Source organism: Paenibacillus sp. J22P169 (assembly GCF_059691995.1).
Window position 1 is genome coordinate 461,372 of sequence record NZ_JCAUAO010000004.1, and the last position, 57,671, is coordinate 519,042.

General features: G+C 45.0%; 52 protein-coding genes, 1 tRNA gene and 1 riboswitch (2 of these 54 running past the window's edge). Of the genes, 46 read left to right on the top strand and 7 right to left on the bottom strand.

The features are described from left to right. The 6 genes from AC58QG_RS22285 to AC58QG_RS22310 all read left to right on the top strand — a co-directional run. Window positions 1–724, top strand: the final stretch of a protein-coding gene (locus tag AC58QG_RS22285; RefSeq protein WP_497364304.1) for a sensor histidine kinase. 1,001 nt of this gene lie to the left of the window's left edge; the window shows 724 of its 1,725 coding nt (coding positions 1,002–1,725); its start codon lies beyond the left edge, outside the window; its stop codon occupies window positions 722–724. A 16-nt stretch (window positions 725–740) separates the two neighbouring features. Further along, window positions 741–2,360, top strand: coding sequence for a response regulator transcription factor (locus AC58QG_RS22290; protein ID WP_497364305.1), 1,620 nt, complete (start codon window positions 741–743; stop codon window positions 2,358–2,360). Between the two features lie 100 nt (window positions 2,361–2,460). After that, window positions 2,461–4,677, top strand: a complete 2,217-nt coding sequence (locus AC58QG_RS22295; RefSeq protein ID WP_497364306.1) for an FAD-dependent oxidoreductase — start codon at window positions 2,461–2,463, stop codon at window positions 4,675–4,677. Window positions 4,678–4,694: 17 nt separating this feature from the next. Further along, window positions 4,695–5,912, top strand: a complete 1,218-nt coding sequence (locus tag AC58QG_RS22300; protein ID WP_497364307.1) for an SGNH/GDSL hydrolase family protein — start codon at window positions 4,695–4,697, stop codon at window positions 5,910–5,912. A gap of 300 nt (window positions 5,913–6,212) precedes the next feature. Then, window positions 6,213–6,593: a MerR family transcriptional regulator gene (locus AC58QG_RS22305; RefSeq protein ID WP_497364308.1), complete on the top strand. Its 381-nt coding sequence runs from the start codon at window positions 6,213–6,215 to the stop codon at window positions 6,591–6,593. Window positions 6,594–6,595: 2 nt separating this feature from the next. Beyond that, window positions 6,596–7,567 carry an oxidoreductase gene (locus AC58QG_RS22310; protein WP_497364309.1) on the top strand — a complete coding sequence of 324 codons (972 nt, stop codon included), beginning with the start codon at window positions 6,596–6,598 and terminating at the stop codon, window positions 7,565–7,567. Between the two features lie 339 nt (window positions 7,568–7,906). Here the strand turns inward: AC58QG_RS22310 and AC58QG_RS22315 are convergent, their stop codons facing one another. Next, window positions 7,907–8,737, bottom strand: a complete 831-nt coding sequence (locus AC58QG_RS22315; protein WP_497364310.1) for a WYL domain-containing protein — start codon at window positions 8,735–8,737, stop codon at window positions 7,907–7,909. Beyond that, on the bottom strand, window positions 8,724–10,034 hold the full coding sequence (locus tag AC58QG_RS22320; protein WP_497364311.1) for a helix-turn-helix transcriptional regulator: 1,311 nt from the start codon (window positions 10,032–10,034) through the stop codon (window positions 8,724–8,726). The genes AC58QG_RS22315 and AC58QG_RS22320 overlap by 14 nt, the downstream gene beginning before the upstream one ends. A 182-nt stretch (window positions 10,035–10,216) precedes the next feature. On the opposite strand from AC58QG_RS22320, the gene AC58QG_RS22325 reads away from it, so the two are divergent. The 4 genes from AC58QG_RS22325 to AC58QG_RS22340 all read left to right on the top strand — a co-directional run bounded on the left by AC58QG_RS22325 (window position 10,217) and on the right by AC58QG_RS22340 (window position 14,064). After that, window positions 10,217–10,274 (top strand) — tRNA-OTHER (locus AC58QG_RS22325). 215 nt (window positions 10,275–10,489) lie between these two features. Further along, on the top strand, window positions 10,490–11,989 hold the full coding sequence (locus AC58QG_RS22330) for a TROVE domain-containing protein (RefSeq protein ID WP_497364312.1): 1,500 nt from the start codon (window positions 10,490–10,492) through the stop codon (window positions 11,987–11,989). Window positions 11,990–12,020: 31 nt separating this feature from the next. Beyond that, window positions 12,021–12,803 (top strand): nucleotidyltransferase domain-containing protein, encoded by a 783-nt coding sequence (locus AC58QG_RS22335; RefSeq protein ID WP_497364313.1) that lies wholly within the window; start codon window positions 12,021–12,023, stop codon window positions 12,801–12,803. Window positions 12,804–12,837: 34 nt separating this feature from the next. Beyond that, window positions 12,838–14,064 carry an RtcB family protein gene (locus tag AC58QG_RS22340; protein ID WP_497364314.1) on the top strand — a complete coding sequence of 409 codons (1,227 nt, stop codon included), beginning with the start codon at window positions 12,838–12,840 and terminating at the stop codon, window positions 14,062–14,064. 301 nt (window positions 14,065–14,365) lie between these two features. Here AC58QG_RS22340 and AC58QG_RS22345 read toward each other — a convergent pair whose 3' ends face one another. Further along, entirely contained in the window at window positions 14,366–14,788 is a 423-nt protein-coding gene (locus tag AC58QG_RS22345; RefSeq protein ID WP_497364315.1) for a hypothetical protein, read from the bottom strand. A 12-nt stretch (window positions 14,789–14,800) separates the two neighbouring features. After that, window positions 14,801–15,844, bottom strand: a complete 1,044-nt coding sequence (locus AC58QG_RS22350; protein WP_497364316.1) for an eCIS core domain-containing protein — start codon at window positions 15,842–15,844, stop codon at window positions 14,801–14,803. A gap of 534 nt (window positions 15,845–16,378) precedes the next feature. Between AC58QG_RS22350 and AC58QG_RS22355 the strand changes: the two genes are divergently transcribed. The 4 genes from AC58QG_RS22355 (at window position 16,379) to AC58QG_RS22370 (ending at window position 22,383) form a co-directional block, all read left to right on the top strand. Beyond that, complete coding sequence (locus AC58QG_RS22355) at window positions 16,379–17,683, top strand: plastocyanin/azurin family copper-binding protein (RefSeq protein WP_497364317.1); 1,305 nt, start codon at window positions 16,379–16,381, stop codon at window positions 17,681–17,683. 73 nt (window positions 17,684–17,756) lie between these two features. Next, window positions 17,757–19,499, top strand: coding sequence for a stalk domain-containing protein (locus AC58QG_RS22360; RefSeq protein ID WP_497364318.1), 1,743 nt, complete (start codon window positions 17,757–17,759; stop codon window positions 19,497–19,499). A gap of 32 nt (window positions 19,500–19,531) precedes the next feature. Beyond that, window positions 19,532–20,590, top strand: coding sequence for a DUF4198 domain-containing protein (locus AC58QG_RS22365; protein WP_497364319.1), 1,059 nt, complete (start codon window positions 19,532–19,534; stop codon window positions 20,588–20,590). Between the two features lie 83 nt (window positions 20,591–20,673). Then, the gene (locus AC58QG_RS22370; protein ID WP_497364320.1) at window positions 20,674–22,383 is read left to right on the top strand and encodes a copper resistance CopC/CopD family protein; all 1,710 of its coding nucleotides are present in this window, start codon (window positions 20,674–20,676) and stop codon (window positions 22,381–22,383) included. 61 nt (window positions 22,384–22,444) lie between these two features. On the opposite strand, the gene AC58QG_RS22375 is transcribed toward AC58QG_RS22370, so the two are convergent. Then, a complete protein-coding gene (locus tag AC58QG_RS22375) occupies window positions 22,445–22,594 on the bottom strand; it encodes a hypothetical protein (protein ID WP_497364321.1) in 150 nt (49 codons plus the stop codon). A gap of 417 nt (window positions 22,595–23,011) precedes the next feature. Between AC58QG_RS22375 and AC58QG_RS22380 the strand changes: the two genes are divergently transcribed. From AC58QG_RS22380 to AC58QG_RS22425, 10 genes are all read left to right on the top strand, one after another. Beyond that, the gene (locus AC58QG_RS22380) at window positions 23,012–24,217 is read left to right on the top strand and encodes a glycosyltransferase family 39 protein (RefSeq protein ID WP_497364322.1); all 1,206 of its coding nucleotides are present in this window, start codon (window positions 23,012–23,014) and stop codon (window positions 24,215–24,217) included. After that, window positions 24,190–24,906 carry a glycosyltransferase family 2 protein gene (locus AC58QG_RS22385; protein ID WP_497364323.1) on the top strand — a complete coding sequence of 239 codons (717 nt, stop codon included), beginning with the start codon at window positions 24,190–24,192 and terminating at the stop codon, window positions 24,904–24,906. Before AC58QG_RS22380 ends, AC58QG_RS22385 begins: the two co-directional genes overlap by 28 nt. 2 nt (window positions 24,907–24,908) lie before the next feature. After that, window positions 24,909–25,313 (top strand): DUF2304 domain-containing protein, encoded by a 405-nt coding sequence (locus AC58QG_RS22390; protein WP_497364324.1) that lies wholly within the window; start codon window positions 24,909–24,911, stop codon window positions 25,311–25,313. Beyond that, on the top strand, window positions 25,307–25,645 hold the full coding sequence (locus AC58QG_RS22395; protein ID WP_497364325.1) for a DMT family transporter: 339 nt from the start codon (window positions 25,307–25,309) through the stop codon (window positions 25,643–25,645). The genes AC58QG_RS22390 and AC58QG_RS22395 overlap by 7 nt, the downstream gene beginning before the upstream one ends. After that, window positions 25,630–26,733, top strand: a complete 1,104-nt coding sequence (locus AC58QG_RS22400; protein WP_497364326.1) for a GNAT family N-acetyltransferase — start codon at window positions 25,630–25,632, stop codon at window positions 26,731–26,733. Before AC58QG_RS22395 ends, AC58QG_RS22400 begins: the two co-directional genes overlap by 16 nt. Before the next feature lie 42 nt (window positions 26,734–26,775). Beyond that, window positions 26,776–27,441, top strand: coding sequence for a class I SAM-dependent methyltransferase (locus AC58QG_RS22405; RefSeq protein ID WP_497364327.1), 666 nt, complete (start codon window positions 26,776–26,778; stop codon window positions 27,439–27,441). Continuing rightward, entirely contained in the window at window positions 27,434–28,282 is an 849-nt protein-coding gene (locus AC58QG_RS22410) for a DUF3473 domain-containing protein (RefSeq protein WP_497364328.1), read from the top strand. Before AC58QG_RS22405 ends, AC58QG_RS22410 begins: the two co-directional genes overlap by 8 nt. A 205-nt stretch (window positions 28,283–28,487) precedes the next feature. Continuing rightward, window positions 28,488–30,284 (top strand): adenine deaminase, encoded by a 1,797-nt coding sequence (gene ade / locus AC58QG_RS22415; protein ID WP_497364329.1) that lies wholly within the window; start codon window positions 28,488–28,490, stop codon window positions 30,282–30,284. Between the two features lie 165 nt (window positions 30,285–30,449). Further along, on the top strand, window positions 30,450–32,276 hold the full coding sequence (locus AC58QG_RS22420; protein ID WP_497364330.1) for an APC family permease: 1,827 nt from the start codon (window positions 30,450–30,452) through the stop codon (window positions 32,274–32,276). Between the two features lie 532 nt (window positions 32,277–32,808). After that, window positions 32,809–33,057, top strand: coding sequence for a YolD-like family protein (locus AC58QG_RS22425; RefSeq protein ID WP_497364331.1), 249 nt, complete (start codon window positions 32,809–32,811; stop codon window positions 33,055–33,057). 31 nt (window positions 33,058–33,088) lie between these two features. Here AC58QG_RS22425 and AC58QG_RS22430 read toward each other — a convergent pair whose 3' ends face one another. Next, window positions 33,089–33,601 (bottom strand): hypothetical protein, encoded by a 513-nt coding sequence (locus AC58QG_RS22430; RefSeq protein ID WP_497364332.1) that lies wholly within the window; start codon window positions 33,599–33,601, stop codon window positions 33,089–33,091. Window positions 33,602–33,949: 348 nt separating this feature from the next. Next, window positions 33,950–34,120: riboswitch (cyclic di-AMP (ydaO/yuaA leader) on the top strand. Between the two features lie 6 nt (window positions 34,121–34,126). Between AC58QG_RS22430 and AC58QG_RS22435 the strand changes: the two genes are divergently transcribed. The 9 genes from AC58QG_RS22435 to AC58QG_RS22475 all read left to right on the top strand — a co-directional run bounded on the left by AC58QG_RS22435 (window position 34,127) and on the right by AC58QG_RS22475 (window position 44,520). Then, window positions 34,127–34,699, top strand: a complete 573-nt coding sequence (locus AC58QG_RS22435) for a hypothetical protein (protein WP_497364333.1) — start codon at window positions 34,127–34,129, stop codon at window positions 34,697–34,699. Window positions 34,700–34,895: 196 nt separating this feature from the next. Continuing rightward, window positions 34,896–35,321 (top strand): hypothetical protein, encoded by a 426-nt coding sequence (locus tag AC58QG_RS22440; protein WP_497364334.1) that lies wholly within the window; start codon window positions 34,896–34,898, stop codon window positions 35,319–35,321. 118 nt (window positions 35,322–35,439) lie between these two features. After that, window positions 35,440–35,517, top strand: coding sequence for a potassium-transporting ATPase subunit F (locus AC58QG_RS22445; RefSeq protein ID WP_420851896.1), 78 nt, complete (start codon window positions 35,440–35,442; stop codon window positions 35,515–35,517). A gap of 47 nt (window positions 35,518–35,564) precedes the next feature. Then, a complete protein-coding gene (kdpA, locus tag AC58QG_RS22450) occupies window positions 35,565–37,235 on the top strand; it encodes a potassium-transporting ATPase subunit KdpA (RefSeq protein ID WP_497364375.1) in 1,671 nt (556 codons plus the stop codon). Window positions 37,236–37,273: 38 nt separating this feature from the next. Next, window positions 37,274–39,310, top strand: a complete 2,037-nt coding sequence (kdpB, locus tag AC58QG_RS22455) for a potassium-transporting ATPase subunit KdpB (protein ID WP_497364335.1) — start codon at window positions 37,274–37,276, stop codon at window positions 39,308–39,310. Between the two features lie 28 nt (window positions 39,311–39,338). Continuing rightward, the gene (gene kdpC / locus AC58QG_RS22460; protein ID WP_497364336.1) at window positions 39,339–39,902 is read left to right on the top strand and encodes a potassium-transporting ATPase subunit KdpC; all 564 of its coding nucleotides are present in this window, start codon (window positions 39,339–39,341) and stop codon (window positions 39,900–39,902) included. A 71-nt stretch (window positions 39,903–39,973) separates the two neighbouring features. Continuing rightward, window positions 39,974–42,277, top strand: coding sequence for a histidine kinase (locus tag AC58QG_RS22465; RefSeq protein WP_497364376.1), 2,304 nt, complete (start codon window positions 39,974–39,976; stop codon window positions 42,275–42,277). Between the two features lie 5 nt (window positions 42,278–42,282). Further along, window positions 42,283–43,797, top strand: a complete 1,515-nt coding sequence (locus tag AC58QG_RS22470; protein ID WP_497364337.1) for a DUF4118 domain-containing protein — start codon at window positions 42,283–42,285, stop codon at window positions 43,795–43,797. Window positions 43,798–43,821: 24 nt separating this feature from the next. Continuing rightward, complete coding sequence (locus AC58QG_RS22475) at window positions 43,822–44,520, top strand: response regulator (RefSeq protein ID WP_497364377.1); 699 nt, start codon at window positions 43,822–43,824, stop codon at window positions 44,518–44,520. Window positions 44,521–45,067: 547 nt separating this feature from the next. Here AC58QG_RS22475 and AC58QG_RS22480 read toward each other — a convergent pair. Beyond that, a complete protein-coding gene (locus AC58QG_RS22480) occupies window positions 45,068–45,547 on the bottom strand; it encodes a hypothetical protein (RefSeq protein WP_497364378.1) in 480 nt (159 codons plus the stop codon). A gap of 484 nt (window positions 45,548–46,031) precedes the next feature. Between AC58QG_RS22480 and AC58QG_RS22485 the strand changes: the two genes are divergently transcribed. The 13 genes from AC58QG_RS22485 to AC58QG_RS22545 form a co-directional block, all read left to right on the top strand. After that, entirely contained in the window at window positions 46,032–47,054 is a 1,023-nt protein-coding gene (locus AC58QG_RS22485) for an HD-GYP domain-containing protein (RefSeq protein ID WP_497364338.1), read from the top strand. Beyond that, window positions 47,051–47,353, top strand: coding sequence for a response regulator transcription factor (locus tag AC58QG_RS22490; protein WP_497364339.1), 303 nt, complete (start codon window positions 47,051–47,053; stop codon window positions 47,351–47,353). The genes AC58QG_RS22485 and AC58QG_RS22490 overlap by 4 nt, the downstream gene beginning before the upstream one ends. A 216-nt stretch (window positions 47,354–47,569) precedes the next feature. Next, entirely contained in the window at window positions 47,570–48,331 is a 762-nt protein-coding gene (locus AC58QG_RS22495) for a YveK family protein (RefSeq protein WP_497364340.1), read from the top strand. Window positions 48,332–48,347: 16 nt separating this feature from the next. Beyond that, a complete protein-coding gene (locus AC58QG_RS22500) occupies window positions 48,348–48,983 on the top strand; it encodes a CpsD/CapB family tyrosine-protein kinase (RefSeq protein WP_497364341.1) in 636 nt (211 codons plus the stop codon). 46 nt (window positions 48,984–49,029) lie between these two features. Continuing rightward, on the top strand, window positions 49,030–50,313 hold the full coding sequence (locus tag AC58QG_RS22505) for an efflux RND transporter periplasmic adaptor subunit (protein ID WP_497364342.1): 1,284 nt from the start codon (window positions 49,030–49,032) through the stop codon (window positions 50,311–50,313). A 21-nt stretch (window positions 50,314–50,334) separates the two neighbouring features. Next, a complete protein-coding gene (locus tag AC58QG_RS22510; RefSeq protein ID WP_497364343.1) occupies window positions 50,335–52,047 on the top strand; it encodes a hypothetical protein in 1,713 nt (570 codons plus the stop codon). Window positions 52,048–52,059: 12 nt separating this feature from the next. Beyond that, window positions 52,060–52,257 carry a hypothetical protein gene (locus AC58QG_RS22515; protein ID WP_497364344.1) on the top strand — a complete coding sequence of 66 codons (198 nt, stop codon included), beginning with the start codon at window positions 52,060–52,062 and terminating at the stop codon, window positions 52,255–52,257. A gap of 77 nt (window positions 52,258–52,334) precedes the next feature. Then, a complete protein-coding gene (locus AC58QG_RS22520; protein WP_497364345.1) occupies window positions 52,335–53,117 on the top strand; it encodes a hypothetical protein in 783 nt (260 codons plus the stop codon). Then, the gene (locus AC58QG_RS22525; protein WP_497364346.1) at window positions 53,117–53,386 is read left to right on the top strand and encodes a PqqD family protein; all 270 of its coding nucleotides are present in this window, start codon (window positions 53,117–53,119) and stop codon (window positions 53,384–53,386) included. The genes AC58QG_RS22520 and AC58QG_RS22525 overlap by 1 nt, the downstream gene beginning before the upstream one ends. A 28-nt stretch (window positions 53,387–53,414) precedes the next feature. After that, window positions 53,415–53,828: a S24/S26 family peptidase gene (locus tag AC58QG_RS22530; protein ID WP_497364347.1), complete on the top strand. Its 414-nt coding sequence runs from the start codon at window positions 53,415–53,417 to the stop codon at window positions 53,826–53,828. A 24-nt stretch (window positions 53,829–53,852) separates the two neighbouring features. Continuing rightward, window positions 53,853–55,676, top strand: coding sequence for an ABC transporter ATP-binding protein (locus AC58QG_RS22535; protein WP_497364348.1), 1,824 nt, complete (start codon window positions 53,853–53,855; stop codon window positions 55,674–55,676). Further along, the gene (locus AC58QG_RS22540; protein ID WP_497364349.1) at window positions 55,645–56,631 is read left to right on the top strand and encodes a nucleotidyltransferase family protein; all 987 of its coding nucleotides are present in this window, start codon (window positions 55,645–55,647) and stop codon (window positions 56,629–56,631) included. The genes AC58QG_RS22535 and AC58QG_RS22540 overlap by 32 nt, the downstream gene beginning before the upstream one ends. Before the next feature lie 159 nt (window positions 56,632–56,790). Further along, a protein-coding gene (locus AC58QG_RS22545) for an asparagine synthase-related protein (RefSeq protein ID WP_497364350.1) crosses the window boundary here: on the top strand, window positions 56,791–57,671 show its 5' end (the start). It continues 1,060 nt past the right edge of the window; only the first 881 of its 1,941 coding nucleotides appear in the window; it begins with the start codon at window positions 56,791–56,793; the stop codon falls past the right edge of the window.

The window sequence follows — 57,671 nt, forward strand, 5'->3', positions numbered from 1 at the left end:
GCGAAACGATGAATTCGGTGACCTTTCCCTAGCATTCGACCGTATGCTGCAGCAAATTGTGGAGCTGATTCGGCGAGCAGAGCTGCATAATGAACTTGAGCGGAAGCTGGAAATCCAAGTGCTGCAATCTCAAATAAATCCTCATTTTCTATATAATACGCTTGGATCAATTAGCAATGTCATACGTCTTGGACAAATAGAGAAAGTAGATGTGGTAATCGGGTCTCTTATTTCAATATTGGAATACGGGATTGCCGACGCTTCGGAGAAGGTTTCACTACGTCAGGAGTTGCGCAATGTATCGGACTATATCGCGATCCAGAACATCCGTTATAACAGGCACTTCCACTTGATTGAGCATATCGAAGACGGGTTAATGGATTTCCCAGTTTTTCGAATGCTGCTGCAGCCCATTGTGGAGAATAGTATCTTCCATGGCTATAACGGAGGGGGAATCGAAGGTTCGATTACGATTCATGCCTACAGGCAGGGTGGCATCGTCATGATTGAAGTCATTGATCAAGGCGAAGGAATTCCAGCAGATCGAATCCAGCATATTTTAATGGAAGACCCAGGTAGTCCGGAAGTAAAAAGGAAAAGAATCGGGTTAAATAATATTCATGGTCGAATAAGACTTCACTACGGGGAGCAGTTCGGGCTCCAAATCATAAGCACACCGCAAGAAATGACCTGTGTTCGCGCCGTATTCCCGGTAGGTTTGTAAAGGAGATGGATGAAAAGTGAAAGACTACACCTGCTTCATCGTTGATGATGAAGATTTAATCATTCAACGATTGGAATTATTTTTTAGCGAGCTTTCCCATAAGGAAAGGCGATTCCATTTAGTGGGAAAAGCGAATAATGGGCTGAAAGGGATAGAGGAGATCTTACAGCTAAAGCCGGATATCGTCATCTCCGATATCGTTATGCCGCGAATGGATGGTATAGCGATGATTGAGCAGTTGAAGCCCGAGCTGCCTCATACCCAATTTATTCTTTTGACTGCCTATTCGACATTTGAATATGCACAGCGAGCTATTCATGCCAACGTATTGGAGTACATTGTTAAGGTTCCATTGAATGAAGCGGATTTGGATCGAGCTTTAGGTAAGGCAGCCGGAATTTGGGATGAGGTTAAGAAGAAAGAAGAGGAATTTCAATCATTAAACGTATCCATTCTTGAAAATAAATATAGAGTTCGCAAGCAATTTTTTAACGAGCTGATCAGAGGCGAAATACCTGCTCATCGGGCATCGAATTTCGTGAGTAGCATGGAGTCCCAATTCTTTCAAGCCAACTACTGCTGCTTTATTGTAGAAATGAATCTGTATGAAAATTTTCGCAACGAATATTCAGCGGTTGACCAAAACATCTTGAAATATGCGATTACGAATGTAATCGAAGAAACGGTGATGAATTGTGGCAGGGGTGTAGCTACGGATCTATCCGATAATCGTTTTATTGGCTTTCTTTCCTGGGAAAATAATCGCAGTGATATGGATACGGAATATGCTTGTCAGGCATTGGGGAGTCAGATCGTCTCCCATTTGCAGCAGTATTTGAATCAAAGGGTATCCGTAGCTTTTGGCGGTACGCATCGAGGCTGGGAATCCATCAAACAAGCCTACACGGAAGCTCAAAATGTAAGTGACGATTTCTATTATCATGCAGAGAAAGTAGTCAAAACACCCGCGCATCGGTTCCATTATCGGAATGACAGAAGAGAGGACTTTCAGAAGAAATTGGCTGATTTTCTAGTATGGGTGCAGAGACAAGTTGCCAAGGAAGAGCTGGAGAAACAATTTGCTGATTTAAGCCAATTTGCTACTGATCATAAAATCCATAAGTCTATCATGGCACCTATGCTTCGAGACTTGTACAGAGATATTGTTATGAAATTTAAATCGGGGAACACGTCGACCACGGATGTAGCAGAGTTTCCCATAGAATTTATGGCATTTCGGGAGCAGTTAGCCTATATTTCCGACTTCACATTCGAATATGTACACGCCGGCCAACTTTTATATCGGGCAGAAATCATGAGAGCCATGCGGTTTATAGAGAAAAATCTGAAACAGCGTTTAACATTGGAGGCTATTGCTGAGGATGTGAACTTAGCGCCATCGTATTTTAGCAGCCTATTTAAAAAAACAATGAACGAAGGTGTTATCAGCTACATCAACCGTAAAAAAATACAATTGGCTCTCGAGCTGTTAAATGTTCAAGATTATTCTTTATTGGAATTGTGCGAGGAAGTAGGCATAGTAAATGAAGGGTATTTTTGCAAATTATTCAAAGAGTATACGGGCGATACCCCTAAGCAATATCGGATAAAAATGACAAGGTATGAAACCAAGTAGGGTTGCAAAAAAATGTATGAGTTTTTCTCGAAATCATGTAAAAAAACAGGGATTAAAAGGCTTACCATGATAGATGTATCTAATCATGGAGGTTATCAAAATGGAGCTTATTAAAGCGGATGTAACCGTCGTAGGCGGAGGTATTGCTGGGCTATGCGCTGCCATTGCTGCCGCTCGTCAAGGGCTGCAGGTGTCACTTATTAATGATCGACCGGTTCTTGGGGGGAATGCCAGCAGCGAGGTTAGGGTTCATATTAACGGGTCGGCCTATCTCGGCAAAAGTCCATCCTATTATGCGCGTGAGGGCGGGTTGGTAGAAGAGCTCAAGTTGAAGATTTTCCACTATAATCCGTTATATAACAAAAAGCTTATGCTTTCGCTTTCGGATACGGTCTTGTTGGATATGGTCTATGATGAGCCTAACATTTCTCTATTTCTAAATACATGCGTGCATGAAACGGGAATGGAGAATGGCAGAATCAAATGGGTGGAGGGCCTTCAATTGGCTTCCGAAAGGAAATTCCGTTTTGAAAGCCGAACCTACATCGATTGCTCGGGAGACGGGGTTGTCGGATATCAGGCAGGTGCTCTCTTCCGATGGGGGAGAGAAGCGAAGCATGAATACAAGGAAGACTTGGCTCCTGAAGTGGCAGACCATTACACCATGGGAGATACAATCCTTTTCCAAGCCCGCGACGTAGAATATTCCGTTCCGTACAAGAGACCTGGCTTTGCGTATGATATTACGAAGTTGGCCTTTTTCGATAGTATCAGAAAAGGCTTGAACCATCGGGCCTTTCCTAGAAAAATCAACGGGCTTGGCGGATTGTGGTGGCTGGAATACGGCGGGCATATGGACGTTATTACAAACAATGAAGACATCGCATTGGAGCTGCGGAAATTGGTTTACGGGATTTGGGATTATATCAAAAATAGTGGCGAATTTGATGATGTCGACAATCTCATCTTGGATTATGTCTGCCCAATTCCGGGCAAGCGGGAGTCGAGGCGGTTTATTGGGAATCACATGTTGTCTCAAAATGATCTGACCACAAAGCCGCATTTCGAAGATGCTGTATCCGTCGGGGGATGGTATATGGATTTACATGCTGCTAAGGGCATCTACGATGAAGGACCCGCTACAGCATGGAATTTCGTTCCTGGATTGTACAATATTCCTTTTAGCAGTTTATTTTCCCAAAATATTCCCAATCTCATGTTCGCTGGTCGCAATATAAGTGCTACCCATGTTGCTTTCGGATCGACAAGGGTAATGGCAACCTGCGGTTGTATGGGGCAGGCAGTTGGAACAGCCGCTTCGTTATGCTTGAAATATGACGTTGACCCTGCAGACATCGTCGAAGCTCATATGGGGGAGCTGCAGGCGCTGCTGCTTCGTGATGGTCAAACGATTGTAGGGCTTAAAGAGGAATTGGATCCATACTTTGCTGACGGATTACATATTCGTGCCTCGTCTCAGCGCAGCTATGACAATTCTCATCCAACCGAAGCGATTCCCTTGGAGAAAGGGGTATGTTTGGTCTTGCCGATTCAGACATCCAAGGCGGAAAGCGTACGGATCAAAATTAAAAATATTTCTGAGCATTCGGAAACTCTGCATGTGAAGCTGTTTGGCGGGGAACGGAAGGAAAACTACATTCCCACCAGCCAGTTGAAAGACTACAGCTTGGCTATTGCAGCCGGTCATGACGACTGGATTACGCTGGACTTAGGCTGCAAGAAGCCGGCGGACGACAAAATATACATCGTACTGGAAGGTACGGCGAGCCTTGCTGTATACGGCAATGAAGAGAAGATTACAGGAGCGGTCAGCTTCCATTATAGGCCGGAAGAGCCTTCCAGGCTGAAGAAATTCAATAAGAGCATCTGCTTTAAGGACCTGCTGCCATCCCAGAATATGTATAATCCCGAGAATGTCGTCAACGGCTTCTCCAGACCTTATGGTCTGCCGAACGGCTGGATTTCCGAACGTACGGAAGGACGGGAGTGGTTGGAACTCTGTTTTGCAAGCCCTAAAAATCTGGATGAAATCCATCTTGTTTTCAATTCACAGTTGGATTTGGAGCATTTCGACGATCCGATCGAACCTCTTATCCAAGATTATGATGTGACCTTGACCTTAGAAGACGGGACCGAAAGGGAAATCATAATCCGTGGAAATTATCTCACGTTGAATAAACATAAGGTGGATACGATAGGTGTTACCCGAATCCGGATTAGTTTCTGCGCAACTTACGGTTCGCCTTATCATGAAGTGTTTGCTGTAAAATTGTTTGCTCCTAAAAACGATAAGTGAGGTCAGGTGAAGTCGCGATGCAGGAATTATTCCCTCGAAGAGGGTTACCCAATGTCATTCAGAAATTGGAGAATGGGGAAACGGTAACAATCGTCTATTTTGGCGGCAGTAATACGCGTTCTAAAGGATACAGGGTTATGACGGCGGATTGGCTTCGTGGGCAATATCCCAAGGCGGATATCCGCTCTGTGAATGCAGGCATTGACGGTACTGGATCGGATTTGGGCTGTGCTCGTTTGGAGATGGATGTACTGCGCCATCAGCCTGATCTCGTGTTTGTTGAGTTTGTCGGTAACGATGGCGGAGTTCCCGAGTCCAAGGCGCGGATCGAAGGAATCGTCCGTCAGCTCCGCAAGCGGAGCCGGTTTATAGATATCCTGTTCGTTTACACGCTGAAGGAGCGAGATGTAGTAGGATTTCAGTCTGGGGAATACCAGAAGGGAGCGCTTATGCAAGAGGAAGTGGCCGATTATTACGGTATTCCTTCGATTCATCTGGGTGTAGCGGTCAGTCAATTAGTGACGGGAGGAAAGCTTATTTTTACCTCAGGGGGCTCAGGGGCAGACAAGTCCATTCCCGGGGTCGTTGTTTTTACGCATGATTCGATCCATCCTATAATTCCCGAAGGACACCAGATTTACACGGATACGATCACACGGTCATTTGAGAAAATGAGTGAACTTCGAGATCGCTTGGGAAGGGTGGAACATAACTTGCCTCATACCCCTTTGGTCGCGGCCAACCCTTGGGAGTACGCCGCTATGCTGCCGCTGGATGGCCATGCTAAATTATCGGCAGGATGGTCCTATATGAGCGCCGATGATTTAGATCTGGTCCGCGAGTATAATTGGTTGTTCCCCGGCCTATGGCGGGCAGTCGATTCTGGGGAGGCTATCACGGTGCAGTTCGAAGGCACTCACATCGGGCTGTTCGATATCGGGGGACCTGATTCCGGCAGATTGAAAGTGACGGTGGATGACGGGGAGCCCTTCCTTGTCGACCGATTCACGCCATACAACGATCATAATCGAAATCAGTATGTTTTCTTGCCAGAGCTTCCGAATGGGCGACATACGGTTCGCTTCGAAGTCGATACCGAGAAGACAGACAAAGCGGCTGTGTTTGAGGCATCCGGCAATGAGCGAGGTAGGGAGCATGTTCGGGAGCATCCGGATTGGTACGATCAAACGGTGATCCAGCTTGGGAAGTTGTTGTTGGTGCAGCCGCCAGTATAAGGGATGAGAACGGCGTTGTCCCCTTGGAAGAAATTTTGCTGTTAGGTGACATGCTAGGATAAAAATGACGAATAAGATTATAAAATAAGCCTAAGAGCTGAGTGGATGAGAACGATCCATTCGGCTTTTTTTCATACACATTTTTACTTTATCCATAATTTGGGTGGAGTTGGGTAGTATGTAAGGCGGATGTTCGAGAAAAATAGAGGGAATCGCTTGACATGGAGTAAACTCCATACGTTAAGATGCGGATGCGGTTAAAACGAAACTGCTTAGCTGGAATCAGAGAGGAGGCGAGGGATGGAGACCACATTTTCAATCGCAGAGATTTCCCAAAAGTCAGGACTCAGTTACGATACGATACGGTATTATGTAAAGATCGGACTCCTGCAGCCAGCGAAGCGTAAGGAAAACGGGCAGAGGGAATATGGCACAATCCATCTCGAACGTTTAATATTCATCACACATCTCAAACGAACCGGCATGCCGCTAAAGGAAATTGAACATTATATGTCCTTGGCATCCGCTCGAAAATACGAAAACTGTTACAACGTACTTTCTGAGCATAAACTCAAAATCGAGTCACAACTGGTGGAAATGAAGGCAACTTTGGAAGTGGTGAAGTATAAGCTGGACCATTTTGATGACCTAATGAAGCGAACAAGTTTAGGAGGAGATTGAACATGAATACAGAAAACACCTATCAAGTTACACCTCAAAAACCGATTCATTCGGGCTTTGGTCCGCAAACAACAGCAAGGGAAGTACTCGAAGGCTGTGACTTGAGTGGGAAAATCGCGATCGTGACTGGTGGGTATTCAGGCGTCGGACTTGAAACAACCCGCGCTTTGGCAGAAGCAGGTGCGACAGTAATCGTACCCGCACGTACACCAGATAAAGCTCGCACATCGGTTGCAGGCATCCCTCGAGTTGAGCTGGATGAGCTGGACCTGGTCGATCCTGCTTCAATAGACGCATTCGCGAAGCGGTTTCTGGACTCAGGTCGACCGCTGGATATCCTGATCAATAACGCCGGTATCATGGCTCCTCCGCTAGTACGTGATGCACGCGGCTACGAATCCCAATTTGCAACCAATCATTTGGGTCACTTTCAATTGACGTTGCTGCTCTGGCGGGCCTTGAAACAGGCGGGAAAGGCGCGGGTGGTTTCTGTTTCTTCAACTGGCGTCCGCTTCGGTGGTGTTGACTTTGAGGATCCAAACTTCGAACGGCGGGAATATGATAAATGGAAAGCTTACGGCCAGTCCAAGTCAGCTAACGCGCTTTTTGCCGTCGCGTTGGACAAGCGTGGTCAAGCGCACGGTGTCCGCGCCTTTTCTCTCCATCCGGGCAGAATCATGACCGATTTAGTGCGTTTTATGACAGAAGAGGAAAAGCTTGCAGCAATTGGGGAATTGAAGACCACTGAGCAGGGTGCTGCAACTAGCGTGTGGTGCGCGACCAGTCCGCAACTTGAGGGCAAAGGAGGCGTTTACTGCTTAGATGTCGATATTGCCGAAGTCGTTACAGCAGAAGCCCCGCAAGGGCTGAGCCAAAAGCTGTCGGGTGTATTTCCTTGGGCGATCGACCCAGATTTTGCGGAACGTCTTTGGCAGGTCAGCGAGAAGTTGACCGGCATGAAATTAATGGCTTGATCATGACGCTAGATTTGCAAGAAACATAGAATGAATTCTGGGTAGGAAATTAGTATATAAGGTGTAGTATTCTTCTGGAAATAAGGGAGAAGCTGCACCTTTTTCTTGTATGCTGTGGGTCCTCTTCAGTAGCCTCACGGAGTGGCGATAATTGGAAATAACTGGCAATTTAACAATGCGTAATCTCACAAATCTGTGTAAAAAAATGTTCAATAGAGAGCCACATCAGGTACAGTCCTCCTGCAATAATAAACACTGTACCAGCAATAGCAATCCAAATATGCGACTTCGTTCTTCCGTTTTTACTTTTATTACCTGTATCCCATTCATCTAAAGGTTCTATATAGCTCCCTCCTTTTCCTCATCAACCGAACTCACCCCATACCGCGCCAAAGCCTTAGATGCCGACTCCAACATGCGTCTTTTCAAAAAATCCCCCTCAATGACACGAACTCGCTTGCCGAGAAAACGGATCTTGGAAAGCAGATACTCCGTTTCGTCGCCAAGTATAACTACCCTGACTCTATAGATATCATGCTCTGTATCATACGCAACGTCTTTTTCAAAACTGGAGAGGGCGTATAGGATACGTGACAACTCCCTGTTGTAATCACGAACGACTTCAAGAACAGCTTCGCCTTTCCGAACGTCGAGGGCCATTTTGATCTTCACCAGGATGCTCTCTGCATCTATCGTTTGTAATGCCTCTGCAGTGACAGAAGCTATCTTATCCAGTTTGGTGCGCATGAACGTGTGGTGCCGAAGGTGGAACCAAAGCAGGTACCATTCCCTTTTGACCATGGAGTATTCTAATTTATAAGGCATCCCTGATTGGTCCGAATGAACGCGTCCACCTTTGATCTCGTAAGATAATTGGATTCCGCTTTTTTCAGTGATAAGCCTTCGTAAAGATCGCAGGAGCGGGTGGTAGACCTGTTTCTCCAAGCTTCGTGCTTTCTCAATGAGATGATCAGTGGTATCCATGACCCTATCTTGTGCTAGGATAGTACGCAGTTTATCCAATGTATCAGGAGTGAAAGCCTTATCCGCCGCAGGATGCCCGAGCATCGTTTTCAGCCAGGCTCTTTCGTGTGAAGTGACCATGAACGTACCTGAATCCTCTAGCCGGGAAATGATCTGGTAGTTAAAAATCTTCTCAAACAGATTCATAGTAAGCCTGAATCTCCTTCCATTCGGCGATCATTTCCCTGCGGAATTGAACAGGCTCGAGTATTTCACAGCTAGACCCGAAGCTGCGCAGCCATGGCTTAATTTCTGTCGTCCCATTAACCAGGATCTCATAGATAAAAGAATGCTCGTCCTCCTGTACGATTTGCCCCCATTGTCCTTGCAGCATAACACGCTCTTTAACAAAGTTAGGCGCAGAACCTTCTGGATTGTAAAATCGGGCACGAACCGTCACGGCTCGCCCCGTGTCAATCAGCCAGCTAAACCGGATTTTCGCTTGAAGCTCGTTCATTCTATTCTCAAAGACATCCTCGTCAACAGATTCATCTTCTTCGATCTGCGTAATCCCTTCTAAACGATACTTCCGAACACTTTCTCTGCCATTGGAGAGTAGATACCACCGCCCGTACTGGTGATCATAGACCACTTTCAGCGGGAGTGTTTTCTCCACTTTTCCGTTCGTATCCCGCTCGAATAGCGGGTTGGTGTTCTTGGAGGCATAGCTCTTTTCGGACTTTGGTGAAAAATATAAGAATCGAACTTTACGGCGGTTGCGAATGGCACTAAGGATGGTGAACAAATGCGCCTCATCTAAGATACGTGAGTAATAGTGATACTTATATAAAAAAGGCTCAATGGCGTGCCTCTCTGTTTGTTGGCGAAGAAAGTGCTTTTTCAAGCCGTCGCGCAGCAAATAACCTTGAACAGAAGGTACCTGCGTGTTTGCCATGATATCTACGAAATCATAAAGATCATACAGTTCATCGTCTGTCAGTCCGTGGATCAAATCGTTTTGGATGCGGTAGCGATAGGGACGAGCACCTGCTTGTCTTGCAATGACACCAACTTCTTCCAAATACTTAAGATCAGAACGAATCGTCTTCTCATCTGGCAAGGGTAGAACGGAAGACTGACTGGTGCAACAGATGTCTAACAGTTCCATGGCTGTCAAAGCCTTTTCATTCATAGCAGCTAATAGCAATGAGATTCTCTGAGATTCAGATTCCTTCAGTGACTTGGCTCGAAATAAGAATAGCAGCATCGGATCGGTGGACTCGTAATAGCTGAAGCGAATCGTTTCGGCGAACTCCTTGCGCTGCTCCTGCGGTAAGTGCTGATACGTGGAGCTTACGATTTCTTTTAACCGTCGAATCGTCTTGTCAAAGGTATGGATAGAAATGCCCAGTCTCTCTGAGAACTGCTGTCTGTTGTAGGCACCACTCGTCAGCACAAGCATGCGTAGAAACTGGATTTCTTTATCAAAGCTTTCCTTAGCCACGCTACTCCTCCGTTCAATCTACAACATATCTCCATTGTAACAGGGGACGGAATTGGGCGAAATGGTAAACTTTCTCTGTTGTCGTAATACTTTTACCATGTTCGATGGGTTAGAAATAAGCGAAAATAAGGTCATAAGGCCGACACGATAATGTGTTGGAGATAACAATCATCGAGGCGTCTGGAAGGGTTACTTCGACTTTTAATCGGCATGTCGTTGGTTCGAATCCAACTTCCTCCAAGTGGAGGAATAGCTCAGTGGTAGAGCAGCACGTTCCTTTCCGCCATTTTCCTCGATGATTTTCAAACAAAAGAACAACTGGTGAGGCGCTGAGATGGGTTACTTCGAGCTAATCGACCAATAGTAAAACCCGGGCATTATGGCAGGTTCGACTCCTGCAGCAAACCTATCTCGCCTTTTCCTCACCAGTGTTTCATTTAAGGAGGTTCAAGAAAATGAGCATAGCCAAGAAATTGTTCGGTTCACTTAGACCGAATACGGTTAACAAAGACAACTATCCAGCATTCACGCGATCTGTGGAAGAGCAGTATCTGCAGACACTTCTAACCAATACAATGAGCAATACCTTTTATGCGGATCAAAATGAGTTAGTAACCGAGGCTGCGCAACTACATCACGAAATGGCAGATGCCAATCCGACGTTTATGGCCAAAGCCATTGTTTTCGCTCGAAATGAAGGCTTCATGCGCTTACAGCCGTTGTTCGGGCTTGCGATTTTGTCCCAGTACCGCCCAGACTTGTTCGCCTTAATCTTTCTGCAGGTCATCCGTATTCCTTCTGATTTGTCGGATTTTCTAACGATTCTGAATGGGCTTGGACGAGGAGAAGGAGGCCGTGCCGTGAAACGGCAGGTGAATCGCTTTTTAGCGGGCGTATCTGAATATTGGGCTATCAAGTATAACGGGCATGGTAGAGGGTATAGTCTAGGAGATGCAATAGCTACGGCACATCCGAAGCCACAAGACTTGAAGCAGCAGGCGTTGTTCCGTTATTTACGGGGACAAGAGGCGAATCAAGGATTGCTGCCGCAGGTGGAAGCACTGGAGAAGTTAAAGCTCTCCACAACGGAGAAGGAACAGATCGAATGGATTGAACGTGGTAAGCTGCCGTATGAAACCGTGACAGGTGCCATCAAGCCATCGAAGGCAGTGTGGGAAGCGCTGCTCTATCAGATGCCGACATTTGCACTGCTTCGTCATATGAATGCTTTGTTGCGGGCTGGGGTTTTGGAAGAGAAGAAGAACTTGGAACATGTCATCAATCGGATAACTGACAAGCAGGCGTTGCACAAAGCCAAGATTATGCCTTTCCGATTAGCGACGGCGTTCCGCCAGGTGGAGCACGCGGACCTGCGAGACGCTTTGCGCGAAGCGACGGATCTTACTTTTGACAATTTGCCGGAGCTTGGGGAACGTACTGCTATTTTCCTAGATATCTCGGGTTCGATGAACGGTCAGTATCTGGAAATTGGTTCGGTTTTTGCCTTGGCCCTGTACAAAAAGACGCAAGGAAACTCCCTATTCTGGCTATTCGATACAGAGGTTGTGGATGCCAAACCCTCCCGTAAGGATAGTATCCTCACACAGGCAGAGCAGATTCATGCTCGCGGCGGAACGGATACAGGGGCACCGGTCAGGAAGCTTATTCAGGAGCACAAGAAAGTAGATCAAATCATCATCATCACGGATGAGCAGCAAAACAGCGGCAGTTCCTTCTACGAAGAGCTGAGGCGGTATCGCTCGAAGGTAAATCGTGATGTGAAGGCATTTATCGTGGATATAGCGCCTTACCGGCATGCGATGGTTCCAGTTCAGGATACGCAAACCTTTTACATTTACGGGTGGAGCGACACGGTTCTTGCCTACATTGCGCAGTCTGTGCAAGGATATTCAACACTTGTGGAGCGGGTAGCAGCGATAGAGTTAGAGGATTGAGTGTAACATTTACCGAAGGAGGAAGAACCACATGTCTGATGTTCATCAACAAATCCTAGAAGAATTGAGACGGATCGAGAAGGAAGAAGACGTCCGTATCTTGTATGCCTGTGAATCAGGCAGTCGAGCATGGGGCTTCCCGTCCAAGGATAGCGATTACGACGTAAGATTTATATATATTAGGCCTGTGGAGTGGTACCTATCGATTTTTGAGAATCGCGATGTCATCGAGCGACCGATCAGCGATATGTTGGATATCAATGGCTGGGACTTGAGGAAGGCTTTGAATTTGTTTCGTAAATCGAATCCACCATTATTAGAGTGGTTACAGTCTCCTATACGTTATATGGAGAACTTGACGATAGCTGATCAAATCCGTCGTATTTCGCCATTAACCTTTTCACCAAAATCTTGTATGCATCACTACCTGCACATGGCGAAGGGGAATTATCGGGAATACTTGCAGGGTGATCATGTCAAAATCAAAAAGTATTTCTATGTCCTGCGCCCGATTTTGGCCTGTGAATGGATTGAGCGAAATAACACAATGCCGCCCATCGAGTTTCAAGTACTTGTCGACCGTTTAGTACCAGAGGGCAGTCCGCTGAAGGCAGCTATTCAAGAGCTGCTTGCTCGTAAAATAGCAGGTGATGAGATGGATTATGAGCCAAGAATCAATCCGATTAATGAGTTTTTAGAGGCGAGAATAGCCTACTATGATCGAGCCGCATCCACTGTGCAGGCTGGTGAGGGTGATCAGGATCGGCAGCTCGACGAGTTGTTTCGCTCAGCGTTGAAGGAAGTATGGGGATAGGGTTTACAATTTTCAAGTACAGGAGCTGAACGACATGGCCTATCAAAATATAAACGGCGTACGCGTCTGGGGGCAGCCCGATGAAGGCGCTTTGTCACAAGCAAAAACATGTTCAGAAACAGGAAGAGTCGTTCAAACGCTCCTCATGGCTGATCATCATAAAGGATACAGCCAGCCGATAGGCGGGGTTGTCGTATACGATGGTCAATTGTCGCCATCAGGTGTAGGCTATGATATCGCTTGTGGGAATAAAGCCGTAAGAACCAACTTAATGGCATCGGATATTAAACCTCGCATGGCAGGACTGATGGATCAAATTGCACGCAAAATTTCCTTCGGTATCGGACGTGTAAATAATGAAAAGGTTGATCATGATTTGTTCGATGACCCAGATTGGGATGTATACAAAGCAATCGGTAAACAAGAGCATGACAAGTTAAAGGCACTAGCACGTGATCAGCTTGGAACGGTGGGCAGCGGGAATCATTTCGTGGACGTGTTTGAGGAAGTGAGCACGGGGAGAGTGTGGGTGGCGAATCACTTTGGCAGCCGCGGGTTTGGTCATAAGACGGCTAGCGGTTTCATCAATCTGACGGCAGGCCGCGAATTTCTGGGTAACGCCCCAGGTGAGAAGATGGATCAACCGCCGATTCTTTTGGATTTGTCGAGTGAACTGGGAGACATGTACTACAGAGCCATGAAGTTGGCAGGGCGGTATGCCTATGCGGGGCGAGATTATGTGATGGAGCAAGTGTTGACTATTTTAGGAGCAGAAGCTGATTTTGCGGTGCATAATCATCATAATTTTGCGTGGAAAGAGGTTCATAATGGTCAAGAGACGGTTGTTGTTCGTAAAGGGGCAACGCCTTCTGCACCTGGGCAACTGGGATTTATCGGGGGAAGCATGTGCGATATTTCCGTGATCGTCAGAGGGAAAGATACCGATGAGAATAGGGATGCTTTCTACAGCACGGTGCATGGCGCTGGCAGGGTTATGAGTCGGACGCAAGCAGCTGGCAAAATGAACTGGAGAACCCGCACCCGAAGCGGCGGACAAATTTCACCAGATCGCATGATGGATGCGGTCAACGATTACGGCGTTGAGCTCCGTGGAGCAGGTACGGACGAAAGTCCGTTTGTCTATCGGAAGCTGGAAGATGTGCTGGGCGCGCATGAGGAGACGATTGAAGTTCTGCACGTGTTGAAGCCAATCGGTGTTTGTATGGCAGGGGCGGATGAGTTTGATCCGTATAAGGATTAAGAGGGGAAGAAGCGGCATGCTGTAACGTTGAAAAACATCACTACAGCTGCGGAAAAGCGCCAAATGGCCTCTGTAGTGATGGGAAACACGCTTAAAGAGGGAGGCCAGGAAGTAATCGGCCGAATTTAATGCTGTAACGTTGAAAAACACCACTACAGCGTCGGGAAATCGCAAACTGCCGTCTGTAGTGATGAAAAACAAGCTTACAGTCGGAGCCAAGGGAGAACGCGGTGGAAAAGGTAAATTATTCTCAAAAAAAGGCAGTCCCCCAAGTAGATATCTACTTGGGGGACTGCCTTTTTTACTTATTCAACGCATCCTCTAGTTCCCACGTATCGCCAATGCCGCTCACCTTGTAGCAAGAACCCTCCAACGAAATACATGCTTCCAGCTGGAGCTGCGGAAAGGTTAACAACCAGCTCTCCTCATTGTTCTCGTATTGGATCGGGAGCACGTCATGCAAGTGCCGGATGAAATCGAAGACATTCGTGTCATCGCCGGAATCCCGCTTGAAATCAACCCAATGACCTGTGACCTTTCTATCGTTCACCGAGGTGAGGAGATCAATAAGCCAAGAAGGAGCAGCCCCTGCTTCATCAAGCTCGTTATCCGCAATGTGCTCCGCCAAAGCTTGCTTATTAATCTTCTGCGACCCGTCGGCAGTCAATGCTATAGTTAGCTCATCCAAGAGCTGACTCAATTTATTCCGTTCTGATGAACCCATGCCCTCATCCTCCTAGCTTACTGGAAACATCGTATTGATTTTCAATTTGCCATCGTCTGGCTGAATATCTAATTGGACCTGATCGCAGGTGACCTCTGTGCCATCGCGGAGATAGCCGACGCCTGCACCTGGTACGCTGATCACGGTACCCATGCCGACGAGCTTTTGCTTCGGTGCGTTTTTGGACACTAAAGCACTGTAAGCACTGGTGAAGGCCGCCTTATGCTTATCATCCGAAACGAATTTCGAAGCGGCTTTGCCCGTTGGCACTTTACTCACACGACCTGAAGGCGCGGTACCGCTTTTCAGCCGCTCGCGTTGTTGTTCTTCCGTGGTATGCGCCCCGTGATCGGCATAGGAATGCCCACCACCGACATCATACGTACTCGGATCATTGGCATCCAATCCATCATACAGGGTGGCAGCTACCTTTTGAATCGTATCCGAAGAGGCTGATGCTTCTCCACTTACTAAACTATCGTTGTCCGATCTCTTCATTTGCATACGTTCTCCACCCAAATCAGATGCTTTCGCTCCCATTTGATCGGCTTCGGATTCTAATCCGTGATCATCATTAATGGCGACGCCCCCGGCTTGCTGCGTTGGGGCCACTCTGCCTTGACGCTGTTGGACGACATGCCAAGCCTCGTGTGGCAAATGCTGCTCTTGACCAGGTCCTACATGGATGTCATTCCCCTGCGCATAAGCTAAGGCTTGCAGCTGAGCAGGTTTATCGGAATTGTAATGGACCTTAACGGAATCCATGGACATACCCGATAGATTTTCAACACCTGCTTTGAGCTGATCGGGCATGCCCGTATTATTTGCCTTTTTCTGAATGGGCTTCTCGGATAGTGTTGGTGTTAGAGATTGGGATCTAAATAATTGAGCGACGGCGCGATTTCCGATGGTTCTCTGTAGTTGTGCGATATGTGAAGTTGAAAAAGGGGACATCCGATCCGCTGTTCCATTCTGTTTAGCCGAGCTGTTAGATGTGGTCTGCTTATCGTGTGGTTCTGACGATTGGTTATTTTTCACATGTGATTGATAACTCATGAATACAATGCACCACCCTAATTAAATTACCTAACTTTCAACAAATTTCCTTTAGTTTCCTTATTATTTTAAGGTAAATGTTACCATTGGACAACAGTTCTAAAGTTGTGTTTATTCCTTCCAAGATACTTAAGCAGCCTGCGAAAGTGATGCAAATAAGTGAGCAAAGTCAATTATTTGGAGCGGAAAGCGCAAAATGAAACGATTACAATTGGGTTAAGAGATAGCGAAATGGCCAATCTCAAATTTGCTAGATAAGCGGGGGCGATGAAAATGACCTTTTGGAAAAGTCTCTTTTTGTCATCAAACAAGTTGGATAGAACATTTTGTCGGCCAGCGGAACGACGAACTTTTATCAAAACTTTATGGAGTGAGCTGTAAGTTTTGCCATACAATTCTATTGAAGACGGCAGAATGTTCTGATACAATTTGTATCGGACAGTATGGTCAATACTACAATCTTAAATTTTCACGGTATCTGGTGTTATCCAAGTATGGATTACATAATAATTATTTGGTGAGGAGAATCGTTGAATGCGCAAAAAGGTATTGGCTTTATTGCTATCTTCTGCTTTAATGCTCACTTCGTTCGGAACGGCTTTTGCGGCGGATAGTGCCGCTCCACAATCGTGGAACGTTTCCGTAGGAAAGGAGCAGGATCAGACATCTTTGGATTCGATGTTTCCGAAAGTCATTTACATTCATGAAGGAGATACGGTTAAATTTACGGATGGTGCGAAGTTCACACCGCACACAGTAACTTTTCTTGCAGGGACAGCACCGCTTAGTCCGGAAGATCCTAAGGCACTTGCGCCTTCCGTACCGAGCGGAAGCAAATGGGATGGGAAAAGCTTAATCAACTCAGGCTTGATGACACCGGGTCAAGATTATTCGATTACATTTACGAAAGCTGGAGCATATGGTTATGCTTGTATTCTGCATCCGCTGATGACGGGGACGGTTGTTGTTCTCCCAGCAGGTGCTGCAATTCCAAATCTAATCGAACAGATGGCTGGTGTTAAGTCCGATGTTGATGATTTATTGGCACAGGTGGAGGCACTAAAACATACCAATATGGATGCAAATTATATGAAGCACGCTGATGGCAGCACCATGTACATGGTGGATGCAGGGATGGGGCATCGCGGTTTTTCTTTGAATACCATGATGCCGGAAACACTGTACATCAATGAAGGCGACTCCGTGGAATGGATGAACGACAATTTGTATGAACCCCATTTCATCACCTTTAATAAACCGGATGATCTCAGCTTTTTCGGACCGATGGGAGATATGAATCCCGCATTCATGGCTCCTGTTGGAGGAGATAAATTCGATGGAACCGGGTTTACCAATTCTGGCATGCTCATGGCGCAAAAGTCATACACACTGACATTTACCAAAGCGGGCAGTTATGTCTATGAATGTTACCTGCACTCTGGCAGCAAAATGACAGGTACAATTGTTGTAGCGCCAAAAGGTGCAGTTAAGCTTATGGTGAACGGCAAGCCATTCACTACGGCTTCGGCGCAGCTGTATCATAATCATGCCTATGCAGCGATTGTTCCAGTGATCGAAGCTTTAGGCGGGACTACGGTGTGGAACGATAATCTGCATGCCGTGGTTGTTAACATCGGAGGCACACATGACCTGCCTGCACAGCTAGTACCTACATCAGGCGTTAAGCTTATCGTCAACGGTAAACAGTTCTTCTCCGATCTTGCCCCACAAGTAATTGACGGTCGTAGTTATGCTGCGATTCAAGACATGGTCAGCCTGCTTGGTGGCAGCTATAGCTGGAACGAAGCATTGAAATTAGCCACAGTTACAATTAAATAATTGATTATCCATGAAGGGCATGAGAGAAGCGTTGCTGCTTCTCTCATGCTTTTTGCCAGGAGGACTGCAAGCGATGAATACGATAGGTTCGAATAGGTGGCTGCACCGAGCATGTCTTCCCTTACTTTTCGCAGCGATTATTATGTTAACTGGCCTTCTATATGTCCAATCCCAGTTCGCTAAGGCTGAGGGTGCTGTGACAGTCAAGAAGTTCCATTTGTATGCGACAGACGGTTATTTAACGTTACCCGACCAAACGCAGGTGTATGTCTGGGGATACAGTCTAAAGAACGAACAAGGTACTGCCGTATATCCTGCACCAACTTTAGTTGTGAATGAAGGGGATCAGGTAGAAGTTACGTTAACCAACATCGGGCCGAAAAAGACGGGCATAAAGCGGTTAGCACATACGATCCATTTTCATGGACTCGACACAGATCAAGCCAATGACGGGGTACCGCATACCTCCACAGATATTTTGGTGGGCGATAGCTTTACTTATCATTTTATGGCAGATCATGCCGGCACTTATTTTTATCACTGTCATGTGGATACCGTGGAACATTTGCAGATGGGCATGCACGGTGCATTTATTGTGAAGGCAAAAGACGGAGCAAATCAAGCATGGACTGGCGGACCAGCCTATGACAAAGAATATACGTTTGTTATGAATGAAATTGACCCTGTTTGGCACAAAGCCGTGGAAACGGGCACGACCTATGATCGTACTGATTTCCATCCCCGTTACTGGACAATCAACGGAAAGGCTTTTCCAGATACAGAGGCGGATCCTACAACCTTAATTGAGGGCAAAGTTGGAGAAACGATCCTAGTTCGTGTAATTAACTCGGGCTATCAGGCGCATGCTTTGCATTTGCATGGTCATCATTTTCAAGTCATTGCTTCTGATGGGAGACCGTTACCAGCTTATTTGGATAAGGATACGATTAATATCGGCCCAGCGGAAAGGTATGACTTGCTAGTTACCTTCACACAGGACGGCGATTTCCCCTTCCACAGTCATAACATCGTAGATAATACGAATAATGGCGTGTATCCTGGCGGGTTGCATACAATGGTCAGCATCGCTTCTGCTGCGAGTAAATCGATCGTTTTGCATGCCGGAGATACGAATGTTCAGGTGAACGGACAACTGACGCCATTGGATGTTCCGCCACAGTTGATCGACAACACGACATATGTTCCGCTTAGGTTTATTGGGAATCAGCTAGGAGCCGAGATTCGCTGGATCGATGAGGAGAAATCAGTTGTATATACGACCAAAGCTACCCGAATTCAACTGTGGATTGAGCGCACCAAAGTCGTCATAAATGGGAAAGAACTTACCTTGGATCAGCCGCCAATTAACCAAAACGGATTCAGTATGGTTCCGCTCAGATTTGTCTCTGAGAACCTTGGGGCAAAAGTTAGATACGATCCAACAACGGGAAATGTCACTCTCTTGTATGATCCGGATAAACATGAAATGGATATGCATGCGGGTATGAACATGGATATGGGAGCACACGTACCAACGTCTGAGGATTTATCCTCTACAACACAAGCAGGAGAGCAGCTCGTGACGATCACGCAAGCGGCCTTTTCGATCAAGGAGCTTAAGGTGAAAGCAGGTACTAGAGTGACCTGGATCAACAAGGATACGCAAATTCATACGGTTACAGATCTTGATGTTCAATTTGATAGCCGAAATATTGTTCCTGGTGATAAGTGGAGTTATACCTTTACTCGGGCTGGTACCTATATCTATTACTGTTCCACCCATCCAAGCATGCAAGCAACAGTGGTTGTCGAATAACACTTTCTAACGTAATGGAGGCTTTACTACGCATGCGCATGAAAAAAATAGCAGTCATCGCGCTCACTACAGCGCTCACCTTCAGTTTGACCTCACATGTGTTTGCCCATGATGGTTGGTCTCAAACTAATGCTCCAATTGTGGCTCAGGGCGAAGTATCCTATGTGGAACTGTTGCTTGGCAATCACTCGAATGAGCATAAGAGCTATCGGATCGCTGGTCAGTGGAGCCCAGATACCTCGAAGGTCTATGTAACGACGCCTGCAGGTAAAAAGGTAGATATTACAGCCACGCGCTACTACACAGGCGAAGCAGCTACGGACAAAGAGCCAGCAGTTAATAACGGCTTTATCGCCAGCTTCACATCTTCTGCACCCGGAGCTTATATTATTACGGCGGAAGCAGACAGTGTGAACACGACAGCGGCTAGCCGATCCCTCCGAAGTGCCAAGTCATTTGTGGCCATAAGCGACCTTCCGACGCTCGACCGCGTGGAAGCATTGCACGGATTCGCTAAGCCTATCAATCTGGACCGTGCTGAATTTGTACCCCAGTTTAACCCGGCCGCTGTTACACCAAATGAAAGGGTTGCTGTCCAGCTTCTTATGAAGGGGAAACCCGTAGAGAATACGGAAGTATCTCTCATTCGTCGAAGCAATTCGGAGGCTCAGATCTTTCAAACTGATGCGAATGGCTTGGTTACTTTTCAGACAGGGCCAGCAGATGACTATTTACTGAGAGCCTCTATTACCACAGACGAGAGCAAGGTGGGCGAGTACGCTAAAGTAAGTTATTCGCTAACGATGACATATCGGGTGCAGAATGGTTCTGTTCATTTACCTTTGGGTCAGGTAAATCCGATTCCTCATGTTTATGTAAATGGGAAATTAGTTGGAGGGGACGATATTTTCGCCCAAGAGGGTGTGACTTATGCTAATGCTTCGTTTCTGCAAAAACATGTGGATACAGCCTTTAACCAAGAGGGGGTAGTCGGACTTCGAGCCGCAGCGGAGAGCTTGGGAGCAATCGTCGAATATTTGCCAGCAGTAGGGGAATCTCGAGCAGCGGTATTGATTTACACCAAACTGTAGAACCATACAGACAGAGCCCATCATTTCAAATCATGCGGCTCTGTTTGTTTTAGAAGGAAGTGACTTTATTGAGGTTCCCATGGATGAGACTTGCTGTATGTCTGCTCGTTGTATTAATTGGCCTGCCCTCTCAAGTAAGTGCTCATGCCAGTATGGAGCGATCTACTCCGTTGCAAGATGCAGTTCTGAAGGAGTCACCTCCTGAAATCCGTATTCAGTTTACGGAAGAGGTTAATGTGAAGCTGAGTCAAATTACAATCGAGGATCGGAATGGGAAAATAATTGGCGGCAAGTTAAGTGCTGCAGACAATAGATGGTTAATCTATACAATCCCGAAGCTGGATGATGGGATCTATAAGGTGAAGTGGCAAGTCCTGTCTGCCGATACGCATGTGACTGAAGGCTCTTTTCGCTTCTCCATTTCGGTTCCGATAAACAAAGAGAAGCCGAGTGAAACCATTTCACTCGAGATGGCCGTGCCCTCATCAGAGCCAAGTACAGCGCCTATTAAAGCGGAGTCAACGCCGGAGATAAAGCTCGAAGAAAAGCCTGTAGTAAAGTCAGAAGTAAAGCCCGAAGTAAAGCCAGAAACAAAGCCGGAAATTGAGAAGCCAGCTCTTTCATCGCCTCAACCACAATCGACTCCCAGTCAACCGCCAACGCCTCTGCCAAATGATGCCCAGGCAAAGAACGAAATAATAAATATCGGGATTACTGCTTCTAGCACAGAAAATCCTATTCATTTGGAAAGTGTTCAGGATTCACCACCAGTTCTTGAGATATCACCGGAATCCGAAGATGGGAAGATGAAGGAGACTGCAGAGCGTGAAATAGAGATGGAGTCAGTTGTACAGCAGCCCGAAACTTGGCAAACTAACATCTATCATTTACTGCGGATTTTAGAGGTGCTGGCAACGATTGTCCTAGCAGGTGCACTGTTCTTTAAATTTATTAGTTGGGAATTTCCTCAGAAGGAAACAAGGGACATACGTTCACAAAGTAATGAGCGTCGGATCTATGTCATCGCCCTGGTTCTTTTGTTATTGTCGGGGGCTTCGCATGTTTGGATACTGGCGGATCAATTGAGCGGGGGTGGAATGAAAAGTGTATGGAACAACTTGCGAACCATCATTCCCTCAACGATGATCGGTATGACTTCGTGGATCAGACCTGCTTTAGTAGGTTGGATGCTTGTTTTAACCTTCATCCCGACAAGGGATGAACGCAGGATCTTCTTTTTGAAAGCAACATTAGCCATTCTACTCATTGTCACGTTTCCGTTGACCGGACATGCTTATGCTTCTGTATCTGGTGTTGGGTACGGCATTTTGACACATGGACTGCATATGATTGCCGCTGCAATTTGGTTCGGAGGATTAACCGGAATATGGGCCGCAACAAATAAACGAGATCATACACTCGACAATTTTATCGCATTGAATAGACTGATTTGGCGATTCTCCTCATTTGCACTCCCGGCGATGGGTGTCGTATCTATTAGTGGAATTATACTTTCTTTGTTTCGGCTAAAAAGTTGGGAAGCACTATTTCAGAGTGACTATGGCCAACTCGTGCTGGCTAAATCATCGGCATTTGTCGTCATTATGATGATTGCAGGATTTCACCGATTGATACTGATGCCTCAATTGAACGCTATGTTACTGGGGAACACGGTTGCTTACACGATTGTATTCAAAAGATTTATCTGGGGAGTTCGTCTGGAAATTGTGCTAGCTATATTAATTTTTGTGCTTGCTGGCATGCTTTCAACAACAGCTCCGCCTGAAATGTGAAAAACGAGGATAGGAACGAGGAAGATTGAAGGAGAGGGGCGCAAGTCGCCCCTTCATCATTTTATTGGTAGGGAAAATAAGGGATTTGAACGTGTTCAATTTTCACGCCTACAGGTTTAATAACGATATCATTGGAATTTGGCGCTTTCTGAGTAAATTGAATCGTACCACTTCCATCATAATACATAGGCTTTTCTTGTTCATTTTTCATCCTTACGACCTCCTTGTAAAGTATATCATACAGAAATAGCGTATCATTTTTTTGGGGATTAAACAATAAATAAATGGGCGTTGATGTGGTGTATCCGGATCATGAATAGGTTGGATGGAGAACCCCTTGTGAGAGGGGTTTATCGTGTTCTATTAGATATTCCAACGATACGAAATATCCCAAAAGGCTACCTTCTTTTTAGCTCACATAAATAGTTTTCGAAATAGTTCAAAAGAAGCAGGAATTTAGCAGGGAGTGTCGAAAATCTAGTTGTTTTCACAATTGAATCACATTTTAATCACACTTTTTTTACAATTCGTTCACAATTATAATTACAGATATGGAGTTGTTAGCGGAGTGTATCAGATCTATCACAAATACAAGAATTGCAACTGGATATACCTCCTCCCCCTTGTCGTGCTTTCCCTAAAGCATGTCTTGCAGTACTACTTTTATATCTTGCATTCAGATCAGGGACTTCCGAAAGCGGAAGACTCACAGTGGTATCTGAACTACGCCCACTCCTTGTTAGCAGATTTCAAAATTGGCTTACATATGAATGATCTTCTCTATATGGGCTATAACCTCATCCTCACGGTGCTGATCGGTGTGTTTAAGGATGAGCAAACGGTTATTTTTATACAGGCCGTAACGACTGCGTTGTGTGTGGTCCTCGTGTATTTCATCACACTTCGATTATTTAACCGCATAACCGCGATTATAGCCTCGTACTTCTACGCCACTTCATGGCACATGATGATTTGGTCGATGTACATTCTTTCAGATAGTCTTTTCATGAATTTAGTGCTGCTCAATGTCTTACTTCTTCTTAAAATGCTGGAGAGCAAAAAGAAATTCGTTACTTCGCTGTTCGTCATTTCCTCGATCGTGATGCTTGTATTCAGGCCAACAGGTGTCCTGACACTTGCTTTTATTTTGCTGTATATCGTAATAAACCTGAACAGACATTCAACTATTCATTATCTTAAACGGTACAGATATATATTTGTATGCGCTTTACTTTTTATCCTCGCAACGGTTTGCTATCTTGCTTTGGGTCACAAATTCGATCCATTTATAGCCTCACTACAATACAATGCGAAGTTAGTTTTATATAACATTTACGCCAAAGGTTGGATCTATGATAACCCTTCAGGTCATGACTATGCCTATCGTCCTGATTATCGAATTGATATATTTGGCAGCTTGATCCTCAGCTTTCTGATTCATAATTGGGATCATGTGCTGCTGTTATATGGCAGAAGGGCTATAGCTTTTATCGGCTGGTGGGTATGGAAGACGGATATTCGGAGTGTGGCGGGGTTGATTAAGTTTGGCAAGGATATCATCCCATTACTTCTATTTCTATACGGAACCTATGCTGCAATAACGACCCGCATATTCAGAAAAGCATCGATTGTTTGGTTAGTTATCTTGTCTATATTTATTTTTTGTATGGTGCTGTTCTTGGATAGTATGTATCGCTATAAGCTTCCTGCGTTGCCCTTTATATGTATCGTCTGTGGGTATGGGGCCGAAAGATTGATCAGCTTAATCCTAATCATAACCAACAAACTTTGGGGGAGGCTGTGTCAATGGAACAACAACAAGCACTCATTGTAATCCCGGCCTATAATGAGCAAAACAATATCTTAAAAGTCATCCGGGATGTGCGAGAGAATCTTCCGCACTGCGATATTCTTGTCATTAATGATTGTTCCAAGGACAATACATCGGCCATAGCCAAACAAGCTGGCGGAGGCGTCAAAGTCGTGGATCTCCCTTTTAATTTAGGGATTGGCGGCGCGGTGCAAACGGGCTTCAAATATGCCCACGCTAATGGTTATTCGTATATGGTTCAAATCGACGGCGATGGCCAGCACCTTCCCAGCGAGGTAAGCAAGCTATTTGCGTTTATGATGCAAACAGGGTGCGATATGGTTATCGGCTCTAGGTTTCTAGATATCAAATCGTTTCAAACGACATGGTCAAGACGACTGGGGATTAAAGTGTTCTATTATTTATTTCGACTATTAATCCAGACGAAGATAACAGACGGGACCTCAGGCTTTCGTATGTATAATCGCAAGAGCATAGAGCTGTTAAGCCAATTCTATCCAGACGATTATCCGGAGCCAGATGCCATTATTCTGCTTAGCAAACATGGGCTTCGAATCGGTGAAATTGGAGTTGAAATGAGAGAGCGTGAGCACGGTGTCTCATCGATTACCCCGATCAAAAGTCCCTACTATATGACGAAGGTAATTATGTCTATCTTATTCTCCTATACAAGGACAAGGACGAGGTGGTAGGTATGTTAACGAGTGAGCATCATCTATATAGTGTGCAATTAATGGGCGTGGTCTTCAGTTTTATTCTAATTAGCACCGTATTTATGATGGTTAGAGCTAGAAGACTTAGAGAGAAGTATGCACTTGTATGGTTTCTGATTGGCATATTTACGTTGATTATGTCTATGTTTACGGATTTAATGGAGTGGTTTTCTAGACTACTAGGTATCGACTATGCGCCGTCTGCTTTTTTCGCCATTTTGATTGCCTCTGCCTATCTGCTCCTGCTGAATACGAGTATTAGCATTTCGGGCTTAAAGCTACACAATAAAGCACTTACGCAGGAACTGGGATTGACGAAACTGAGGTTAGAAGAGCTTGAGAAGAAAAGCAACGAGGAGGAAAAATCATCAAATACATCATGCTAGTTGCCAGTGTACTCATGACGGTTGTGGCCAGTACCTTGCTTAAATTAGGTGGTCGAGCTGTCAATTTTGAAGGCGGAATTATGGCTATTGCCCTAGGTTACATGACGACACCGTTAATTGTGACGGGCTTTGCCTTTTATGCGCTGGCTGCATTCATCTGGATCTATTGCTTGTCCCAATTTGATCTTAGCTATGTGACTTTCGTGTCGAGCATTCAATATATATTTATGATTCTAGTTTCGATCATGATTTTCCATGAACAAATTAGCGCCATGAAGTGGGCTGGATGTGTGTTTATTATGATTGGTGTCATTTTATGGTTGAAAGGATAGTCCGCATGTACCGTTGTGTGCCATATACCGAAGACATGAAGGAAGACTGGGACAGGCTTGCAGGTTCTCAGGGGACGGTTTACCATACGATAGCATTTAGACAAATTCTACTTGATACGTTTGGTTATCAATGCTTATATCATGCGGTTGTTGATCGCAATGACCATATATGCGCCTTAATTCCATTGATTCGTGGTCGCAACTTAGGACTCCAAAAGGTAGGCGTTGCACTTCCTTTCGTCAATTATACGGACGTTTGTGCCTGCAATGAGGAGGCAACTCACTTTGCGCTAGGTGCGGTAGCGGAACTTAAGGCGAAATACCGTCTGAGCTACATCGAGTTAAGATTTAAGAACGGGACACACGTTAGCCATGAAAAGCAGGTACCACACTTGCTTGGTCAATTGGATGTAACTTCGGGTCAAATAAACCTCACCAATCACACGTTTGTGTTGCCACTAACGAATGAAGATGAGGTGCTATCCCTCTCCACTCGCAATAATAGAAACCATATCCGGAAGGTCTACAAGAACAACTGGTTCACGGCTTCTTATGATAAGGGGAATTTGGAAGGATTTCATCAGGTGTATGTTCGGCGTATGAAGCAGTTGGGTTCACCCGCGCAGGATATTCGCTTTTTCCAAAGATTCTTCGACTATTTACCTGATCACGCGGAGCTGCTTACTGTTATTGACGTAGATAGCGGTGAGATAGCGGGCGGCATGCTGCTCCTCATAAGTCCAGGGAATTCGACGCTGTATTATCCGTATGGTGCGAATCTGACGACGTATAATCATAAATATTTGAATAACTTTATGTACTGGGAAGCCGTGAAATTTGGAATAAGAAGTGGGTTAAAACAGCTGGATCTTGGTCGTTCACAGACAGGTTCTGGAACGTATAAGTACAAAGAACAGTGGGGGGCCAAGGCCGAGCAGCTCACGTATTTCGTCATGGGCAGCGCAAATAAGGCGGAGGGGCCTCCGGATAAAGAGAAGCTTCGGTTCTTCATAGAGCTCTGGAAGGTCATGCCTAACTTTGTGACAGAGCCGATTGGTAAGCAGCTCATTAAGTATCTTTTGCCGTAACGTATACACTATATTTGTCAACTAAATCGGGGGAAATAGATCATGGCTAATCTTAGCTGGAAGCAATATTTTGACAAGAGGGCAGAAGTTCATGGCGCGTCCGTGCAATCCTCCGACTATTATAACGAGGAAAGCTTCTTTATGCAGCGAAATCAAACGCTAAAATGGCTCGGAGAGCTGCAGGGGAAAGACATTCTGGATGCTGGCTGTGGCGTAGGTGCATTTAGTGAGCCGCTCGTTGGGTCAAATGCCGTGTATGGGGTGGATTTTTCAGAGAAAAGCCTCGCCTTTGCCGCTGAGAGAGGTCTTCGTACGTCGTCGGACGATCTAACGGCTCTTCACTTCGAAGATGGGAAATTTGATCTTGTATTATGTATTGGCGTTATTCAGCTCATCGATTCCTATCGAGCCGTTATTGCGGAGCTGGCTAGGGTGACGAAGCCTGGGGGGACACTTCTCATTGAAACCTTGCACCACAGGTCATGGCAGAGGAAAGTGTTGCAATTGTTCGAGAAAACGAAGAAATTCGATCGCATGTACGCGATGGATGAACTGAAGAAAGTGTTCGTGGAGCACGGATTTGAGCATATAGAGTTCTTAAAGATCTATCATCCGTTCTCATTCGTTACCAAAGGAAACGCTGAATGGAAGGTGTACGACCGTTTATGCACATCATTCGCTATTAAGGGGAGTAAGAAGCATGTCTAATTCCTCAAATGGCCTCACCAACATCCTAACCTTTGACATTGAGGAATGGTTTCATGCGAACTATGACCACGTACAGCCTGACCGCAGCAAGGGCACTAATTTCCGAGCACATATGGATACATTGCTTCAGATGTGCAGCGATGCGGGATGTAAAGCGACCTTTTTTACACTTGGCTGTATTGGCGAGGATTATCCAGATATCGTGAAGGCCATCGCGCGTGAGGGTCATGATGTCGCCTCTCATGGGTATGCCCATGAATTAGCGTATAAACAAACGAGAGAAGAGTTTCGTGCGGATGTCCAAAAATCAATTCATATTCTCGAAAATTTAACCGGAACGAAGGTACTCGGATATCGGGCGCCGTCATGGTCAATCATTGAAAGCAACCTCCACTACCTCGAAGTACTGGAAGAGTTGGGCTTAGCTTATGACGCTAGCATCTTCCCTGTTAAAACCTTTTTGTATGGGATTCCAACAGCTCCGACGGAAATTCATAGACCTACGGTTAACGGTAGAGAGCTTAACCTATATGAAATTCCCATGTCAGTGATGAGAGCTGGTGGGAGAAATATCGGCTATTCCGGTGGATTTTATTTTAGATTCTTTCCCGAATTTATCATAAGAAAAGCGATTCAATCGGCTAATCGCCAAGGGAAGAGCTCCATTGTCTATTTGCATCCTCGTGAAATCGATCCGAGGGAGCACAAACTGGAGCTTCCCTTCAAGGAGCGTTTCATCCATTACTACAATGTGAAAGGTACGAAAACCAAGCTAGAACACATGTTGAAGGAATTCTCCTTTACGTCTATTTCGGAGCATTTGAAAAAAGAATTTGCATGATGCTTTTCCACATTAGAAAGAATAAGCTTTCGGCTCCCGAAAGCATCTTTCTAATTGGCGATAAAACCTACCTCTAAACGCGGTCGCTCATCTTTGAATTACCTCGATAGAGGTTTTCTCACCAGTTGCTCTCATATACATTAAAGTGTACATTTATTAATCATCACGTATTTTAATGTAGAAGAAGTAAAGGAGCACGAAAACTATGACATATACCCCAAATCGAAATAAACTTACCGACGTGAGCCGCACTTTGGCTAAGGTTGCAATGGGAGAAACAGCAGCGGATCTTGTTATTCAAAATGGTACCTTAGTGAATGTTTATTCCGGTGAACTCATTGCACATATGGATGTCGCGATTGCAGCTGGACGCATTGCTTACATAGGAAAGGCGGACCATACCATCGGGGCTCAGACCACTGTGATCGATGCGACTGGAAAATTTATGGTGCCAGGCTTGCTGGATGGCCATATGCACGTAGAGAGTACGATGCTTTCCGTGACGGAATTTGCGAAGGCCGCGATCGTGAAAGGGACGACGGGGATTTTCATGGACCCGCATGAGATTGCAAATGTGTTTGGCTCAGAGGGTGTCAGACTCATGCATGAAGAGGGGCAGCAGCTGCCGCTCAAAGTGTTTACGACATTCCCATCGTGCGTGCCTGCGACGAATGATCTGGAAGATGCCGGCGCTACACTGGAAGTAGCCGATATTCAAGCGGGGCTGCAGTGGGACAACGTGGTGGGACTTGGTGAAGTAATGAATTTCCCAGGTGTCGTGTACGGAGATCCCAAAATGTGCGGAGAAATCGAAGCGACGCTGCAAAGCGGCAAGACGGTTACAGGTCATTTTCCAAGTGACGATGATCGAATGCTGCAAGCCTACTTGGCATCTGGCGTTACGTCAGACCATGAGACGGTAACCCGAGAGCAAGGTCTGCACAAGGTTCGAATGGGGATGCATCTTATGATTCGCGAAGGTTCTGCGTGGCATGATGTCAAAGAGGTCATCAAGATTGTCACCGAGGATGGTGTCAATACGTCCAATATTTCGCTCGTTACGGATGACGTGAATCCCCAAACGTTAGTGGAGAAAGGACACCTTAATCATGTGGCGCGACGCGCGATAGAAGAAGGTGTTCATCCAGTTACCGCGATTCAAATGGTAACGATCAATGTGGCGCGTTATTTCAAGCTGGAGCATGATTTGGGATCCATCACACCTGGAAAGTGCGCCGACATCTTGCTGATCGATGATCTGCAGAAGATGGAGCCATCTACCGTTATCACGGATGGTCAAGTCATTGCCGAGCAAGGAAAGCTGGCGGTGGAATTCCCCATGTTCACGTACCCGGCGCATATTCGCAACTCGATGAACGTGAAGCGGGAGCTAACCGTGGAAGACTTCAGGCTTGCAACGGCTACCCAACAGCCTCAAACGAAGGTCAATGTGATCAACGTCATCGAGAATAGTGCCAGAACAGAGAAGATGACGGCGGAGCTCCGTGTGGAAGCAGGCATTATTCAACCTGACTCTGAGCTGGATGTGGTTCGCCTAGCCTGTATCGAGCGGCACCGAGGTACGGGGCAGATATCGCTTGCTTTTGCACATGGATTTGGCGTGAAATCTGGTGCGGTTGCCTCAACAGTGGCCCACGACAGTCATAATCTCCTTGTGATGGGGATTGATGAAGCGGATATGGCCTTCGCGGCGAATGAGCTTGTGAAGATGGGCGGCGGCATGATCGTGGTTGAAAATGGTAAAGTACTGGCCCAAGTTCCGATGACGATCGCTGGGCTCATGTCGGAGAAGTCTTTGCCTGAAGTGGTGACTGAAGTCGCTCAGATGGATCAAGCTTGGAAACAAATCGGCTGCTCGATGAATGCTCCGTATATGACGTTCTCCCTTATCGCCCTACCCGTGATTCCAGAAATTCGCATTTCCAACCGCGGGCTTGTGGATGTGACTCAGTTTAAGCTGATTGATGTGGAGATCGTCTAGCCCATTTAACTCATTTTTATTGAAGCCACTATGAAGTGCTTACTAAGCGACCGAGCGATTGGTCGCTTTTTTGTGTTAATCTACAGTGCATTTCCACTATTTATAATTGATTTGGAGAAATAGGGCAAACTGAGACGAACATATCACATCTAGGTGGTGTACATATTGTTGTCTGATCTGAAACGTTTGTTAATTGGCCAACCATTGAAGTCCCACGAATTGGGCGAGCAGAAGCTTAATAAAAAGAAAGCCTTGGCCATTCTGTCATCGGATGCGCTTTCCTCGGTTGCTTATGGTCCAGAGCAGATTCTAATTGTCTTAATTACGATTAGCGCAGCAGCTTTCTGGTATACAATCCCTATCGCTTGCGGTGTTCTGTTTCTGTTAGTAGCCCTTATATTGTCATATAGACAAATCATCTTTGCTTATCCGCATGGGGGAGGTGCCTATGTCGTTTCGAAAGAGAACCTAGGTATGAACGCTGGGTTGTTCGCAGGCGGGTCCTTATTGGTCGATTACATTTTGACTGTAGCGGTAAGTATTTCTGCAGGTACCGACGCGATAACATCAGCTTTCCCAAGCTTACATGCCTACACGGTCCCTATTGCATTAGCGCTGGTGTTCTTTATTACGATCCTCAATCTCCGCGGTATAACAGAGTCGGCGTCTATTCTAGCGTATCCCGTTTATTTGTTTGTGGTGGCATTGCTTATCCTCATTGGTGTTGGTTTGTACAAAATTGTTACTGGCCAAATCTCAGCCGATTTACATGCGCCATTGGGGACACCCGTAGCGGGAATATCACTATTCATATTGCTAAGAGCCTTCTCCTCAGGCAGCTCGGCTTTAACTGGGGTTGAGGCGATTTCCAATGCGATTCCTAACTTTAAGACTCCTGCCCCGAACAATGCTTCGAAAACTTTGATGGCTATGGGCCTTTTATTAGCCATTCTGTTCGCGGGCATTATCTACCTAGCGTACTACTACGGCATTGCGCCGCGCGAGAAGGAAACCGTCGTTTCCCAGATAGCGACTGTTACATTCGGTAAGAATCTGATGTATTATATCGTCCAAGGCACAACCGCGATGATCCTTGTTCTTGCAGCGAATACGGGGTATTCTGCGTTTCCCTTGTTGGCGGTTAATCTGGCCAAAGATAAATTTATTGCCAAAATGTTTACCATGCGCGGAGACAGATTGGGCTATTCGAACGGGATTATCTTCCTAGCCGTTACCTCCATGCTGTTAATTATTGTGTTCAAAGGGCAAACGGAGCAGCTCATCCCACTCTATGCCGTGGGGGTGTTTATCCCCTTTACACTGGCTCAGACAGGAATGTTGGTGAAGTGGATTCGGGAAAAGCCGAGAGGCTGGTTGCTCAAATTATCAGTAAATTTGGTTGGCGCATTCATGAGCTTTATCGTCATGATGATCTTCTTTATCACCAAATTTGGACAAGTGTGGAGTGTCCTCATTTTCCTCCCGCTCATTGTTTTTATTTTTCATCAAATTAAAAAACACTACGATGCGATCGCTGAACAATTGCGCCTCACTTCTTGTGAACCCGTCATCCCGATTGAAGGGAATGTCATGATCGTACCAGTTGCAGGCTTCACCAATGTGGTGGAGAATTCGTTGAACTATGCCAAATCACTTTCACCCGATCAAATTATTGCGGTGTATGTGGCTTTTGAACGAGACGATGAGAAAAAGTTTGAGGAGAAATGGCAGAAGTGGCAGCCCGATGTGCGTTTAGTCACGCTGCATTCCCATTATCGAAGTATTGTTCATCCGCTGACCAAATTCATTGATACGGTGGAACACAAGGCTTCGGAGTCTAAATTCCGGGTAACCGTGATCATCCCACAGTTTATACCCAAGAAAAATTGGCATAACATCCTGCACAATCAATCCAGCTTGCTGATAAGGGCCTTCCTGCTGTATAAGCGGAACTTGATTGTGACGACTGTGCCGTATCATTTGAAAAAGTAGGATGGGGTGGCTGCGGCTTGACGGGATAGTGAGTTTCAAAAGGGGAAACTCCTCCGGCATGTGAGTAAGTCGATTTTTTCGACTAACTGGGCACGGAATGCTCCTCCGGCACGTGAGTAAGTCGATTTTTTCGACTAAGTGGGTACGGAAAGCTGCTCCTCCGACCCGCGAGTTAGTCGATTTAGTCGACTAACTGGGCACGGAAAGCTCCTCCGGCACGTGAATTAGTCGATTTACTCGACTAACTCGGTACGGAAAGCTCTTCCGGCACGTGAGTTAGTCGATTTTATCGACTAATAGGGTACGGAAAGCTCCTCCGGCACGTGAGTTAGTCGATTTTATCGACTAATAGGGTACGGAAAGCTCCTCCGGCACGTGAGTTAGTCGATTTTTTCGACTAACTGGGCAGGGAATGCTCCTGCGGCACGGGAACCCAATGCTCAATAATTAATTATTTACGATTACTTTACCTCATGTGATATTAAGCGTATAATATTTTTACGAACTAATGTTCTTATGAGGGTGTGAGGGAATGAAATTTAACGTAAATCGACAGAATGAAAAATTAGCGAATGTAATTAGTGAAGCTCTTCAAGATCAGAAATTTATCATCTTGAGCATATATGATGACAAGGGTGACCGTCAGATTACCGGTTTAATAACTAAGCTTGATCAGGAATCTAGAAGAATAAAGGTATCTCATGAAGAGGGTATCGACTGGATTCCACTTGATGATCTACTTAGTGCAGAAATTGCTACATACAGGGAAAGCTTCATCTAACATTCTTTGTTATCTGAAGCTTTTTGTTATTTTAACGGCTTTTTTTCATTAAGATTTCCATCTGATGCTCTTCACTTACCCGTTTCATAAACCCACGAAGCTCTTCCTCTGTTTCACAGACGGCGGCATGTTCCAACCAAACAAAGAATTTCTTCTTCAGAACGGCAGAAACATGAAGGGGGTATGTCTCCCGCGATTTGATGATATACAATCCTGAGGCAACTTCATTCCAAGGTGATTTGAAAATCGTACGGATAGACAAGCGAGTCCGCTTCTCCCAATCCTGTTTCTTTTGCTTGTTTCTTATAGACTGATACATTCTCTTAATGATTTGATGATCAGATATTTCGGTCCATGTTGAAAATCCGGACAGGATAGCATCTTGTGTAATCTCGGACTTTTCTTTAGAAAACCAGTAACCAACAATGATAGGGAAATGATTTTCCTCTTCTAGCCATAAGACACCAAACCACTCGTAATGTAAATCAACCGGATTTAACAAATGAGGTGCTATCCCTAAATAATAACGGGGGGAGGAAGTCATGACAGTTCTCCTTTTTGACTTAGTCTCAGAGTCGGTAGTGAATGAATATATGTCATAATTGTATGTTTGAACCGTATAAAAAGGGGGTAAAGAATGAATAGCAAACGTATAAAAATAGAATAAAAATGTAAATCCGTTGGTTTTCTAAACGTCGTTGGAGCATAGGCCGGATTACAGCAAAATGGCAAAAACGGAAGTAAGTCGAAGCATTTCTATCGAAAATGCATGTGTTTTATAATTGGTCGCGCTTTCATAAACATCACCTACCACAGATTGCGAAATAAGTGCTTCCAGCGCATTTTACATCCATGAGCAAACGGCGTAACATTCGGTTCAGCAACAACACATAGATGCACAACGCTGAGTTCCCGCAAGGGAAACGGGGGAACCAACCGGAGCCGATCGTCATGTAGAATCGGTTCCTCGGGGTGAATCTAAAGCAAGCGCAGCTTGCCAAAGTAGGGCACTTCCAAGCCCGAATCCGACAGCTAACCTCGTAAGCGTATTGGGAGAGAACCACCTTCTTTGCGTGCCTTCCGCAGCGCGATTATTCTCGCTGCTCCGAAGCCCGTGAGTAGAGATTCTCTGCTCTTTGGCTTCTTTTTGTTGTTCACAATTGAGGAGAGTGAATCTATTATGTACCCCGAACCCCTGACGCTAGTAAGAGAATCAGATGCATGTACGAAGGAATGTCAAATTACCCGCATTGAATGTTTTCGATTTGATTGTGAATTATCCGATAAATTGCAGCCTGGGCATGGCACGAACTGTCATTGCGGTTTACTGACGATTTCAACGAATCTCGGAACATGTGGTTTAGGGCAATTCGTGATTCCATGCGGCAACCTTAAAGGGGATTTCGTTCAATGGGCGGCTGTTTTCCAGAAGCTCAAAGGTTTAACCCTTAAGGACGGTTTGCAGTACGTTCATCAGAAACAAGAGGCATGGGGAGAAGTAAGATCTCATTTAATGGCATCTGCACTAACGAATTTATCTGAAAAGCTAGAGAACTTATCAACTGCAAGTGAACAAGAACTACCATGCCTAACTGATCGCACTTATTTATTTGAGCATTCTGGCGCGTATATCTCTTTCTAAGAGAGAGCTTGATTCCAATTCAAAGAGCACCTTCAACCACTTGTAATTGCGTGGGGAGGTGCTCTTTTAATTTAACTAGGTTGGGCGACACGAGAATCCATATTTTTATACTTTTTTTATACGGATGCCATAGTTTCTTTACCCCCTTTTTATACAGATCGGCGTTACAATGATTCAGGCAAGGAGGACGGTGTGCATGCAAAGTGATTTTTTGCTGATAGCTGCGCCAACCAAAGCAGGCGTGGAGTTTATGAAACATACGAAATTGGTTGGTCTTCCTTTTGTTGCATTAACTAACAACAAGATGGAGACAATCAAGTTAGAAGGTCAAGGAGTGAAGAAAATTATCCAAGTGGATACGACGGATCGAGGGGCGTCTATCATTCCCGACTATCCGATTGGGAATGTCGTTTTGTTCGAGGAAAGCTTACCTTTATGCTGCAGGTATATCCAGATATGCCGTAGTTGGACCTCCAGGTCCATTTATATCATCACGCAAAGCGTGAATCCCCGGTTGATTTATAAAGGACTGGGTGCTGATCATGTCATTTATTCTAAAAATGGTGACGTCAAATTTCTACTATCAGCTCTAAAAACAAATAAAAACATAGGTTCTGTCTGATTTAAAGGAGGTGTGTCCGTGTACAACGATGTAACGATGATTTTATTATTTGCCGTAACATTTCTAGGGTTTTGGGGATTTGCGAAATATTGTGAAAAGGCGTAAAGGAGGCAATCAAATGATTGTTATTGGATTAATTGCATGTGCCATCATTGTATATCTCGGTTTTGTTTTAGTGAAGCCGGAGAAATTTTAATTCTAGAATATGAGATTATGTAAGCAAGGGGAGAACCTACTATGGGTATGGGATTGTTACAAGTAGTCATCACACTGGGTATTATCATGCTTTTGGTAAAGCCAGTGGGGAGTTACTTGGTTAAAGTATTCGGCTATGAAAAGAGTGGCCTTGATCGTGTTTTTGGTCCTTTCGAGCGTGTATCTTATCGCATAATGGGCGTTAAAGAAGACGAGGGCATGGGATGGAAAAAGTATTTAGGAGCTGTCCTGTTAGTTAACTTTGTCATGATGCTGCTCATGTATGCGATATTTAGGCTTCAAAAATACTTACCGCTTAACCCTGATGGCATAGGTAATATGCCTCCGGCACTCGCATTCAATACAGCTGTTTCTTTCATTACAAATACGAATTGGCAAGCCTATAGCGGTGAAAATACCATGTCCTATTTGTCACAAATGGTGGGGCTTACGTTCCCGATGTTTACTTCGGCAGCAACTGGATTTGCTATTGCCGTTGCATTCACACGCGGTCTAGTTGGCCGTCAAGATAATCTTGGGAATTTCTATGTCGATATAACAAGAGCGATTACACGGGTATTTCTACCGCTTAGCTTCATAGTTGCATTGGTTTTAGTTTTTCAAGGTGTCCCACAAACCCTACTAGGGGCCGTACAAGCTACAACCATTGAAGGTGCTGGGCAAACAATTACCCGTGGTTTAGTAGCTTCTTTTGAATCTATTAAACACATAGGTACCAACGGTGGTGGCTGGTTCGGTACGAACGCCGCGCATCCATTTGAAAATCCAACACCTGTTGCGAACTTAATCCACATTATTTGTATGATGCTGCTTCCTACATCGCTGGTGTATGCATTCGGCCTCATGATCAAGAACAAGAAGCAAGGCTGGACGATCTTTGCAGCAATGGGGATTATTTTCTTAGTTATGGTCGCTACGGTATTCTATGCTGAGTATAAAGGTGTGCCTGCAGTAGATGCGTTAGGCGTACATGGCAACATGGAAGGTAAAGAGGTTCGATTCGGACCGTCGGAATCAGCTTTATTTACAGCCGTGACCACAGCTGCAACAACAGGCAGTGTAAACAATATGCATGAGTCGCTTACGCCACTTGGAAGCATTGTTCCTTTTGCAGAAATGATGTTGAACAATGTGTTCGGCGGTAAAGGAGTAGGCTTGTTAAACGGCTTGCTTTACTTGATCTTATCCGTGTTTATCTGCGGGTTAATGGTGGGGCGTACGCCAGAGTTTTTAGGTAAAAAGATTGAAGGTAAAGAGATTAAGCTAGCGGCTATCGCGATTCTTACCCATCCGCTTATCATTCTCGCACCGACAGCTTGGGCGCTGATTCGTCCTGAATCTATTCATTCCATAGCCAACCAGGGCACACATGGTCTCTCTGAAGTGCTGTATGCTTTCACATCGGGCGCAGCCAATAATGGATCTGCCTTCGGTGGCCTGACTGCGAACACAAACTTCTACAACTTGGGCATTGGTATGGTGATGCTGTTTGGCCGTTACATTTCGATCATCGCGATGCTGGCTATTGCGGGTTCCCTTGCTACGAAGCGAGTCGTCCCTGTTACGACGGGGACACTGCGGACGAATACTCCCTTATTTATGGGAATTATGATCATGATTATTCTAGTTATTGGTGCTCTAACGTTCTTCCCGGCGCTGGCACTGGGGCCGATTGCTGAACATCTGGCGGCGCGTTAAAAGGATAGACGTAATAGAGATGGAGGATTGATTGGACTGTGGAACGTAAAAAAACTTTAACCAAAGAAATTATGAATCAAGCTATCGTTGATTCGTTCAAAAAATTAAATCCTTGGATTATGATCAAGAATCCGGTCATGTTTGTGGTTGAGATTGGTACGGTGATTACCCTTCTGCTTTCTCTCGCACCTGAGCTTTTTGGCAGCACGGAAGTAGGGCGAGGCTACAACATTGCGGTGTTCTTAATCTTACTGTTCACCTTATTATTCGCTAACTTCGCCGAAGCGCTGGCCGAAGGTCGCGGTAAGGCTCAGGCTGATTCCCTGCGGAAGACGAAATCCGATACGATGGCTCGCTTGGTTCAAAAGGATGGTTCTTATAAGCAAGTGTCTTCGACTTCTCTTCGCAAGGGAGATGTGGTCCGCATTGAAATTGGAGAGATCATCCCGTCCGACGGCGAAATTATTGAAGGCTTAGCTTCTATTGATGAGTCAGCCATTACAGGTGAATCTGCTCCTGTAATTAAGGAAGCTGGCGGCGATTTCTCATCTGTGACAGGCGGTACGCGGGTAGCTTCTGACTATATCGTTGTCAAAGTGTTGACGGATCCCGGCGAATCGTTCTTGGATCGCATGATCGCACTCGTCGAAGGTGCTAAACGGCAGAAAACACCGAACGAAATTGCCTTAACGACGCTGCTTGCTGTATTGACACTGATCTTCTTAATCGTCATTATGACCATGGTTCCGATGGCATCCTATTTAAATGTGAAATTAGAAATTTCCACGTTGATTGCCTTGCTCGTTTGTCTCATTCCAACAACAATCGGTGGTCTCTTGTCAGCGATCGGTATTGCGGGCATGGACCGTGTGACGCAGTTTAACGTACTTGCGATGTCAGGTAAAGCGGTTGAAGCTGCTGGCGATATCGACACCATGATCCTAGATAAAACAGGGACGATTACCTTCGGGAATCGGATGGCTTCGGAATTTGTGCCTGTGGGTGGCAAATCTGTGAAAGACATTACGTTTGCAGCTCTGCAAGCTTCTGTGAAGGATGAAACACCAGAAGGACGCTCGATTGTTGAGCTTGCGAATAAACTTGGCGAGTCTTGGCAAGCGGATCACTACTCGGATGCAGAAGTGGTGGAGTTTACCGCTGAAACGAGGATGTCGGGGCTTGATCTAAAAGACGGTATAAAATTCCGCAAAGGTGCGGTAGATGCGATCAAAAAATATGTAGCTGCGCTTGGCGGCAAAATTCCAGATGACTTAGAAACGATAACGAACAGAATCGCGAAAGCCGGCGGCACTCCACTAGCGGTCACGATTAACGAGCGGATCTATGGCGTTATTTACCTCAAGGATACGGTAAAACCGGGCTTGAAGGAACGATTTGCAGAACTTCGCGCAATGGGTATCAAAACCGTCATGTGCACAGGGGATAACCCACTTACGGCTGCAACGATTGCACTCGAGGCCGGTGTGGATGAGTTTATTGCTGAAGCGAAGCCGGAAGATAAAATTGCGGCGATCAAGAAAGAACAGCAAGAAGGTAAGCTTGTAGCCATGACGGGCGACGGCACGAATGATGCGCCTGCACTTGCACAAGCGGATGTAGGACTCGCAATGAATTCAGGGACGATGGCTGCCAAAGAGGCGGCTAACATGATCGATCTGGATTCCGATCCGACCAAGCTGCTTTCGGTGATCTCCATTGGTAAACAGCTATTGATCACTCGTGGAGCTTTGACGACGTTCTCGATCGCCAACGACATTGCTAAATACTTCGCGATCATTCCTGCGATGTTTATTCTAGCTATGCCGCAGCTGCAGGCATTGAATATTATGAATCTGGCGTCGCCAGAATCGGCCATTCTTTCCGCCTTAATTTTCAATGCCATCATCATCCCATTGCTGATTCCGATTGCGATGAAGGGTGTAAAATACCGGGCAATGTCAGCAGATAGATTGTTGTCTCGCAATATTTTGATCTACGGTATAGGTGGTGTGGTTGTGCCATTTATCGGGATTAAAATCATTGATATGGTACTTCACGGCTTAAACATTGTGTAGAGAGAAAGAGAAACGAGGAGATCGCGTTATGAAATCGGTTATGATAGCTGTTCGTGTGTCGTTATTGTTCATGATCGTCTGTGGACTCATTTATCCACTGGCTACGACAGGAGTGGCTCAAGTTTTATTTCCCAAACAAGCGAATGGCAGTCTCATAGAATCAGGCGGTACGGTTATTGGATCGGAATTACTGGCTCAGAGCTTCGAGTCTCCAAAGCTTTTCCATCCAAGAGCTTCTGCAGCCAAGTATGATCCTACAGCATCGTCGGGCTCCAATACAGTGGTAGCTTCCAGCGATTATGCAGCGGCAATGGCAGAAAAAATTGCTGCCTGGAAGTTAGAAAATCCGAAATTAACGGATATCCCGGCTGATATCGTCACTGTTTCTGGTTCCGGATTCGATCCAGACTTATCTCCAGAAGGAGCGAAAGCCCAGGTTCCGAGAATTAGTAAAGAAACGGGGATTGCAGAGGGCAAGCTAAATGACCTTGTTGATCAAGTTACAATAACAAGGCAGCTCGGCATATTCGGTGAACCTAGAGTCAATGTGACTGAATTGAATATGGAACTGCTCAAACAAGTGAAATTATGATGACAGTCGACCACTCTCGATAAGAGAGTGGTTTCTGCACGTTTAGAGAAGGAGGAGAGGAAGTGACTAATATGGATGGTTTCAAAAGAAAAACACCAGAAGAGATCCTATTATCCATCTCCAAATTGCACCGCGGCAGCTTTAAAATTTATATTGGGGCGGTTAGCGGCTCTGGTAAAACATATCACATGCTGCGAGAAGGACATAATCTCAGGGGGCAAGGGATCGATGTGGTGATATGTGCGGTTTCGACGCTCCAACGACCGGAAACCGTGGAACAATTGGGGGATTTGGAGAGAATACCAAGCATTCATTGGATGAAAGACGGCGTGGAACAAAAGGATCTGAACTTGGAAGCCTTACTCGAAAGAAACCCTGAAGTTGTTCTCGTTGATGGGCTTGCTCATCAGAACCGGGAGGGCGCCCAATTTCCAACCAGGCTCGAAGATATTAAATATTTACTCTCCCACGATATTAGCGTGATCAGCACGGCGAATGTCTATGAGCTAGAAGGGACGATGGAAGTTGCTCATAAGCTGACAGGCATTGAAGTGGGGTGCTGCGTTCCCTCGGATACGCTAGAACTGGCCGATGAGGTGAGGCTCATCGATGCAACGCCTGAAACGATTTTAACGCGGCTTGGAGAGGGGCATTTAAAGGGGAACAAAGATGCAGCCTTATTTAAACGCGGTAATTTAGGTGTTCTGCGGGAATTGGCTCTTCGTCTTGTTGCCGAGGATGTAAATGATTCTTTGGAAGCACATCGTGAACAAATGGGGTTTCAGGGGCCATCCGGAGCGACGGAACGCATTCTGGTTACAACACAATATCACTGGAATGGATCCATTTATGTACGCCGTGGTCAACAAATCGCGAAGCGATTGAATGGTGATCTGCATGTGGTCACGCTGCGAAAACAAGGTAAAACGCTTACCAAAGAAGCGGCTACTTTTCGAAGGTCAATTATGAAGCTTGTAGAGAAAGTAGGCGGTAAATTTGAAGAGCTGCCGCTTTCTTTTCGCCGCTGCATTCCTAAGATCTTAGTGAACTATGCGAATGCCAATCATGTTACACGTATTGTATTAGGGCATTCCAAACAAACGAGATGGCAAACTTTTTTACAAGGCTCGGTCATCAATGGCGTGTTAAAAAGAACCAAAAATATCGATGTGTTTCTGGTTGCCGATCGGGCATCTCAGGAGGGAGAGCGTATTCTGCCTGCTCATATTCACACGCCCAAGGAGCCTTACAAATATAGACGTCTGAGTAAGCAAGAAGTGGAGGCGAAAATCGAAAAAATCAGACGCGGCAGATTCAAGGTTTACATTGGAGCTGCGCCTGGTGTAGGTAAAACGTACACGATGCTGCGGGAGGGCAATGATCTGCTCAAAAAAGGGATCGATGTGAAGATTGGCTTACTTGAAACCCATGGAAGAAAAGAGACGACCCAGCAAGTGGGTGATCTTGACATTGTGCCGCGAGCCGTAAACCAATATCAAGGCGTAAGGCTGGAGGAGATGGATACAGAAGCCATTATTCGTCTGCGACCTGAAGTGGTCTTAGTGGATGAGCTTGCACATTCCAACGTACCAGGAAGTAAGAATAAGAAACGCTATGAAGATGTGCTGGAGATTCTGGAAGCGGGCATTTCGGTTATTTCGACTGTAAATGTTCAGCATTTGGAGAGCCTGAATGATGCAGTTGAGCATATAACGGGTATTCGGGTGCGGGAAACTGTACCAGATAGCATCCTGCGTACAGCAGATGAAGTTCAGTTAATTGACGTTTCCCCAGAAGCGTTGCAGCTTCGTATGAGAGACGGCAAGATTTATGCGATGGTGAAAGTAGATCAGGCGTTAAACAACTTTTTTAAAACGGGGAATCTGATCGCCTTACGTGAATTAGCGCTGCGTGAAATCGCGGATGATGTGGATGAACGTTTGGAATCGATGGAGCGTAAGAGCTCCCTGCGTGGTCCATGGCGGCGGAAAGAAGTCATTTATGTGTGTGTGACCGAAATCACGCAGGCTGACCGCTTAATTCGGCGGGGGTTTCGCATTGCGCATCGGCTTAAAGCCGCTTGGCATGTAAGCTTTATTGCGGCTCGGCATACGGATGACGAGTGGAAGACAAAGCTAGAGAAGCTAGAGAAGCTGACCATTCGCTTGGGAGGCGAATTCTCCTATCAGGAAGTAATGAATCGTAACCAAATTCCACGTGTTTTTGCAGCGAAAGCAAGTAACGCCGGAGCTACGCAAATCATCGTTTGGAAAGACGATATCGTCAAAAAGCTTTTGCCGCATGCAAGCACAATGGATGTGCTCATTGTTGCTGATTATGATTCGTGGCAAACTTCGCGAAATAGGGTAAAATAAACCATATGGAAACTCAAAAAAACGAACATACAAACTGGCAATCGTATGGTGTGACTGCACTTTTTATCATCCTGTTGACGATACTTTTAAAAGGTTTTGACTTTTTCTTCGATCTGGTCAATATATCGCTTCTTTACTTATTCCCTGTTTTGTTTAGTGCTGTTAGATGGGGGAGGGGGCCATCTTTTTTTGCTGCGGGATTAGGCGTGTTGGCATTTGATTTCTTTTTTGTCCCACCTACCTTCAGTCTAACGGTTGCTGATTTGCGTTATATCCTAACCTTTTTGGTGTTCTTAAGTGTGGCTGGCCTTACCTCAAACCTGGCTTCAAAGCTTCGGAGTCAGTTCCATCAAGCGCATCAGAAAGAAGCGAATACCGCTGCCCTGTATGCGTTAAGTCGCAAGATTACAGCGATTTCAGATTTAGACATTTTGCTGGAGCAGATTGTTCAACATGTTTCCGATACGCTTGATGCGAAGGTTGCTATCATTTTGCCAAACCATGAAGGTGAACAGCAGGTTGAAGCTTTTTCGAAGGATAGTGGAGATTGGGCTAGCGATGAAGCCCACCTAACTATCGCCGGATGGGTGAATCGTAACAATACGATTGCGGGTCGAGGGACTCGAACTTTGAGTGAATCATCGGATCTGCATGTCCCCTTAGCTACAGACCAGCAGGTACATGGTGTGCTCGCTGTACAAGTTGGCGATCGATTAATGTCCGATATGCCAGAGCTTATTCGGATCATCGAAGCGCTCTCAGATCTTGTAGCCGTTGCGATATCTCGGGTTAAGCTTGCGGATGAGGCCAAAGTAGCGCAATTGACAGCCGAGTCTGAAAAGCTACGCACAGCCTTGCTGGATTCGCTCTCTCATGAATTGCGCACGCCGCTGGCTACGATTATTGGTTCGGTCACGGGTTTACTCGAGGGAGAGGACGTCTTTAGTCCAGATGATCGACGAGAGTTATTGCTTACAACCCGTGAGGGAGCTACGCGCATGAATAGACTCGTTGGGAATTTGCTTGGTATGGTTCGGATTGAGAGCGGCATGATGCGTTTAAATAAAATGTGGTGCGGGATCGAGGATGTTGTTGGGGTTGCCTTAACGCAATTGAAGGATTCTCTGCAGAATAGAGTCGTTCATATCGCTCTGAATCCGGAGCTTCCATCTGTCCCACTAGATGAAGTTCTAATTGAGCAAGTGCTGATGAATGTGATCAGCAATGCGATCAAGTATTCACCTGAAGGCAGCGAAATCCGTCTTGAAGCAGAGAAGGACGGCGATTGGCTGCGTCTGACAATAACAGATGAAGGAGCGGGCATTCTTCCAGCTGATAGGGAACGGATATTCGAGAAATTCTATCGAGGAGATCGTACCAAACATATTCCTGGCACAGGGCTTGGGCTCGCTATTTGTAAAAGTATTGTGGAAGCGCATGGCGGTTCAATTACCGCTAGTGCGAGGAGAGATGGCCGTCAGGGTACGGTTATCGAACTGAGCTTGCCTTTATCACAGTAGTCGCTAAGAGGGACGGAGAGAATGATGACAACCACAGGAGCGAAAATTTTAGTCATTGATGACGAGGCACAAATACGGAAATTACTGCGGGTTACGTTATCTGCGCATGGATTTGATACAGCGGAAGCAGCAACTGGCAAGGAAGGCTTGCTGCAGGCTGCGATGTTCCGGCCAGATTTAATTGTGCTAGATCTGGGGCTGCCAGATATGACCGGTATGGAGGTACTGGACGGCATTCGGGAATGGTCGAATGTTCCCGTCATCATCCTAACTGCGCAGGATCAAGAGCCTGACAAAGTCGCTGCCTTAGATCGCGGCGCAGACGATTATGTGACGAAGCCATTCGGTATGGGCGAATTCATGGCTCGCATGCGAGTTGCACTACGGCATATTGCCAAAGCGCCGGATGAGCCTGTGTTGAAGCTCGGGCAGCTCGTTATTGATTTGGCCAAGCGCAGCGTAGAGCTGCATGGTGAGAAGCTAAAGCTAACACCAACAGAGTATGACTTACTCAAGGTGCTTGGCGTTAATGCGGGTCGTGTTATGACACATAAACAGCTGCTCAAACAAGTGTGGGGCGGTCAGCAGTATGAATCTGACAGCCAGTACTTGCGGGTGTATGTTGGACATCTGAGGAAGAAGATAGAGACAGATCCGACGAGACCTCAGTATATATTGACAGAGCCGGGGATCGGGTACCGGTTTGCTTGGCAGGAGAATTAGCGAAGTGGATGATGATGTGTGACATGCTGGTTGCGAGTAGAGAGGGAGTAGCTGTAGAAGTAGAGATTGCTGAGTCAGAAATAATGAGTTGGCCGGCTGGAAGTTTCGTAAATCTACATGCTCTAGGCGAATAGATGTTATTACTTACATTCAAATTTTGGATTTTTCCGATCAAACGCAGAATAGATGGAGAATCTGCAGTTAATTATAACCATTTTAGCCGATCTGAATAAAAGTGGCAGTTTTAACTACATGTTTTACAGTTAAATCGAATAATCGAGGAAATTACTCGCAAATAGCTGTATATTTTCCAGTTAATACAAATGTAAAGCACTAGTTCCTCAAGACCTACAAACTCCACCTATAGCTTTCGTGCGCCAAGATCCCGTGTTCGCATCCCGTGCGTCCATTCCGAGCACTCGCTGCCCCAAGTTTCGAACGATTAGTTGAGCCAAAACGACACTTGTGGCTATGGGATGTACCAACAAAAAAACCAGTTAACATCCGCAAAACCGGATGTTAACTGGTTTAATTTTTTTATAAAGAATTAGCAAGTAAAGGAGTCGATAAAGCGCAAATCGATACCAAAGAATATCCAAGAGAATCCGGTCCAGCGGAATCCAGAAATCGATGTCCGTCCAACGAACACTGGGAAATACCAGTATTGTTGTCCGTTGCTTTGCCATATATACGTGAATCTGAACAAGCAGCGGGAGATGCCTCCTGGATCTACAGCGTATACCCCTGGCGCTTTAAGCGGCTTTTGCGGTATGTGAGATGGTGGCGCAGAAGTTGGCGCTTGATATCCGCCTTGCCCTTGCCCTGGTCCACCTGGGAAACCGCCAGGTCCACCTGGGAACCCTCCAGGTCCGCCCGGGAATCCTGGTCCACCTGGGAAACCGCCCGGCCCGCCTGGAAATCCTGGTCCACCCGGGAAACCACCTGGCCCGCCTGGGAACCCTGGCCCACCTGGGAAACCGCCCGGCCCACCGAAACCACCTTGCTGGCCTGGGAAGCCAGGCATCATGCCGCCGCCTGTTCCTGGGAAGCCGGGGATGCCGAAGCCACCCAAGCCGCCTAAGCCGCGTGGATCATAGGCAGGTACCCAGCCGTAATATTGAGGTACGGGATAGCCGTAAGGGTATGGCGTATTTTGTGGATAATAAGCTGTAGGGTAGTCCGAGTCCGTTGCCGCGCTTTGTGAAATCTCAGTTTCAAGCTCAACGTCGCGCAGTTCTTGTTTCTTGTTCGATGCCATTCGTAAAGTCCTCCTTAGGTAAAAGCGGATTGTCGATACTTACTATATGCAGGGGGATAGACGGATGTCACGGTTAGAAAATAACAAAAATGAAGGATCACTAGACCTATAAGGAATGGTATAATAGTCCGAATTGGGAAATTTAACCTAGGTTTGCTTGTCGAAATATAGGTTAATCCTCCCATATATATGAAAGAATTTGTCGTATATAATGGAAATTGGTACGATTTTGAAATTAATGGAGCGGGATTTCTTGAGAGACCTACTGGGTAAAAGATTAAGATATGATGTGACAACAAGTTATGGACTAGTCTTAGTCCCTATTCATACCGTTCTCAATCAAGAGCACTTGGATTTATTTAAGCAGCATCGCATCGATAAAATGGATATCGTTACCACGGCCATGTCTGACGGCCAGCCTGAATCCGCACCCGCTCATGACGCGAATCGTCTTGTTCAAAAAGCTACGGAATATGCCAAAGACTTATTCGAGCGTATTCAGAGACACAAGAAAATACCGTTGCTGGAGATAAAGACGGATTTAATCCCAATCGTCCAGCAGGCGGCCGATAACCCTGATCTCTTTCAATTGTTTCAAGCCGTCAAGGCGAAGGATGAATACACGCACCAACATAATATTGGCGTGGGCATTCTTTCGACACTCATCGGCAAATGGATGGAACTTGCAGATACGGAAGTAGCCCTTCTATCTTTAGCGGCTACCATGCATGATGTTGGTAAAATCAAGATTTCTCAAGAAATTCTTATGAAGCCAGGGAAATTAACGAACGAAGAGTATGACGAGATTAAAAAGCATACCATTCTTGGTTATAATATGCTGCGTGAAACGGTGGGCATTAACTATCGTGTAGCACTGGTTGCACTTCAACATCATGAACGGGCGGATGGCACGGGATATCCCCTGCAGCTGCAAGATAGTCAATTGGACAAAATGAGCCGAATCGTCGCCGTTGCGGATGTTTTCCACGCGATGTCATCGAAGAGGCCGTATCATGAAATGATGCCTTTTCACGAGGTTGTCAGCCGTTTAAGGAAAGGTTTCTTCGGAGAATTAGATCCACATATTGTTTCCGTCTTTTTACAGAACATCATTTACAATCTAGTAGGCAGGCAGGTACTTCTTACGGATGGACGTTGGGGCGAAGTCGTCTATATTAATCCAACAGATGATACGAATCCACTCGTGAAAATCGAAAATTCCTTTCTTGATCTTAGTCGAGAAAGACACATTCATATAAAGGAAGTTGTCATATGAAGCCAATGAACTCAGAGAAGTCAGACGTTTTACTTCAATTTTATTCCAGCTATGGTCTAACCCAACGTGAAACTGAAATACTTTCGTTACTTGCGACATATGGATACACCAACAAGGAAATTGCCGAAAATTGCTGTATTAGTGAGAAAACAGTGAAAATTCACCTTGCCAACATCATGGGTAAAATCGGCATTGGCTCCATGCGAAAGCTGCTAGCCTTGCTGTTACAGCAAGCTCTGCTAGTTTCTAGGCTAAGTACAGGTGAGTCTGTGCGTGTTGCGTCAATGGGAATGAGATAATCAAAGAGTTTTACCTAGTAAAAGCAGCCTATCCTCTAGGGAGGAAAGTGCTGCTTTTTGCTTTCTATAATCCTCAAACTATTGATACGATTTGGAACTAAAATCACATAATATTGTGTTGACATGATACGAAAAGTATCTTAAAGTAAGAGTAACAATAAAGATACAAATAGTATCATAGGGAATCGAGAAATAGACTTCTATTGGAGGGGAATCATGGAAATTAATCTTAAAGAATATGTAATGGTCATATTAAAACGTTGGTGGATCATTGTACTAATTGTAAGTATTTGTACAATTCTCACAGCCATGTATTCGACATCAAACTATGTTCCAATCTATCAAGCTTCTACAAAACTAATTGTTAATAAAACCTCTGAACAAGATCAACTCGGTAAAGAACAGATTGATTACGGAGCCATCGGTGTTAATATGTCCCTCATTAATACCTACAAGGAAATCATTAGAACACCAGCTATTATGGATAAAGTTGTTCAACGATACCCCGATTTACATGTCTCCACGGACCAATTAATCTCAATCGTTAATGTAACCAACCTCAATGAAACACAAGTCATGTCGATTGTCGCACGACACTTCTCACATGAAAGAGCAGTGCGAATTGCGAATGCTGTTTCAGATGTATTCCAGTCGGAAATTCCAAACATTATGAAGGTTGATAATATTACAATTCTGAATCGAGCCAAGGTTCAAGACAATCCCACACCTGTGAATCAGAAATCAAATCAATATATCATTTTAAGCTTCGTTGCCTCTTTGGCTGCTACAATTGGTATCATACTGCTATGGGATGCGATGGACGACACGTTGAAAACGGAAGAAGATATTCGTGAGGTTTTTGAACTTTCGACGTTAGCTTACATACCTAAAGTGAAAAGGAAAATGCAACGTGTAAAGCGGAAAAACAAAATTAGTAAAAAAGCAGAGGATATCTCATATGCCAAAACTAGCTACTAATACCAATTCTCCCATAATGATGCACATCCATCCTAATTCCTCGACATCAGAAGCTTATAGATCATTACGATTTAATATCGAATGCTCTGTTTTTGGTCGAGAGGCGAAATCAATTACAGTCACTTCCTCGAGCCGAGGTGAGGGGAAGACAACGACAGCTGTTCATTTGGCGGTGGCCTACGCGCAGATCGGGAAGAAAGTGCTGCTGCTAGATGCGGATCTCCGAAATCCATCGATTCACCAAGCTTTTAGTGATGAGAATAAACGGGGGCTTACTAATTATTTGGAAGGTCAGGCTCTTGTAAGTGAGATTGTTCGTGAGACCATTGTAGAGAATCTTTCGATCATTACTACAGGACCAGGTTCGCAGAATCCTTCTGGATTATTAGCTTCCAAGCAAATGGATACCCTCTTAGTCGCCCTTAGGGAAAATTACGATATTGTCATTGTAGATACGCCGTCTCTTCTAACTATAACGGATGCCAAGATTATGGCGACCAAGTGTGATGGGGTGCTTCTCATCGTTGAATATGGGAAGGTCAAGCGTGATGTAGCTAAGAAAGTGAAAGAAGAGCTTATGCTGGCAAATGTGAAGTTGATTGGGGTCGTTTTGAACGAAGTAAGGAATCGTCATGCAGATGCGTATCTTTGATCCGTTATGTTGAAAAATCAAAGTAAGGGGAGAGAGTTTATAGCTAATGAGACAAAAAAGACGAAAGCCGCATCTGCGAACCGGAAGAATCGCGTGCATATTGACGCTAAGCGTTGGGATTTTGGCAGGATGCTCAGATACAGTAGTTACTAGTACGGACGCTACGTCTGTGTATAAGGATCAGGCCGTACCCAGTGTTAAAGCATTCAAGGTGATAAAGCAAAAAATTGGAGAACCCCTCGAGCGTACAGCCGAAGTACAATCCTCTGCTCAATTTACCGTCGTCGCCAAGGCGGCAGGCGATATTGAGCAGATCATGAAGAAGCGCGGAGATATGGTCCAAGAGGGAGACGTTATCATTAAGCTAAAATCGAGTGAAGCCCTCGTCCAAAGAGACTCGGCTGCAGCTGCAATCACAGCCATTCAGGAAGCAATCGCTAAAGCGAAAGTCAAGGCGCAAAGAGATACGGAAAATCAGAAATTCGAGATGAGCAACTCGATTCAAAAAATGGAGCTAAGCATGACAACGCTCCTACGTAGCTATAACAAAATGAAAAATGACTATGATATTGGACTAGCTACTAAGGCACAGCTGTATCAGATGGAAACTCAAATGATGAATGCTCGTATGGATCTGGATCAATTGAAGAAGAAGCAAAACCAATTAGAGCCCATTGATGCTACTTCTGCATTAGAGTCACAGCTCAAAGGTGCCCAAGTTGCGTTACAGCAGCTTAATCAATCTATGCAAAATCTAGAAGTAAAAGCCACTGTTAGTGGTTTATTGACCGAAATGCCACTGGAAACCGGGATGACCGTGCAATCAGGCGTGCAGGTAGGGACTATTCAAAGGCTGGATCCCATTAAAATTAAAGCGCAGCTTACTGAAGATGAAACGAAATTAGTTAGCGGTAAAACAGAGATGTCTTATTTCCTAACAGGGAATACAACGAAATTTAAGGGACCGATCAGCTACCTAGCAAAGGTAATGGACCCCGAAAGCAAATCCTATGAAATCAATTTAGAAGTGCCGAATAAAGATATCCTCTTGAAGCCTGGCATGAAGCTCAAGCTTCAAATGTCAGATGACAAAGACCAGATTGTGGTCACTGTGCCGACGTATAGCATCGTTAAAGAGGGCGAGCATGCTTTTGTCTATGTAGTCTCTGGTGATTCAGTGGAGAAACGCAGCATTAAATTGGGAAGATTGAATGAGCCCAATCAAGAAGTAACTTCTGGCCTTAAAGAAGGGGAACTTGTTGTTAAAACTAACCCTAGTGCGCTAATCGATAAAACGAGAGTTCAAATGACGGCCGTGGAAGAGCAATAATTAAAAATGGAGTGACTCGACTTGAAAATAAACTGGAAAAAAACGACGATTATGTTCATCTTAGCGACCTCCTTAGTAATTCCATCTGCCTCTTTTCATGTAGCTGCAGATGCGAAATACGCACAATCTTCAACGGAATTGAGCTACCAACTTACGGATGCCATCAAAGTAGAAGTGAAAAGTGTTTTGAATGAACCAAGCCCAAATGGAACTAGAATAGGTGCTGTTGTTCGCCTTTATAATGACGGAGATCGTTTAATCGGTGTACCTGAATATGAAGTTCGTGCGAAGACTCAGGAGGGCTTGGAGTATATTATGCGTCCTAGTCAAGCGAATCCTAGAAATATACAACCGAAAGAGACTATTGAGCTAAGTTATATGAATGTTGTAGATCGTTATGACGACTTCACTTTAACTGAACTGTCTTGGTTGGATGTTGATGAGTTCGTCTATCCCAAGCATGAAACAAGAATCATCTCGGTTCCCATTTCTGACTTGGAGTGGAAAGGGGACAAGGCTGCTATATCTGACCCGGTGTTGATCAAGCAATGGGAAGATACGTTTACCATCCCTGTGCTATCAAGCAATGTCGAATATAAGCCTGTAAGTTTAAATGAACAGAATACGCCAGATGGACCCGTGACCGTTGTTGGTTTTCTGGCAACCAATGTCGGTGATAAGGCAACCACGATAGCCGATTTTCGAGTTAACGGGAAATCACCGAATAAGGTTTTCAATGGAAAACGGATAGATCCAGGAACGATCACATTGGATCCAGGTGAAAAGAATTATGTATATTATGCGATCCCAGTTAAAAGCAGAGCAGATTTAAGGAGCTTAATCATACTAACGCCGGAAGACTTTGTTGCTGAGGATAAATCACATAGCTCTTATTTAATCGGAAGATTGATGATCAATCTTTCAGGAGCTACCAGCACGCAGCGTTTTATGAATCAACTATCGTTGTATGAGTGGAACAAGCCTATCGTATTTGATCCTTTAAGTAGTCTTATTCGCCCTGAAGTTGAGGTATCTTTAATTGACTTGCATATGAATGAGAGCACGGGCGGCGGGTTTAAAGCTTTGGTTGCTAAGTTTAAACTGCTTAATAAGAGTGAAGGACCTGTTCAAGTGCCACGTTTCCAGACCGTGTTGACAAGCAGTAGCGGAAATAAGTATTTGGGTAATAGACAAGATACGAAGGTGGAAACCTTGATTCCAAATATCAGCTATGTTGTCTACTATTCTTATATTGTTCCTAATACAGAAACGGGTAATCGATTAGGAATGGAAATCCTCGACACGAAAAGAGTAGAGCCCTATAATTTCGCAGTTGCTGCTTTCAGGACGAATGTTATGGATGCTTCATCAGATAAGGCTTTCTATCCGTTTAATGCCACATTGAATAGTTGGTCGTTATCAACCTACTATAATATGGGCTCTGGAAGCTCGTACTCCTACAAGTTAAATGTTGATTTTGACATTAAACTTCAAGACGAGGTTGTAGCTGATCAAGGAGCGTCTAAGTTGAGACTAGAGGTTGTTAATTCTTCTGACAAGATTATGACCTCAAGGGTGTTTTCGTTCACAGGTGAGAATAAACTTGTCAGCGGTCCACAGACGCTAAACTTTGACTTCAATACACTAGAAACCACGGTGAAATTAAACATGTATGAAATTATTGATACACCATTTGGTGAGGTAAGAAGACTCATTCAAACATGGAACCGATAGGAGAGATGAAAGATGGAAAATGAATCAGCAATGAAACAAAAAAGATACACGCGTCCCCGCGTATTAAGCCAACAACCAGTTCGCTTTGAAACGGCACAAAGCTGGAATAAAGGCCATGGAAATACGAATCACAATGGGAATGGGAATGGTGGCAGTCATTACCCTAACCCGCCATATAGTGGTCCGCATCACGGAAATGGCAAGCATTAAAATGCAGATACATGGAGGTCAATTATTCAGACAATTGATCTCCACTATTCTTATATGGAAGTCCTGAGGGGATGAACATGGAACTCATTTATACGAGAATTGGCGAGCATACGATTGAAGTACAATGTAAGTCGGCTATGATTCTGAATTGGATGAACAGCAACTTCTTGATCATCCAATCACCGCAGCCCATACCGCATATCAAGCTTCAATTGTGCGATGGCTACGGGGAGGCTTTTGTCGACTATGATGTAAAGATATCTAATGAAGCAAATAAGATTTGCTACCGGAGAGCCGATTACTGCATTGAAGCAGCAATCGATTATCGTAGTGCCACAATCGCTGTGCACAATGAACTGGCATTGAAGCATGCGTGGATGAATTTATACAGTTCTTATTTGGTGCATTATAATTGGGGATTATTAATTCACTCTTCATGTGTGGTCGATCATGATAAAGCTTATGTGTTTGCAGGTTACTCTGGTGCTGGTAAATCTACTGCAGCTAAGCTGTCGTATCCTCGCGAGCTTCTCTCGGATGAAGCTACGATTGTCAAAATTTCCTCTAATCAAGTGACTGTGTATGATTCGCCGTTTCGAAGTGAGCTTTCCCGAACAGGCTCCAAGGAAATGAGCCCGCTTGCCGGCATTTATTTGTTGAAGCAGGCACGTGCAAATCACGTTGCTCCACTTAGCCAATCAAATGCTTTTCTACATCTGATGGATAAAGTCTTTTATTGGTCGCATAGCCCGGAAGAAACCATTCGTATTATCCAATTGTTGCGGCAAATGGTTCGTTCCATTTCGATTAGTGAGCTACAGTTTCAAAAAAATAATACATTTTGGGAGCTGATTTCGTAATGACCCAGTACCTTCGGATGAACGACTATGAGTCCATTGAATTGGATATGGAATGGATTATTTTGAACACAGATGAATATACCCTAACGAAGTTAAATGGAGTGGGCGGATTTTGTTGGTCCATGCTAGGGACAGCTCAAACAGTAAGCTCAATTAGTGAAGCTTTGCGAAAGGAGTATCAATCGGCGGATGAACCGGTTGAAGCTGATGTTGAAGCCTTCCTGCAAGATATGATCAGCCGAGGCCTGGTACAACATGCAATTTCCTAAGGAATATAGGCAGCTAATAACACAAGCTATGGAAAAGAACGGTTGGATCGAGCTTCCTGCGCAAGGAACGAGTATGTTTCCTTTTATTAAAAAAGGGGATATCTGCAGGTTTGTACCAGCTCAAGCTGATCATCTCAAGAAAGGCGATATCGTTCTATTCTTTACGCAAAATGGAAGTTTAGTTGCTCATCGCTTGTTTCACAAGGTAAGGATGGAACAGGGATTCATCCTCCATTGCAAAGGTGACACGAATTTGGCCTGTGATGAAGGCATTGATCAGGAGCTGTTGATAGGACAAATGGACTGGATACAGCGCAAAGAGCGAATTATTCGTGTGGAGGGATGGGCTGCTCATACATGGGGCCGCATCGTGTTAGGAGTTCCCATGATCTCGCTAGCGTTAAACTATTATTTAGCACATAGTAAGCGTGCCCAAGGATAGATTTTTCAATGGAGCGTCGATGATATGACTGAAATATTTGGAAGCTTATTATCTACGGTAAGAGAGTATTTGACGTTTAGAGATATTCGGAGAACACTCACCTTGCTAGCTCCCTACATGCTGAAGTATTGGAAGGTATATGTTGTTCTTGTAGTCCTTCTATTCGTTGATATTGCGTTAACTTTGGCCTATTCATGGTTCTTTGGAAGCTTGACGGATGCGGCCATTCAAAGCCAGTTTACGCGTATGCAGCTATTAATCCCTGTTGGCATTATCTTGCTTATCGTGAGCTTAACTTCTACGTATCTGAATACCGTCTATGAAACAAAAGCGACTCTTGGTGTGAAGAGGGATTTTTCTCTTCAGCTATATAAACATATCATGCGAGTTCCACAAAGGGATATCTCCAAGCATCACTCCGGTGAATTAATGTCACACTTTGCCAATGATATTCATAGCATTGATGGTGTGATCGGTAGAAGTTTAATGAACCTCATTAGACTGCCATTGATATATACAGCTGTCTTTGTATATTTGCTGCAGATACATTGGAAATTAGCGCTCCTATGTGTGGCATTTGCCCCAATAGCGCTTGGGTTTGGTATTGTTTTTGGTGTTTTACTACGTAATAACGGTAGAATCGTGTATCGTCTTATCGGACAAATGAGTACGCATCTGAACGAAACATTTCATGGTTTATCAATCATTCATTCTTTTATGATGGAGAAGATCATGGTTGGCAGCTATGCTCGTAAAAATCAAGAGATCTACAACGTAGAACTGCGAAATGCCAAATTACGCGGATGGTTTTTCGTAGGTGGTCAAGCTGCTTCTACGATAACGTTTCTACTGAGTCTAAGTATGGGTTCCTACTATGTCTCAATTGGCTTATTAACCGTGGGTTCCTTGTTAACCTTTGTAAATCTAGTTAATCATTTGGTGTATCCATTGACAGAGTTAGCCGGTCAGTGGGCGGGCTTTCAACGATCAGCAGCCGCGGTAGAAAGAATCCACGGTATCCTTGAGCTACCGCTGGAAGCCGAGGAACTACCGATCGCGACGCCGCCTAAACGGCTGTTAACGTCGATTCGATTTCAAGACGTTACGTTCAGTTATGATGGAAATAACAACATATTCGAACATTTGAATTTGCAGATCCCGGCCGGAAAGGTCGTTGCGATAGTTGGTTTAAGTGGAGCAGGGAAAACAACACTTTTTCATTTGCTTCAAGCATTCTATAAACCACAAAAAGGTAAAATTTTCATTGATGGCCGTTCTAGTGAGCAGTTACTGCCTTCTGAGCTGCGGAGCTTGTTTGCTCATGTATCACAAGACACTTTTTTATTTGATCGAACAATTAGGGAGAATCTCTTGCTTGCTCGAGATGGGATTACAGAGATGGATATGATACAGGCAGCAACAATTGCCAACATTCATTCCTATATTGAGTCTCTTCCGAATGGCTACGATACTGAAATTGGGGAGAGAGGCACGCGATTGTCGGGTGGTCAGAAGCAACGTTTGGCTATTGCGAGAGCAGTGTTAAAGAATGCACCAATCCTCCTGTTAGACGAAGCCACCTCGGCACTAGACAATGAAACCGAGCAGCAGGTCCAGGAAGCGCTGCACCGATTGATGCAGGGACGCACGACGCTCATCATTGCGCACAGACTTTCAACGATCCAACACGCAGATGTCATCTATGTTTTGGATAAAGGAAGCATTGTCCAAATTGGGCAGCATCATGATCTTATGCAGGCTAATGGCAAATATCAAAGTTTAAATAGGCAAGCATTTCAGAAAGGGGGAGAACTCGTTGATCATTTCTTTGATACAAGCGCTATATGATCGGCGAATGGTGATACCCCAGGAGCGTGCGTATTATGAACAAGTACTGGCAGATATTGAGTTTTTTGATATATCACCACAAATGTATTGGTTGTTGAAGCAGGCAGGACATTTAGAAAAAATGCCCGACTTTTTTCGGGATAAAATTGAGGGAAAGTACCGCGATGCGCTGTTTCAAAATATGTTTATTCGCAACCAAATGAACATCGTGTTAGAAAAGCTAGAAGAAGCCGGGATTCCTGCGATTCCACTTAAGGGTACCATGTTTGCTGAGAAGTACTTTGGCAATTTGGGGGCTAGAGCTACTTCCGATATTGATCTTTTGGTTCAAACATGCGACCTTCAGCGGGCAGTTGCATTTGTGAAAGCGCTTGGGTATTCATTTGAGCAAGAGCGAATCCCTTCCCATTTTCATTGGAGCTTCAGCAAGGAAATACCAGGGTCGCCTATTCCACTGACCATAGAGCTTCATTGGGATTTGTTAAAAGAGAATACCTCTAATTTAAGTATGGAGCAATTTTGGAAGCAGGCTATACCTATGGGGAATTATCGGTATATCAAGGAATTGTCTGACTATCATACGTTCTATATGATTTGTTTGCATGGCTGGAGACATAATTTAAGCTCATTAAAATATTTTATTGATATTATTCAGTTGATTCATGTTTTGAAAGATGATTGTCGTTACGAAACACTGTTTAAGGATGCTCATATTCATAAAACGTTGAAAAGAATCACAAGGACACTTGCGATTGTCTATCATCAGTTCCCTCATTTGAAGGGGATCAAGGAGCTCTCTCTGCCGAATAGAACCAAGCTCTGGTGGGATTATAGTACCATTCGGAACCTGCAACAACGCACGATTCGTAAATATTTCAATTGGGTTTACTACCAGCTTTTTGACTATGACAATGGGAAACAAAGTCTTCAAGTCATTTTAAATTGGATAAAATAGAAAGTTAAGATAAATGGTTGACAGGTAGAAAGTAAGATGATATTCTAAAAATGTTCTTTATAAAGAACGAAAGAACGAGTGAGTAAGTGAAATTGTTTCTTCAAGAGAACGATAATGAGGCGTCAAAAGAAATTTAATAGAATGAATGTTGGAGGCACTATGAGCGCTATTACCGGTATTTTCCAAATGAATAATCAACCTGTTTCGTTAGCGCATGGGGCTCTCCTAATGAAGGTGCTAGAAAAATTCCCAGCGGATGACAGTCAAGTTTGGAGTAATGATTGCGTACTCTTTGGATGCCACGCACAGTGGATTACACCTGAATCGGTTGGCGAGCGAGTTCCCTACTACGATCACGAAAGGCAGCTGGCGATAACGGCAGATGCCATCATTGATAATCGTGATGAGTTATTCGATCAATTACAGGTTGAGAAGTCCCGTAGGGCTGCGATACCTGACAGTGCACTCATTCTTCTTGCTTACTGCAAATGGGGCGAAGATGTTCCGAAGTACTTAATTGGCGATTTCGCCTTTATGATATGGGATACCAAACAGCATCAGTTGTTCGGTGCAAGGGACTTTACCGGAAGCCGAACCTTGTACTACTTCCAGAATTCAGAGAACTTTGTGTTCTCTACCGTGATAGAACCGTTACATGCTTTACCTTATATTGAAAAAAAGTTGAATGAAGAGTGGCTTGCTGAATTTCTAGCGATTTCCAGTGTGGTTGATACGGTTGATGTGGAATCAACAGTGTACAAGCATATCGAGCAAGTACCGCCTTCGCACAGTATTTCAGTTAAGAATGGTAAAGTAACACTTTCTCAATATTGTACTTTCTCTGCAGGTAAGCAGCTGAAGTTAAAAACCAATGAAGAATATGAAGAGGCCTTTCGGGATGTCTTCCAAAGCGCAGTGACAGCGAGGCTGCGAACACATCGTAATGTTGGTTCTCAGCTGAGCGGAGGCCTGGACTCCGGGTCTGTCGTAAGCTTTGCGGCAAGAGCGCTGCAGAAGCAGAAGAAACAATTATATACGTA

Coding starts and splice junctions, on each gene's coding strand:
- AC58QG_RS22330 (WP_497364312.1), top strand. CDS start 10,490: ATGAGCATAGCCAAGAAATTGTTCGGTTCACTTAGACCGAATACGGTT.
- AC58QG_RS22535 (WP_497364348.1), top strand. CDS start 53,853: ATGACTGAAATATTTGGAAGCTTATTATCTACGGTAAGAGAGTATTTG.
- AC58QG_RS22490 (WP_497364339.1), top strand. CDS start 47,051: ATGAAGCCAATGAACTCAGAGAAGTCAGACGTTTTACTTCAATTTTAT.
- AC58QG_RS22500 (WP_497364341.1), top strand. CDS start 48,348: ATGATGCACATCCATCCTAATTCCTCGACATCAGAAGCTTATAGATCA.
- AC58QG_RS22345 (WP_497364315.1), bottom strand. CDS start 14,788: ATGGGTTCATCAGAACGGAATAAATTGAGTCAGCTCTTGGATGAGCTA.
- AC58QG_RS22375 (WP_497364321.1), bottom strand. CDS start 22,594: ATGAAAAATGAACAAGAAAAGCCTATGTATTATGATGGAAGTGGTACG.
- kdpC (WP_497364336.1), top strand. CDS start 39,339: ATGAAATCGGTTATGATAGCTGTTCGTGTGTCGTTATTGTTCATGATC.
- AC58QG_RS22425 (WP_497364331.1), top strand. CDS start 32,809: ATGAAATTTAACGTAAATCGACAGAATGAAAAATTAGCGAATGTAATT.
- AC58QG_RS22370 (WP_497364320.1), top strand. CDS start 20,674: ATGAGACTTGCTGTATGTCTGCTCGTTGTATTAATTGGCCTGCCCTCT.
- AC58QG_RS22350 (WP_497364316.1), bottom strand. CDS start 15,844: ATGAGTTATCAATCACATGTGAAAAATAACCAATCGTCAGAACCACAC.
- AC58QG_RS22430 (WP_497364332.1), bottom strand. CDS start 33,601: ATGACTTCCTCCCCCCGTTATTATTTAGGGATAGCACCTCATTTGTTA.
- AC58QG_RS22355 (WP_497364317.1), top strand. CDS start 16,379: ATGCGCAAAAAGGTATTGGCTTTATTGCTATCTTCTGCTTTAATGCTC.
- AC58QG_RS22340 (WP_497364314.1), top strand. CDS start 12,838: ATGGCCTATCAAAATATAAACGGCGTACGCGTCTGGGGGCAGCCCGAT.
- AC58QG_RS22315 (WP_497364310.1), bottom strand. CDS start 8,737: ATGAATCTGTTTGAGAAGATTTTTAACTACCAGATCATTTCCCGGCTA.
- AC58QG_RS22400 (WP_497364326.1), top strand. CDS start 25,630: ATGGTTGAAAGGATAGTCCGCATGTACCGTTGTGTGCCATATACCGAA.
- AC58QG_RS22310 (WP_497364309.1), top strand. CDS start 6,596: ATGAATACAGAAAACACCTATCAAGTTACACCTCAAAAACCGATTCAT.
- AC58QG_RS22360 (WP_497364318.1), top strand. CDS start 17,757: ATGAATACGATAGGTTCGAATAGGTGGCTGCACCGAGCATGTCTTCCC.
- AC58QG_RS22365 (WP_497364319.1), top strand. CDS start 19,532: ATGCGCATGAAAAAAATAGCAGTCATCGCGCTCACTACAGCGCTCACC.
- AC58QG_RS22395 (WP_497364325.1), top strand. CDS start 25,307: ATGCTAGTTGCCAGTGTACTCATGACGGTTGTGGCCAGTACCTTGCTT.
- AC58QG_RS22525 (WP_497364346.1), top strand. CDS start 53,117: ATGACCCAGTACCTTCGGATGAACGACTATGAGTCCATTGAATTGGAT.
- AC58QG_RS22305 (WP_497364308.1), top strand. CDS start 6,213: ATGGAGACCACATTTTCAATCGCAGAGATTTCCCAAAAGTCAGGACTC.
- kdpA (WP_497364375.1), top strand. CDS start 35,565: ATGGGATTGTTACAAGTAGTCATCACACTGGGTATTATCATGCTTTTG.
- AC58QG_RS22475 (WP_497364377.1), top strand. CDS start 43,822: ATGACAACCACAGGAGCGAAAATTTTAGTCATTGATGACGAGGCACAA.
- AC58QG_RS22300 (WP_497364307.1), top strand. CDS start 4,695: ATGCAGGAATTATTCCCTCGAAGAGGGTTACCCAATGTCATTCAGAAA.
- AC58QG_RS22405 (WP_497364327.1), top strand. CDS start 26,776: ATGGCTAATCTTAGCTGGAAGCAATATTTTGACAAGAGGGCAGAAGTT.
- AC58QG_RS22495 (WP_497364340.1), top strand. CDS start 47,570: ATGGAAATTAATCTTAAAGAATATGTAATGGTCATATTAAAACGTTGG.
- AC58QG_RS22520 (WP_497364345.1), top strand. CDS start 52,335: ATGGAACTCATTTATACGAGAATTGGCGAGCATACGATTGAAGTACAA.
- ade (WP_497364329.1), top strand. CDS start 28,488: ATGACATATACCCCAAATCGAAATAAACTTACCGACGTGAGCCGCACT.
- AC58QG_RS22530 (WP_497364347.1), top strand. CDS start 53,415: ATGGAAAAGAACGGTTGGATCGAGCTTCCTGCGCAAGGAACGAGTATG.
- AC58QG_RS22295 (WP_497364306.1), top strand. CDS start 2,461: ATGGAGCTTATTAAAGCGGATGTAACCGTCGTAGGCGGAGGTATTGCT.
- AC58QG_RS22445 (WP_420851896.1), top strand. CDS start 35,440: ATGATTGTTATTGGATTAATTGCATGTGCCATCATTGTATATCTCGGT.
- AC58QG_RS22465 (WP_497364376.1), top strand. CDS start 39,974: ATGGATGGTTTCAAAAGAAAAACACCAGAAGAGATCCTATTATCCATC.
- AC58QG_RS22390 (WP_497364324.1), top strand. CDS start 24,909: ATGTTAACGAGTGAGCATCATCTATATAGTGTGCAATTAATGGGCGTG.
- AC58QG_RS22410 (WP_497364328.1), top strand. CDS start 27,434: ATGTCTAATTCCTCAAATGGCCTCACCAACATCCTAACCTTTGACATT.
- AC58QG_RS22335 (WP_497364313.1), top strand. CDS start 12,021: ATGTCTGATGTTCATCAACAAATCCTAGAAGAATTGAGACGGATCGAG.
- AC58QG_RS22470 (WP_497364337.1), top strand. CDS start 42,283: ATGGAAACTCAAAAAAACGAACATACAAACTGGCAATCGTATGGTGTG.
- AC58QG_RS22385 (WP_497364323.1), top strand. CDS start 24,190: ATGGAACAACAACAAGCACTCATTGTAATCCCGGCCTATAATGAGCAA.
- AC58QG_RS22505 (WP_497364342.1), top strand. CDS start 49,030: ATGAGACAAAAAAGACGAAAGCCGCATCTGCGAACCGGAAGAATCGCG.
- AC58QG_RS22480 (WP_497364378.1), bottom strand. CDS start 45,547: ATGATGCCTGGCTTCCCAGGCCAGCAAGGTGGTTTCGGTGGGCCGGGC.
- AC58QG_RS22515 (WP_497364344.1), top strand. CDS start 52,060: ATGGAAAATGAATCAGCAATGAAACAAAAAAGATACACGCGTCCCCGC.
- AC58QG_RS22440 (WP_497364334.1), top strand. CDS start 34,896: ATGCAAAGTGATTTTTTGCTGATAGCTGCGCCAACCAAAGCAGGCGTG.